Raw genomic sequence first — 57,671 nt, forward strand, 5'->3', positions numbered from 1 at the left:
AATATATTCGCTGTATGCTGGACAGTAAGCCATTGCGTAAATGTGCCGAAGAATGTGGTCTCCACCTTGAAACATCGTTCAGGTGGCGGCATCGATTCCTAGCGCTACCATCAGCACTGAAAGCGAGCAAACTAGAAGGTATTATCGAGGCTGACGAAACACTTTTTCCCTACTCAGAGAAAGGCTCAAAACGTATGACTCGTCAGCCCCGCAAAAGAGGGATGAAAGCGAAAAAACGAGGGCGTTCAAAAGATGACTGGGTGCCCGTTTTAACGGTCAGAGACAGAGCCAAGAATACGTATGAGGCCGTTGTGCCAAGTGTTACATCGGCAACTCTGCATCAGGAGCTAGCAGGAAAATTAGAGAAAGACAGTGTGTTATGTAGTGATGGATATAAGCCCTACATAGCTCTTTCTGAGAAAAATGATTTAATACACAAGCGCTTAGACGTGGCGGGAGGTGTTAAGGTGATAGATAAAGTCTTTCATATTCAGAATGTTAACGCCTATCACAGCCGTCTGAAAGCGTGGATGAAACGGTTTCACGGAGTAGCCACAAAATACTTGGAACACTACCTGGGTTGGTTCAGGTTTATGGATAATCCAGAAAACCTTAACGAAAACAGGCTCTTTTCGATTCAACAACAGTTAATCCGAACATAGCCAAACGTATAGTAAATCAGCGATTTTTCAAATTAACAGACAGAGAGGCTGAACGGCTATGGAGTAACACAGCATTGTTGGTTTGCAGTTGGCACCCCCTGCGCAAATTTACAGGAGGTGCAATCTTTAGCTATCCAGTATTACCGGATCTTCAGGGATTATTTTTGGGTAATTGAATATACCGCCACCGTACCGCTCACTTCGTTGCCCACAATCAGAGCGGGGGCACCGGTTGGGCTTTCATCTGCAGCAACAAACAGTAAGCTTTCGGGTGCCAAATCACCAATCGCATCACCTACAACCAATCCTTCGGTCACATCACGGTTATTGATGTATTCAACGAAGGACGCGTCGTAAGGGTTGGTGATGTCATAAACAAAAATGCCGCCCATTCTCTCCAGACCGATAAATGCGTAGGTACGCTCACCTACCTGACCGACGGTCAGTGCTTCAGGCTCAGGCCCCTTGTTTTCAGAACGTGAATCACCTTCGTTTTCATCGTCACCATTGTTAAAGGCACTTCCGTATAATGATGCCGTGATGCGTTCAAAGTCATCACCGGAATCAAATACGACTAAACCATTTTGGTCCCAGATAGTGAATGACCGGGCGCCATAACTATAAGCGGCATCGTACAGTCCATTGCCATCAGCATCGCCTAAGGCGTTGGTCACCCGCAGATCGTCGGCTTCACCATTCATCTGCAGCATTTCAAGCGCCGAGCCGGGCTCAGCATCAAGAGCCTTAATTTTCACTTCTTCGGTATACGCCAGACATTCTCTGTCGTCCCAATCCTGGCCGCCAGCAGCAGTACAATCCGTCTCACTCATGTCTTCAGAAATAAAGTATTCCCGCGCATCACCCTCGTTGGCAGTTAACAGAAAATCCGCGCCTTTCCAGCTAAACATAGCAATCGTGTCGGGCATATACACACCGTACAATCCTTCGTACTGACCGAAACTTACTTCACCGTCTTCCTGCACGTCGATATTCAGCCCGGCCCAGTTTTTGAACCCCAGACCCACTATGTCCATTGTCATCGTGTTCAGGTCAATTACCGCCACACCATTGTTTTCCTGCAATGTCACGTATGCCATCTCATTGCTGGCCGTGATGTATTCAGGCTCTAAATCCTGGGCAACCGAAGTTGTGATGGTCACACCATTGATTGTACGTCCGGCCGGGTTAGGGAAATGCATCCCCATAGCCATTAACTCAGCCTTTTGTCCGTTGAAGTCTGTAAAATCGAGCAGTGTAGCCTCATCAGCAGGAACGCCGTCGGTGACGTCGATAACGGCTACAGAACCTTCCGGGTCAACAGTATAATCGCCACCTGGTTCACCTTCATTGGCCACCAGCACTTTGCTACCATCCGGCGTAAACGTCACCATATCGGGTAGATTACCTACTTCTACCGCCTTTAATAGCGTTGGCGCAGACGCGGATACGCCGGTGTAGAACAGCACAAAACCGTTATCAGCCTTGGCGTCAGCAGGTACGGCTACAGCCAGTAAATCACCGGATAACGCAATACTGGTTAATCCGTCCAGAGCAACCCCGTCTACCTCGGTGGGCAAGGTAACTTCTGAACCTACGGTCAGATTTAAATCGGTAATCGGACTGTCCAGCGGCGCGTCAGACAAGTCACTGATATCTACCAGCGCAACCGTATTAGAATCACTGTTAGTGACGTAAACCATGCCACTTGCCACATCGTACTGAACAATTTCAGCAGCGCCTTCGGCTTCCAGTGATGCGCGGCCAATAACGGCCAGCTCAATGCCACGGGTTGCATCCTGACCATCTGCACCCACCGGACCGGCTTCCCCCTGAGGACCTTGCGAACCATCAGCACCGTCGTCGCCATCCAGGCTACAGCCGGTTAACAGACCCACTACAGCTAGCGCAAGTAAACTCGTTTTGAACATTGACGCTTTCATTGCATTTCCTTTTTTATAGTTAATTGAAGTATGCTTAGCAAAGACACTCACTGATCGAAACTTAACTATTTCAGCGTGTTAATCCTGCTTAAACGTCCAAGCGTAGAAAAGCCGAGTGACAGTTTCATGTCCCTTGAGTGACAGAAATGTGAAATCCCGAGTCGTAGCACGGCTGGCAGATTGAAAAAGGAATCAAATTGATGAAGTTATCCGCTTATGTACTGGCAATGGCAATGACTGCCAGCACCCTTGTTGGGTGTGCAACCTCACCTACCGGTCGCAATCAGATACTGTTGTTTGGCAGCGATCAGCTTAATGCCATTGGCGTTCAGGCCTTTGATGGCATGAAAAGCGAAATCCCGGTGTCCAAACAGCCTGCACAGAATCAGTACGTTCAGTGTGTGGCCGACACCTTATTACCCTACGTACCCTCGGGCGTGTATTCAGGCGACTGGGAAGTCGTGGTGTTCAATGACGATCAGGTTAACGCCTTCGCACTGCCCGGCGGTAAAATTGGCGTTTACACCGGCTTGCTAAAAGTGGCCACTAATCAGCATCAGTTGGCTGCTGTCATCGGTCATGAAATCGGCCACGTTATTGCGCAGCATGGTAACGAGCGGATGTCGCAGACGACCCTAATTCAAACCGGTTCGCAGGTTGCCAATCAGGTACTGGCAGCAAATCAGGTGCCTTATAACGCCGAAATTATGGGCGCACTGGGGCTCGGTTTGCAGTTGGGTGTACAGCTGCCGTTTAGCCGTACTCACGAATCAGAAGCCGATCTGATTGGTTTGCAGCTCATGGCTAAGGCCGGGTTTGATCCCCGTCAGTCCGTTGACTTGTGGCGTAATATGGAAGCGGCCAGCGGTGGGGAACGGCCAATGGAGTTGCTGTCAACTCACCCGGCCCCCGATAGCCGGATTAAAAACCTGCAGGCGAATATGGATGCGGCAATGGCCGACTATCAGGCCAGCCCCACCAAAGCCAGCTGCAGCCAGTAAGTTGCGGGCGAAAAAAAACGGCTCTGAGAGCCGTTTTTTGCCTTTAAATGATTTATTCAGCGCTTTCTTTCTTCTCGGTGTTATCCGCTTCTTTGAAGAAATGCACATCCATTTGAGGGAATGGTATTGAAATACCTTCCTCGTCGAATCGTAATTTTACATTTTCAGTAAACGCCCACAATACTGCAAAATAATCTTCCTTTTTGACCCATGGGCGAACGGTAAAGTTTACACTGGAATCGCCTAGTGAAGACACGGCTACTACTGGCGCAGGCTCTTCTAAAATCCGCTCATCTTCCTTAACCATCTGCTCCAGAACATTTTTTGCCTTTAACAGATCATCGCCATACCCAATACCAAAAGTCATATCAACGCGGCGGTTTGTCATGGCTGAATAATTAATGATGTTGTCACCATAAATTTTACCATTTGGTACGATGATCTCTTTGTTGTCAGGGGTGTTCATAGAGCTGGTAAAAATGCCTATTTTCTTTACCGTACCTGCTACACCTGCAGCTTCAACATAATCACCGGCACGAAACGGTTTGAAAACAAGCAACATTACACCCGCAGCAAAGTTCTTCAGCGAGTCCTGTAACGATAAGCCAATTGCCAGACCAGCGGCACCTAGAATGGCAACTAACGACGTGGTATCGACACCTAATTCATCTAACGACGCTACAATCACAAACAGCATGAGAACTGCGTTAAGAATCGACTTCAAAAAATCGACCAGCATATCGTCGTACTTCGATTTCGACATCAACTTGCCGAACATTGAAATAATAATTCCAACAACCATCCTACCGATGACGAAAATAATAAGCGCCATCGCAATATTAATACCCCACGGAATCGCATAGGTATTAACGTACATTTCAATGTCTTCTTGAGTGAACATACTAAAATTCCTTTATTGTTTAGCTAACAGTAAGTTACCAGTGTTCGTGTGAACTGCGCAACAGAATTGGTTTTTTTGGGCTATAATTTCATTAAGCTGTCACACCCGCGACGTACTATTTTTTACAGATTTTACTGCTTAATTTGCTAATCAGTTGATTGCATTTGAGTTTTTAAAAAAGGCCGTCTGAGCCCTTTTTTTTACTGGATCTGAGGACCATAAACGACTATATTTTTTAGCGCAATTTTTCCAAAAGTTGGGAAATCGAATGCGCCTGAAAAGGTATTTAGGGTCATTCAGAAGTATTTGTAAGCATGCTTATGCATCATGTCTGGTCTGGCATAGTGTTGCAACTGCTTATAATCAGTAGAAATTTTTTAAGGAATAGAAAATGTTACTACTTAGTTGTCTATTTTTGGTTGTGTTATTTATTCTTGGTTATGCGCTCAAAGGCGACAAGGGAAAACACACCGTTCATGCCCGTCGCAATAAATCCATGGCGGTCAATCAGGCACAATCCATAAATACTTTTGCCTCGAAATAACAGTCAGCATCGCTGCAATAGCCTGGACTGTTGCAGCGATGTTTTGTTGTATTCCTCTCGCAATGAAAGCTAAACTGTCCGCCGTTTCACTTTGGTAAGATAGTCTTTATGCGTATCCCTCGTTTATTTCATCCCGACACCATCACTGTAGACAGTGAGCTAACGTTAACTGCCGACGCAGCGCATCATGTAGCAAACGTTCTGCGACTGAAGAGTGGTCATCCGGTAGTGTTATTTAACGGTGACGGTAATGAATATCCGGCAACCATTATTCTCGCTCAGCGACGCCAGGTTGTCATCGAGGTAGATTCCCGGCTGGCCATTGACACGCAGTCGCCTTTACCCCTGCACTTAGGCCAGGGAATATCAAAGGGTGACCGGATGGACTTAGTTCTGCAAAAGGCCACGGAGCTGGGTGCAACAACCATTACACCGTTAATTACAGAGCGCTGCCCGGTGAAACTGGACGAATCGCGCTGGCAGAAAAAAATACTGCAGTGGCAAAAAATCATTCAGGGCGCGTGTGAGCAATGTGGCCGCAATACCCTGCCGGAATTAAAACCGGTCACCCTGCTTAAAGACTGGTTGGCCGATTCCACCTCTCAAACCCGCCTGGTGTTATCGCCCGGCAGTCAACAGCGTCTGACTCAGCTAACTACAAACCATGCAGGTTTCCGTTTATTGATTGGGCCTGAAGGCGGACTATCCGATACCGAAGTACATCAATCGCAGGAAGCCGGTTTTACTGCCTGCTCACTTGGTCCCAGAATCTTACGCACAGAAACTGCTGCAATCACCGGTCTGTCTGTATTGCAGGCCACCTTTGGCGATTTGTAATCGTTAGTCCTGCGCCTGTAAGCTGCTAAATAATACGACCAGTAACCGCATAATGACTTGAATTAAGCGGTGATAACCTCCACTTTTGTCTTATATGACTAGAGAGAGTGCGCTATGACCTATACCGTTGGCGTGGTAATGGACCCCATTGCCAAAATAAAACCAGAAAAAGACACCAGTTTCGCGATGATGTTAGAGGCCCAGCATCGCGGTGCAACATTAATCTACCTCGAACTCAAAGATTTATATATCGACAATGGCGTGCCTAAAGCCATTGGTTACCCCGTGACTGTGAGAGATCAGGCGCAGGATTTCTATACCCTTGGCGAAGAGCAACAGTATCTGCTGGGTGACCTCGACGTTATTCTGATGCGCAAGGATCCGCCCTTCGACAGTGAGTTTTTGTATGCTACGCACATTCTCGACCTGGCCGAGCGTGCTGGTGCTCTGGTAGTTAATAAACCACAGAGCCTGCGGGATTTTAACGAGAAGCTGTTTACCGCCTATTTTCCCGAGCTTATTCCGGATACGCTGGTTACCCGCAACGCTGCTCTGGTACGCCAGTTCCATGCCAAACATAAGGATGTTATTTGCAAACCGCTTGATGGCATGGGCGGCGCTTCTATTTTCCGTATTAAGGAAGATGGCACTAACCTTGGTGTGATTATTGAAACCCTGACCAATAACGGCCAGAGCCAAATGATGGTGCAGGCCTACCTGCCGGCCATTAAAGAGGGTGATAAGCGGGTACTGATAGTCAATGGTAAGGTGATGCCTTATTGTCTGGCCCGTTTACCATCAGCAGGAGAAACCCGTGGTAACCTGGCAGCCGGCGGCACAGGACGACCGCAACCCATCAGTGACAGCGACCGGGCACTGGCAGAAACCATCGCACCGGTGTTAGTTGAGCGCGGGTTAATGTTTGTCGGGCTCGATGTGATTGGCGATCGCATTACTGAAATCAACGTTACCAGCCCTACCTGCGTTAGAGAAATCGAGCGCGCGTACGATATAAATATAACGGGCGAGTTATTTGACGCCATTGAAGCTAAACTTAACTAAGCCGTCGCCATTTTTGTATGTCGGCCTAACGAGGTACTGAACATGACTGAACTGAAAAATCTGGCAAATCATTTTCTGATTGCCATGCCGTCAATGGAAGACCCGTTTTTTTCCCGCAGCCTGACCTATATTTGTGAACACAACGAAGAAGGCGCTATGGGCCTGGTGGTGAATCAACCTACCAATATGACCCTTAAAGAGCTATTGGAACAGGCCGACAAAGACGCAGAAGTGGACGATGAGAAGGGTCAACAAATCGTGCTGGCCGGCGGACCGGTGAGCCAGGAGCGCGGTTTTATTTTGCACAGCCCTCAGCCTGGCTGGAGCTCAAGCCTCAACCTGACCTCAGAAATTATGGTGACCACCTCCAAGGACATATTAGGCGCACTGGGCAATCACCGCGGTCCCGATCAGGCTATCATTACTTTGGGTTATGCAGGCTGGAGTGCGGGTCAGCTGGAGCGGGAAATTCAGGAAAACTCATGGCTGACTATCGAAGCCGATCCGAAAATTTTGTTTGATACGCCTATCCACCAGCGCTGGCAACTGGCGGTTAGCAGCCTTGGTATTGATGTCTGGCAGATCGCGCCTGAGGTGGGTCATGCCTGAGGCCGGGCAACGCACTGTTCTGGCGTTTGATTTTGGCACCAAGAGCATTGGTGTGGCCATCGGTCAGGAAGTCACCGGCACCGCCGCGCCCCTAGAAGCGCTTAAAGCCCGGGATGGTATACCTGACTGGGATAAGATTCAAAAGATCTATGATGAATGGCAGCCGCATATCGTAGTAGTGGGTTTACCACTGAATATGGACGGTACTTCTCAGACCATGACCGAGCGGGCACAGAAGTTTGCTAATCGCTTACATGGCCGCTTTAAGACACCGGTTACCACCTATGATGAGCGTTTAAGCACTGCCGATGCCAGAGCAACGCTTTTTGAATTAGGCGGTTATAAAAAACTAACCAAAGGTAAAGTCGACAGTGTGTCGGCCTGTTTGATTTTTACCAGTTGGTTTGAAAGCCTCTGGGATTAAATTATCCGCTGCAAAAAACAATTCACGTGATCAATTAGCACTATAAAAATCATACTAAATAGTTATAGCCTTCCCCCGGCACTTCCCTCACACTGATGAAAATTCCAACGGTAAGGGAATGGTTATGTCGATGTCTAAATTTATTGAGCAAATCGAGAAGCTGCTACTGATCCTCATCATGCTGGCAACACTGGTGGCGGTAGGAGCAGAGATTATGCACATGGTTGAATATCGAACCGTGGAGCTGTCAGACCTGCTGCTGCTATTTATTTACGCCGAAGTAATGGGCATGCTGGCGGCTTACTACAACAGCAACCGTATTCCGGTAACCCTGCCGCTGATTATAGCCATGACTGCTCTCAGTCGAATGATAATCCTGCAAAGTAAAGAGCTGGATAAAATTGTACTGATTTACGAATCGGGTAGTATTTTGCTGCTGAGCATCGCTGCCCTGATCATGAGTATAAAAGACAAGTACAGTCTGGATAAACTGAAAAACCGGGTTATCCGCCAACCCGACTAGTGTTCATCAAACAAGCTTTTATTGCGGATATACTTGCGCATGTAATGGTAAGTAATCGGCCGTAACAGCCAGCTATGCAACGACTTTAAAAAGCGTTCGTGGGTAGGAGTATTCTCGTAAATCTGATCATCGTGAAGCCAGAGCATCTTGCCCACATGCCAGAAGTAATAGGGAAACGGCGGCATAAAGGTCACCATATCCAGATCGCAACAGATACGATAGGTTTTATGGTGCAACAAATAGTGTTTATTCCAGGCCCGGGTGGCTACAGCCGGCTGCCCAAAGGTGACTACCCGTTTCACTGCTTTCTTATTCTGCCGCTCAAAGTAATCGGCCATCAACACCGCTACCGCGCCGCCGGAAGAATGCCCGGTGAACGTAAAGCGTTTGCCCTGCAGACGTAATGGTTCCAGTACCTTTACCAGCAACTCGCGCAAGGGTAACGCTTCGTTAATGGTTTTAGTGCTGGAAAACATGGGCTGATTGAGCAGCCGCTTGAATCCCCAGTGCACATAAAAATGACGATCGACCTGCTTAATCTTGGCGGGTACAAATACCATGTTAGCCAGCCAGTCTCTGAGTCCCAGCGACCCTCTGAATACTACGATGACTTCTTTTTTATTGTCCGTCCACAGAATGCGAACACTCATGCGACCATATTTATCCACCAGTTGGCGTTCATGAAAGGGCTCTAACACCTTCTGGTAATTCTCTTCGGCATCAGGATAAGCAAGCTGACAAAGAATGGCGTATCGCTCGTATTGATAACGCTTGAGTTTTTTCATGGATTAGTCGACAGACGGCAATCGTTGCTTTGATGGCACTAATATACGGGAAAGCGCCGCAATAAGTACACTCTGTTTGTGTTTAAGCTAACACTTGGGGGACTGGCAATTCCAGCACAGATTAAATTCGGCGTCCTGAGGCTCGTGGCAGGTATTGCATACCCAGGCGTCGGCGCTGTTATCCTCCTTTAGAGAGGTTAATACCCGTTCAGCAAACACCAGGTCGTCGGCGTTAATTAACCACAGTTCCGGTTCCAGATCCTGTGCAGGCAGTTCACCCATGGCGCCACTGATAAACTGATTGCGCACCACACAAGGGATCCCTTGTGTGGTTAGTGCATCGTAGTATTGCTGAATGACAAACGGCGTCACTCCTGATTTAAATCGGATCAAGGCTTAATCCATATCAATAGACACGCCGGATAACGAACCCAGACCGTCACTCTGCGGATTATTCGAGTCCAGCTTAACCATCAGGCGCAAGTCATTCGGAGAGTCAGCATGATGTAAGGCCTGCTCAAGATTGATTCGGCCCGTTTTATACAAGTCAAACAGGGCCATATCGAAGGTTTGCATGCCCTGTTCCTTGCCTTTTTCCATGGCCTCTTTAATGCTGCCAATTTCATTGCGCTGAATAAGATCCCGAATCAGAGGCGAATTAAGCAGGATTTCAATAGCGGCTACGCGCCCCTTGCCATCCACAGTGGGCACCAGTTGCTGGGCCACAATAGCGCGGATATTCAGGCTCAGATCAAAGCGCAGTTTGTCGTGCTGATCCTTGGGTGCTAAGTGCATGATCCGTTCAATGGCCTGGTTAGCGTTATTGGCGTGCAGTGTGGCCACACACAAGTGACCGGTGTCAGCAAACGACATGGCATATTCCATGGTTTCCATGGACCGGATCTCACCAATCAGGATGACATCCGGCGCCTGACGCAGTGAGCTTTTCAGAGCATCATCGAAAGATTGTGTATCTATGCCTACTTCACGCTGGGTGACCACGCAATTTTTGTGTTCATGCACAAACTCAATAGGATCCTCAATGGTCAGAATATGGCCATGGGAATTAGTATTACGATGGCCTATTAACGCCGCCAGTGAGGTAGATTTACCGGTACCGGTGCCCCCCACAAACAGCACCAGCCCCCGTTTAGACATAATAATGTCTTTCAGGACCGGCGGCAGTCCGAGATCCTCAGCATTGGGAATTTGTGTCACAATCCGCCGAATAACCATACCCGCCTGATCACGTTGCCAGAACGCGCTGCAACGAAAACGACCAATGCCCTCCCGCGCAATAGCGAAGTTACATTCCTTGGTGGTATGAAACTCATCGCGCTGTTTATCACTCATGGCCTCATGGACTAAATCCAGCGCGGCCTGATCGGTCAGCGATGTTTCCATCAACGGCGTTAGCTTGCCGTTAATCTTGGCACTTACCGCAAAACCGGATGTCACGAATAAATCGGAGGCATCGCGGTCAACCATACTCTGCAATAGTTGATCAAGCATAGCCTAACTCCTTAAAAGCCCGGACGTTGTTTATCTACCATCTTGGCCATGGCATCCTGCTGGGTAATCACGCCGGTAGCCACCAGACGTTGTAAGCACTGATCCATGGTCTGCATGCCATGCGACTGGCCGGTTTGGATTACCGAGTACATTTGCGGCACTTTATCTTCACGGATCAGGTTTCGAATAGCCGGTATGCCTACCATGATTTCATGGGCTGCAACCCGGCCACCGCCAATTTTTTTGAGCAGGGTTTGCGAGATAACCGCTCGCAGTGATTCCGATAGCATGGAACGCACCATGGCCTTTTCTTCAGCCGGGAATACATCGATGATACGGTCGATGGTTTTGGGGGCCGAGTTGGTGTGCAGGGTACCAAACACCAGGTGGCCTGTTTCCGCCGCCGAAATGGCCAGACGAATGGTTTCCAAATCCCGTAATTCACCCACCAGAATCACGTCAGGATCTTCACGCAGGGCAGAACGCAGGGCGTTTGAGAAGCTATGCGTATCGCGGTGCACTTCCCGCTGGTTAAGTACACTTAATTTGTTTTCATGCACAAATTCGATAGGGTCTTCAATGGTCAGGATGTGCTCGCGCTTATGCGAGTTAATGTGATCAATCATGGCAGCCAGGGTGGTACTCTTACCTGAGCCGGTGGCGCCGGTCACCAGTACAATTCCAGTGGGCTGGTTGATAATTTCCTTAAAGATGGCGGGCGCGCCTAAATCGTCCAGTGTCAGTACCTTACTTGGGATAGTACGTAAAACGGCGGCTGCACCGCGGTTTTGTACAAAAGCATTAACCCGGAAGCGAGAGAGATCTTTTACCTCAAAAGAAAAATCGGTTTCGAGATTTTCTTCGTATTCCTTACGTTGTTTGTCGTTCATTATTTCATAAACCAGCGCATGTACCTGTTTATGATCGAGCGGGTCAACGTTTAACCGACGCATTTCGCCATCCACCCGGATAATCGGAGGAAGGCCTGCGGACAAGTGAAGGTCTGATGCGTTATTCTTAACACTAAATGCTAAAAGTTCGGTAATATCCACAGCCTGACTTCTCCATAACCTGTAGGTGAGATGTATTAATGCAAACAATAGCAGATCGACTGATAAACGCACGTCAAGAAATCGATAACGCCATAGCGTCTGCTAACCGTAAACCTCATTCTGTCCGATTACTGGCGGTTAGCAAGACCAAACCCGTATCAGATATCGAGCTAGCGTATGAAGCGGGACAACGATTGTTTGGTGAGAACTACATTCAGGAAGGGGTCGATAAAATTCAGACCCTTAAGCACCTGACAGACATTGAATGGCACATGATTGGCCCCATACAATCAAATAAGACTAAAATTGTAGCTGAACATTTTGACTGGGTGCAGAGTATCGATCGTCTGAAAATTGCCAGACGTCTTAACGACCAACGCCCCGAGGATATGCCACCATTAAACGTGTGTATTCAGCTCAATATAGAGCAGGAAACCACCAAGTCCGGCATTATTCCGGATGAGTTACCGGCACTGGTGCAGGAAATACTTAACCTGCCTCGCTTATCTTTACGGGGATTAATGGCAATTCCGGCAGCCGATGTAACACCACAAGCGCAGCATCAGACGCTCGCGGCCTTACAATCGTTGTATAATGATTTGGCAGCGCAGATCGACGCCGTGGACACCCTTTCAGTAGGGATGAGCGGTGATATGTGCGAAGCTATCGCCCATGGTTCAACCATGGTACGAATTGGCACCGCTATATTTGGTGCCCGACAACAGCAAAATTAAAGGAGACTCATGCAACATCGTAAACTTGCATTTATTGGCGCGGGCAACATGACCCGCAGTATCGTTGCCGGACTGGTCGCGTCTGGTTATCCCAAAGAGGCTATAATTGCCAGTAACCGCTCGCGGCCAAAGCTTGATGCCCTGGAGGAAGAACTGGGCATTAAAGTTACCCAGTCCAACGACGAAGCCTGCCAGTTTGCTGATGCCATTGTGTTATCCGTAAAACCGCAAATGATGGCGGATGTGTGCGCAGCGATGCAGCAAAATACCGACTTTGCCGGCAAGCTCTTTGTTTCCATCGCGGCGGGTCTGCCGGTCGCCCGGTTACAGGAAATGCTCGGTGGTGATTATCCGGTAGTACGGGTTATGCCCAACACGCCAAGCTTACTGGGCAAAGGGATGTCGGGCCTGTATGCCGACGAAACAGTAGAACAATCAGACCGCGATTATGTTGCCGATGTCATGGGCGCGGTAGGCAAAACCCTGTGGGTAGAAAAAGAAGACGATATTAATGGCGTTATTGCGGCTGCCGGCAGCAGCCCGGCCTATTTCTTCCTATTTTTACAGGCTATGCAGGAAGAGTGTATGGCGCAGGGATTTTCTCAGGCCGACGCTCGCGTATTAGTGCAACAGGCAATGCTGGGCGCAGCCGAAATGGTCTGCGAAAACCCACAACTGGAGCTCAGCGAGCTGCGTGCCCAGGTTACATCGAAAGGAGGCACTACTGCTGCTGCATGTAATTCGTTAATCGACAGCGATTTGCAGGGCATTGTTGCCAAGGCAATGCAGGCCGCCGTAGCGCGAGCTGAAGAAATGGCTACTTTATTTTAGATAGGAACAGGCAATGAGCGCTTCGGTTTTTCTAATTACCACTATATTCAACCTTTATTTAATGGTGGTGTTATTGCGGCTTTGGTTACAGATGGCCAGGGCTGATTTTTACAATCCGTTTAGTCAGTTTGTGGTAAAAGCTACTCACCCCATCGTCGGGCCGATGCGACGGATTATTCCGTCTATCGGCACCTTTGATGTCGCCACCCTGGTACTGGCGATTCTGGTCGCGATGGCGAAGTACCTGGTGCTCAACCTGCTGTTTGGTGGCAATATTAATCCCGTGGGTCTGGTGATCATTTCATTACTGGATGTGGTCAAAGAGTTTCTTACCCTGGTGTTCTGGGTGCTTATCTTACGTGCCATACTGAGCTGGGTTTCTCAGGGACGTAATCCCATCGAATACGTCATGCAACAACTCACCGAGCCATTTCTGGCCCCTATCCGGCGCATTATTCCGCCGATTGGCGGGCTCGACTTATCGGTACTGATTGCCATTATTGCCCTGCAGGCGTTACAGCTGGTACTGCGCGATTACTTACCTTATTACTAAGCAGAGGTGAACTATGGGTCGACTCCGCGTTTTTTATAAACTGTTACTTGCGCTCCTGTTACTGCCGTTGGCATTTACCGCCAGCGCCGAACAAAAAGAGCAGCTGGGTGACTGGGATGTGCATTACATTGTAGTCAACTCGACGTTTTTTAGTCCTGAAATCGCCCGTCAGTACGGCGTAGTCCGCAGTAAGTACAACGCGCTGGTAAATATATCTGTGCTTAACAGCGACACTCAGCAAGCACAAACAGTGAGTATGCAGGGCACGGCAACCAACCTGCTTGGCACCGAAAAAAAACTTAACTTTAAAAAAGTTCAGGAAGGTGAAGCGATTTACTACCTGGCCGTGTTTAGTTTTCGCCATGAAGAAACGTACCGCTTTAATATCGAGATCCGCCGGGGTAACACGGTAGAAAAACTTAAATTTCAGCAGAAGATGTACGTGGACTAATCCTTAGCATGTACCCCGGCGCGGTAATTCCGTTGCCGGGGTAGCGAAATGCAGACTCAATGTCATCAACCCGTAACGGAGAAACGAGGGTGACACGCCCAATACGGCATAAACTATCAGCCACAGCAAAACAGGCACAAAGCGGTTTCTTATATAGCCTGAAATCACTTTTTACCATTAATCCCATTCCCCGCCCGTTATCGCTAATCGCCCTCTGCTCTTTTTGCATAGCCTTGCCACTGTTACTTGGCGTGCTCAGTGGCAACCTGGAAGCCGGCCTTACAGCTTGTATTGGTGCGCTACTGGGATTGTACAGTCCTTCTTTTACCCCCGGCTATCGGGCCCGTGCGCTACTGAAAATGATAATCCCATTTAGCGCTTCGTTTACCCTCGGGCTTATAACTGCTCGCTATCTACCCGCCTCCGCTTTTTTCCTTGGGCTGGTTGCGCTGATAGCGATCTACTTTGCCTTGTATAAAAAGATGCGCCCGCCGGCCGGGTTCTTTTTTATTATGGTGTGCTGTCTGAGCAAAACCCATCATGTACCAACAGACCATATTCCTGCCATTGCCAGCGCTTTTTTTGCCGGTAGCCTGATGGTAACGATTGCCGTTTGGCTTCACGACCGCATAATGGTGAAAGACAAACCGAAACAAGTCACCGGCCCGGCACAACCACTCTGGCAACCTGCCGCCTTCGTAAAAGCGCTGGTCGCCGGAATAACCGTCGGCGGCAGTTATTATCTGGCCAGCCTGGGTGGTATTGATAATCCGTACTGGGTGCCCATTACAGTGGCAGCAATCTTGCAGGGCCAGCGCATGACCGAGTTCTGGCAACGCTCTTTGCACCGGGCCACGGGCACGGCGCTGGGCATGTTAATTGCTGCTGGTATTTTTGCCCTGTCTCCTTCGCCACTGGTACTGATCCTGCTGTTGTTTGTGCTGGCGTTTACTATCGAAATGCTGATCACCAAAAATTATGCACTGGCGTGTATTTTCATTACGCCGTTAACCGTTATCCTTGCCCACACCGCGCCGATTGGTTACAGCGCTCAAACGCTTATCATTGCCCGTATGATGGATGTATTAATTGGCGTTTCTTTTGCCCTGCTGGCCGGGGTAATACTCAAACTTCTGCCGGTAGAAAACCGTTGAGCGGTAGCTTTCAGACTACCAAACTGCTTGTTTTAAGTACCCTATCCATTACACTTTTGCTGGAAGAATAATCCTCTACATCAATAATAATGACGGAACTCACATTGAAAAAGTTAACGCAATCCCTGATCACAGGCGTTGGTTTGCTTGCTCTGTTTGGCTGTGCCCCGAGTGGGCAACAAAGCGCTGAGCCGGCTCCGACCTTATCTCTCGAACGCATTTATACTGATAAAGAATTTAACAGTGAACGTGCGCCCTATTTTCGCTGGCTGGATGATGGCAGCGGCTATACAGTGCTCGAAGCGCGCAGTAAAGATACTCAGCAAACTGATGATGACAGCCACGGCGTAACCGGCAATGACATCGTTTTTTATCAGCCTGATGGCAGCGGCCGCAAGGTGCTGATAACAGTAGAACAGCTCACGCCTGAAGGCGCAGATGACGCCCTGAGTATTGAAAACTACCAATGGTCCGAAGACGGCAAATGGGCTCTGATTTTTACTAACGGGCAAAAGGTCTGGCGGCACCGCACACGAGGTGACTACTGGGTGTTGAACCTGGAATCTGACTCACTCTACCAACTCGGTGGCGAGACACCCAAAGAAACGAGCCTGATGTTCGCCAAGTTCAGCCCTGACAGCCAGAAAGTGGCCTATGTACAGGACAACAATATCTATGTGGAAACCCTGGGTAGCAAAAACGTCACCGCGCTTACTACCGATGGCAGCGATACCATTATCAATGGTAATTTCGACTGGGTATATGAAGAAGAGTTTTCGATTACCGATGGTTTTCGCTGGAGTCCGAACAGTAAAGCAATCGCTTACTGGCAGCTCGATCAATCCGGTGTTGAATACTTCACCATGATCAACAATACCGACTCGCTTTACCCCGCCCTCACGCGTTTTCCTTACCCCAAGGCTGGAGAGCAAAATTCTGCAGTGAAGGTTGGTGTGGTATCACTTGCCGACCAACAAACTCACTGGGCACCGCTCACCGGCGATAATCGCGACCGCTATGTGCCGCGCATTAGTTGGGCAGGCACCAGCGAGGAAGTGCTTATTCAAGATGTCAACCGACCGCAAAATACCAATGTGCTGCGGTTATTTAACTGGCAGGATAATACCCTGGAAACCATTTATACCGATAAGGACGATGCGTTTCTGGAATGGTATTACGCGGCCGAGTGGCAGGAAGATGGCAGCCATTTCGTCTTTCACAGTGAGCGCGACGGCTGGCGCCACCTGTACCGAATTTCCCGGGATGGTAAATCAATAATCGATTTAACGCCGGGTGAGTACGATATTGTGGACTTAATTACCATTAACGAAGCCACTAACAGTATTTACTTTACCGCTTCGCCGGATGCGCCTGAACAGCGCTTCCTGTTTAAGGGCTCACTGGACGGAAGCACCCCGGTACAGCAGGTTACCCCCATGACATTTACCGGAAATAACCGTTACTACATGTCGAAGGATGCCAGCTATGCCATGCACACGCATAGCCGGTTTAATCAACCGGCCAGTAGCCAGATCATCAAAACAACAGGCCATGAACCTGTTACCCAGCTTACCACCAACGATGAGTTGAAAGCTCAGCTGGCCAAAGAGTCGCTGCCGCAACACGAGTTTTTCCGGGTTGAAGCCAGAGACGGTGTTGTGCTTGATGGCTGGATCATGTTCCCGCCTAATATGGACCCAACTAAACAATACCCCATCATATTTTATGTTTACGGTGAACCCTGGGGCTCTACCGTTCAGGACAGCTGGGGTGGCAGCAGCTATCTGTGGAACAGCATGATGACACAGAAAGGCTTTATTATGGTGTCGGTGGATAACCGCGGTACCCGCGCACCAAAGGGCCGGGACTGGCGTAAATCGATTTACAAGAAGATTGGCAGTCTTACCGTACGCGATCAGGCCGATGCCCTTGATGCCATGGCAGAGCGCTGGCCGCAAATTGATACCAGCCGGGTGGGTGTATGGGGTCACTCGGGTGGCGGCAGTTCAACACTTAACCTGCTGTTCAGACACGGCGATAAATTTCACGTAGGGGTAGCTCAGGCACCGGTGGCTGATATTCGTTATTACGATACCATCTATCAGGAACGCTACGCCGGCAACCCTAACACCGATCCGGACAGCTACACGCAGACATCGCCCATCACCTTTGCCAAAGACTTACAGGGCGAACTGTTACTGGTGCATGGTACCGGCGATGATAACGTTCATTATCAGGGCACAGAGGCATTAATAAATGAGCTGGTGAAACACAATAAGCAGTTTGAGTTTATGTCCTACCCTAATCGCAGTCATCGCATCAGTGAGGGTGAAGGCACAACACTGCACCTGCAGACCATGAAAACCAATTTCTTCCTTGAGCACCTTAAGCCTTAAGCGGTGCCCATGAAGTAAATATAAAAAAACGCAGCAAGGCATCACGCCTGCTGCGTTTTTTAGTTTAGCAATTGGACTATTGCTCTTCGCGTAAAAATACCAGTTCTGACGCTGAGCTTTGCTCTTCACTGAAATAATACCCGGCCGTGTCAAAGGCTTTCAGTCCGTCCACGTCCTTAACCTGATTTTGAATAATGTAGCGGGCCATCAGTCCACGGGCCTTTTTGGCGAAGAAACTGATAATCTTGTACTGACCATTTTTCTTGTCTTTAAACACGGGCGTGATGATCATGCCATCAAGCGCTGCTTTCTTAACTGACTTGAAGTATTCGTTCGACGCCAGGTTAATCAGCACATTATCACCCTGAGCTTCGAGCGCCTCATTAAGCACTTTGGTAATTCTGTTGTCCCAGTATTCATACAGGTTTTTACCGCGGGAGTTCTCCAGCTTAGTGCCCATTTCCAACCGATAGGCCTGCATCAGGTCCAACGGTCGCAGAACACCATAGAGGCCCGAGAGGATCCGCAAATGCTGCTGGGCGTAAGCGATATCTTCATCACCTAAACTCTGGGCATCAAGGCCAGTGTACACATCACCGTTAAATGCAAACAGTGCCTGACGCGCGTTGTCGTCGGTAAACGGCACGCTGAACTCAGCAAAACGGTTAGCATTCAGGGTCGCCAGTTTGTCACTGATCTTCATCAGTGAACCAAGTTGAGCAGGGCTTAATTCCTTACACTCTTCGGCGAGCGTCGAGGCATCATCCAACAGCTCAGGCTGGGTATAATCGCTAACCGGAACAGAGGACTCGTAATCTAAATTTTTGGCTGGGGATACAACAACTAACATGCTTTCTCCTATTTCTTTACCGGAGAGTATACCACTGTTAATTACGTCAATCAGGCACTAAAAATCGATTAGCAGGTTCAATAAAATGGGTCAGAACAAACCGCAAAACGGGTTTTACCCACACCGGTGCTTATGAAAACTGTACAGCGCTTTATTTTAAAGCGATAGCGCACCGTCAGCGGTTAACCTCAACCGAAGATTGTTATACACTGAGTAAAACACGTCATAAAAATTCAAGACGGCACCCTACAGCAAATTTAACCGGCCCGTACCATCTGTACTGATGGCACGGCCACCACTTATTCAGGATATAACAGACTATGAGTAACCAGCTTGAATCGCTCCGTAAATTAACCACTGTAGTTGCCGATACCGGCGACATTGATGCCATTAAAAAGTATCAGCCAGTGGATGCGACCACCAACCCGTCACTACTGCTTAAAGCCGCCAGCCTGCCACAATATGCTGCGCTTATTGATGACGCAGTCAGCTGGGCCGCCAGTCAGTCTGATGATGCCGGGCAACAACTTACCGACGCATCAGACAAGCTTGCGGTAGCTATTGGTAAAGAAATTTCTGGCAGCATTCCTGGCCGTATTTCTACCGAAGTGGATGCCCGTTTATCGTTTGATACCGAAGCCACCATCGCCAAGGCGAAGCGCCTGGTCCAGCTGTATGCGGATGCCGGTATCGACAAGTCGAAAATCCTTATTAAGATTGCCTCTACCTGGGAAGGTATCAAAGCAGCAGAAGTACTGGAAAAAGAAGGCATCAACTGTAACCTGACACTGCTATTCAGCTTTGCCCAGGCTCGTGCGTGCGCAGAAGCCGGTGCGTTCCTGATCTCCCCGTTTGTTGGGCGTATCCTGGACTGGTACAAAAAAGCAACCGGTAAAGACAGCTACGCAGCTAACGAAGACCCGGGTGTAGTTTCTGTTACCAGCATCTACAACTACTACAAAGCCAATGGCTATAAAACTATCGTGATGGGCGCCAGCTTCCGTAACATCGGCGAAATCCTAGAGCTGGCCGGTTGTGACCGTCTGACCATCAGCCCGCAGTTACTTGAAGAACTGGCCAATGCGCCGGGCGAAGTGGCCGCTAAATTAACTGATAACGGCGCCACTGAGCAGCCGGGCGCAGCGCTTACCGAAGCTGAGTTCCGTTGGGATATGAATGAAGATGCCATGGCTACAGAGAAACTGGCAGAAGGTATTCGCAACTTCGCAGCCGACCAGGAAAAACTGGAAACAATGTTAAAAGACAAGCTCGATAATTTGTAATACAATATTAACATTAAATTGAAATTATCAACCATCTTTACTGATTAGTTTTTGTAGGAAATAAGTATGACAACGCTCACGGAATCAGCCCAGTGGCAAACGCTTGAATCACTGGCCCAACTGGTTAAAAAAGAACATATGCGTAACTGGTTTGCCAGTGACGAAAACCGCGCTGCCGAAATGAATGCAGAGGCCTGCGGTATTTATATCGACTTTTCCAAAAACCGGGTGACCAAAGATGTTTTAAAAGCCCTGTTTGACCTGGCTGATGAGCGTGGTGTCGCCCAACATCGCGACGCGATGTTCAACGGCGATATCATTAACAATACCGAAGGCCGTGCAGTATTACATACCGCGTTACGTAACTTTTCAGGCCGGCCAGTCATGGTCGACGGCGAAGATGTGATGCCGGAAGTGCTCGCCACGCTGGAGAAAATTGAGGCATTCACGCACAGTATTCACAGCGGTGAGCACAGAGGTTATACCGGCAAAGCGATTAAACACATTGTGGCGATTGGTATCGGCGGCTCCTTCTTAGGGCCGAAGATCATGACCGAAGCCCTCAAACCTTATCAGCAGGATGCAGTAAAAGTGCATTTTGTGGCCAACGTTGATGGCTGCCACATTACTGACGTTCTCGCCGGGATGGACCATGAAGATACACTTATCGTGATGTCTTCCAAGTCTTTCTCAACGCAGGAAACTCTGCAAAATACGCTAACCGCCAAAGACTGGTTCCTTAAACAGGGCGGTAAACAGGAAGATATCGCCAAGCACTTTGTTGCCGTATCTTCCAATGTTAAAGCCGCTACCGAGTTCGGAATAGCTGAAGAAAACATCTTCCCTATGTGGGACTGGGTAGGCGGTCGTTATTCGTTGTGGTCTGCCATCGGTCTGCCAATTTCCTTATGCCTCGGCTTTGCCAATTTTAAAGGCCTGCTGGAAGGTGCTTTTGCTATGGATGAGCACTTTAAATCGGCTCCTAATGAGCAGAACCTGCCGGTTATCCTGGCAGTGCTGGGCATTTGGTATCGCAACTTCTTTGGGGCGCAGTCTCACGTTATGTTGCCTTACTACCATTATCTGCGTGGTTTACCTGCGTATGTACAGCAGCTCGACATGGAAAGTAACGGCAAGATGGTGACACAGGATGGCGATGCTATCGGTTACGAAACCGGGCCGATCATCTGGGGTAGCGAGGGAACTAACGGTCAGCACAGTTTCCACCAGCTCATTCACCAGGGGCACGGCGTTATTCCGGCGGACTTTCTGCTGCCATTAAACGTACCTAATCAGGACGACACCCATCACGCGATGCTGGCCTCTAACTGCTTTGGTCAGGCACAGGCTCTGATGCAGGGTAAATCCTTTGATGACTGCTATGCTGATTTAGCCGACAAAGGGCTGGACGAAGCAGAGCGTAAACGTCTGGCTCAGCATAAAACCATGCCGGGCAACAAACCCAGCAACACCATTTTATTTGAAAAGCTGGATCCGTTTACACTTGGCGCGCTGGTTGCAATGTATGAACATAAGGTGTTCGTACAAGGTGTTATCTGGCAGCTTAATTCCTTTGACCAATGGGGCGTAGAATTAGGTAAAGTCCTTGGAAATCAAGTGTTAGCGGGGATTCAGGGGAATACAAAAGCAGAGACTTTTGACAGCTCAACCCAGGATCTGATTAACCGCTTTAAGCAAGCCAATGCACCAAAATAAACATTACTGGTTATAATCTGAGCCAATAATGTGCAAAACAGAGGGAACCGCTCACGGGGTCCCTCTGTACATAAGAACACCACGGATTGTCATCACAGCGTCATAATTTGTTAATTAAAAGTAAACAAAACTATTTTAATCTAACGATAGCTGTGGTACAAAAATTGTCAGGGGTCAATAAAGACACACTGACAGTGTAGTTAGCGGTAATAACAAGGAGATCTCCGTGGATACTTCAGATCTATTTGCAATGCTTAACCTAGACGAAACTTCAACCAAAACTAAAAGTAAAAAACGAAAGTGGAGAGAAATCGAAGCAATTAAAGACCGGTATCAACTTGAAAAGGAACTCGCTGATATCGACATGAGTTTTGACCTGGCTTTAGAAGAAAGCGCACGCTAAGAATACACAACGACCACATCATTGATGTGGTCGTTTGCGTTTAGGGTGTCTGGTTTTTAAAACGGGCTACAAAGTGGCTTATTAACTGGCGGTTTATACCTGCCAGTTAATAGGTGACTTGTTCTGGCTACTCAGAAGCTGGTTAGTCTGGCTGAAGTGTTTACAGCCCAAAAATCCCCGGTGTGCAGACAACGGTGAAGGGTGAGGTGCACTCAGTACATGATGTTTGCTGGTATCGATATGCATGCCTTTCTTCTGCGCGTGGCTGCCCCACAGTAAAAAGACCACACCTTGTTGATGGCGGTTAACGGCATCAATCACAGCGTCGGTAAAGGTTTCCCAGCCCCATTTCGCATGGCTGTGGGCTTTACCCTGCTCTACCGTTAATACGGTATTTAACAGCAAGACTCCCTGCTCCGCCCAACTGGTGAGTGTGCCATGTTTTGGTATCACAAACCCATCGATGTCGGCGGCCAGTTCTTTGTAGATATTAACCAGCGACGGCGGCGTTTTAACTCCCGGTAATACCGAAAAACACAAGCCGTGGGCCTGATCCGGGCCATGATAGGGATCCTGACCAAGGATCACCACTTTCACGCTCTCCAGCGGTGTGTACTTAAGCGCGTTAAATACGTCTTGTTGAGGCGGATAAATCACTTTACCCGCCTCGCGCTCAGACTCAACACGCGCCATCAGCCGGGTAAAGTACTCAGCCTCTTTTTGTGGCCCCAGGGCATCCTGCCAAGTGGTCATTACTCGCCTTTGAGTAGCGCAATCATATGCGCTTTTAAAGCTTCGTAATCAGCCGGCAGCTCGGCTTCCAGGCTATCCTGATTAGCACAATCGGCCAGCGGCTTGGGCAGACTCAGCGGCGTACCTAATACGTTTTCAACGGTTTCACGGAATTTGGCCGGATGTGCAGTACCTAAAAATACGCCAACTTCGTCGTCGTTCAGGTCGTGGCTCACCGCACGGTAAGCAATGGCGGCATGCGGCTCAGAGGTATAGCCTTCTTTCAGCAACTGACGCATAGCAAGCTGCGTATACTCTTCGTCTACAGACTCACCGCGCAGGATGGCTTTGTCTATGTAACCGCGCTCTACCAGCGCTTCAATGCGTGGCCAGTTGTTAGGCTGGCTGACATCCATGGCATTAGACATGGTAGCCACCGTAGCATTAGGCGCCCATTCACCGGTTTTCAGGTAACGTGGTACGGTGTCATTCAGGTTAGTTGCCGCAATAAAGCGTTTAATGGGTAAACCCATTACCTTGGCAATCATGCCAGCGGTCAGGTTACCAAAGTTACCACTGGGTACCGAAAAGACCGCTTTGCTGCGCTTGTCTTCAGGCAGTTGTGCTACCGCTTCAAAGTAATAACAGACCTGAGCTAACAGGCGGCTGATATTGATAGAGTTGGCAGAGTTAAGGTGCAGGCCTTCGCGTACGTCAACGTCATCAAAGGCGTGTTTAACCATCGCCTGACAGGCATCAAAGTCACTCTCAATGGCAACGGTATGAATATTATCGCCCAGGGTGGTAAACAGCTTTTGCTGCAGTGGGCTGATCTTGCCTTTGGGAAACAGGATAACCACATTGATGTTATCCAGCCCGTGGAAGGCATGGGCAACCGCAGCACCGGTATCACCGGAGGTTGCAGTCAGAATTGTAATAGGTGCGCCGTCACTGATGCGAGCGAGGCACTGGGCCATAAACCGACCGCCAAAGTCTTTAAAGGCCAGTGTTGGGCCGTGGAACAACTCCAGGCAGTAGGTTTTATCATTCACCTGCTCCACTTTGGCCGGAAAAGTAAACGCGTCTTTTACGATATCGGCAACAGTGTCTTCACCTAACTCATCGCCAATAAAGGCCGACAGGATTTTAGTGGAACGCTCAACAAAAGGCATTGCCAGCAATTCATCAATGTTGTCAAAGCTGGGAATTTCAGTAGGGAAAAATAACCCCTGATTACGTCCCAGGCCCTGCTTTACTGCCTGCGCAAATGACACCTGTTCACTTGCGTCTTTTAAATTTACCAATTGCACTTCGTTATACCTTACTCTTGTTCCTGCTGTGATCCGGCGCCTTTCGCGGGGATACGGCATACATGGCTAAAGCCATCTTCATTTTGAATGTAGTTCTCGGTTAACCAGTTGGCTATATCGTTGGCCTGGCGATAATCATCACACACGGCAAACACGGTTGGACCAGAACCTGAAATTCCAAACGCCAGCGCGCCGTTAGCCATGCTGTAATCCCGTGCTTCATCAAACACCGGCAGCAGTGACTTACGGTAGGGCTCAGCAATTACATCCTGCATCACGCTGGCAGCCATGGCATAGTCGTCGTTGTACAGCGCGTGTACAAAGATACCGAGCTGACGGCCAAAGGTGAGTGTATCTTTAAGCGGCACCGCATTGGGCAGGATATTACGCGCTGCGGAAGTGGATACGCTGATACCCGAGTAGCACACAACCCAGTACCAGCTTTTGACTACCGGCAGCGATACGGTGACGTTATCTTCCTGCCCGGTCATCAACGTCATACCACCCAGATAGCAAGGTGCAACATTATCGTAGTGGATACTGCCACTGATTTGCCCTTCCAGCTCACCCATCATCTTTAACAGGGTATTCTGGTCGAAAGGACGCTCAAAGTGTTCATTCAGACCATGAAACGCTGCCACAATCGAGCTGGCACTGGAGCCCAGTCCGCTGCCGATAGGCAGCGATTTAAGCAAAGTAATGTGTACCGGTGTCGTGGCCAGGTTTCTGGCCTGCATGGCTTTCACAAAAAAGTGATAGCAGTCGGTAACGATATTCTCATCGGCATTGGCCGGCAGTTTATGCGCAAAGACACCGGCAACGGTGAGTCCGTACTCGTCTGCATCACTGATAATGACTTCGTCACCCAGTAAGCTACCATCCAATGGTTGTAAGGCTGCGCCCAGTACATCAAAGCCAAGGCTGATATTGCCTATTGATGCGGGTGCGTAAGCTCTGGTTGTTTTCATTTTTACTAATCTCTAAAACCGGTTAATACGCGTTTTGTTTCCATGGCATGGTACGAAGAATATCAGCAAACACGCCAGCAGCAGTTACCGTAGCACCTGCGCCGTAGCCGCGGATAACATAAGGAATAGGCGTGTAATAATCACTGTGGATTGCCAACGCGTTTTCACCATCTTTCACTGCCGCCAGTGGGTGTGAGCCTGGTACCGCCTGAATGGTGACTTTACATTTATCACCTTCAATTGAGCCAATGTAACGTAATACTTTACCTTCCGCCGCAGCACTTTCAACCCGCTTGGCAAAGTCGGCATCAAGCCCGGGCAACTGTTCCATAAAGCTCGGCACGTCGCAGTCTTCGGCAAACCCTTCGGGTAGCACTGATTCTATCTCAATGTCGCTGAGTTCAAGTTCCAAATCGGCTTCACGGGCCATGATTAACAGCTTACGGGCCACGTCCATACCGCTTAAGTCGTCGCGTGGATCGGGCTCAGTAAAGCCGTTTTCCTTAGCAATAGCGGTTGCCTGAGATAAGGTTAAGCCTTCTTCCAGCTTACCAAAGACGTAGGACAAACTGCCCGACAGAATACCTTCAAAGCGGTGCAGTACGTCACCGGCAATAAACAGCTTCTGCAGGTTATCAATTACCGGCAAACCAGCACCAACCGTGGTTTCATACAGATACTGGCGGTTGGTGTTTAAAGCGGTTTTGCGCAGCTTTTTGTAATAGGCAAGGCTGTCGGTATTGGCCTTTTTATTTGGCGTAACCACGTGGAAGCCATTTTCCATCATGTCGACATACTGACTGGCAATGGCTGCATTACTGGTACAGTCCACAATCACCGGATTCACCAGCGCATTGCTGTTTACAAAGTCATGTAAACGCTCAACCGAGAACGCATCAGTAGCTTCATTTAACTGAGCTTTCCAGTCACCGTTAACATCCACACCCTGACTGCTCAGCAGCAGTTTACGGCTGTTGGCGATGCCATATACACGAAGCTGAATGTTACGTGCCAGTAAGGTGGGTTGCTGTTTGGCAATCTGACCCAGCAACTCTGCGCCTACTACACCACAGCCCACCAGGAAGACATCAATAGTATGCAGGTCTGAGAAGAAGTTCTGGTGAATTACCTTAACCGCTTTCTTGGCTCGTTTGGCTTCGATAACCGTTGAAATAGAACGTTCAGAAGAGCCCTGGGCAATGGCAATGTTGTTTACCCGCGCCTGGGATAGTGCATTAAAGAAGCGTGCTGCCAGACCTTTGGTGTGACGCATGCCATCACCGACCAGGGTCACGATGGCTAATTCATGACGCACCTCAATGGGGTCAAGTAACTGGTTTTGCAGTTCCAGGGCAAAGGCATCTTCAAGCAGATTCTGCGCACGCAGTGCATCTTTACTGGAAATACAGAAGCTGATGGAATACTCAGAGCTGGACTGGGTGATAAGGCTGATAGAGATATGCGCGTTAGACATTACCTCAAACACCCGGCTTGCCATGCCAACCATGCCTTTCATACCCGGGCCGGCCACATTAAACATAGAAATGTTATCAAGCTGAGAAATCCCTTTTACGCTGGTCCAGGTAGTGCTCGCTTCATTGCTGATAAGCGTACCCGGCGCGCTGGGGTTTAAGGTATTTTTGATTAAGCAGGGAATGTGATGCTGGGCAATTGGGCCGATAGTTTTAGGATGCAGCACCTTGGCACCGAAGTAAGACAGCTCCATGGCTTCCTGATAAGTCAGCTTATCAAGTAATACCGCGCCCTCAACCTGATTCGGATCGGCATTGTAAACCCCGTCCACATCAGTCCAGATTTCACAACATTCAGCGTCAATACAAGCGGCCAGCACGGCGGCAGAATAGTCAGAACCATTACGACCCAGAGTGACTTTCTCGCCTTCTTCATTGGCGGCCACAAAACCTGGCATGATGATCAGTTGGCTACCATCGGTAACCACTTCACTGAAATTGGCTTTACTCAGCGACACATCCGCAATGCTATCGAGGTAATCGCCCTCGGCTAATACGTATTCCACCGGATCGAGGACCTGGTTGCTGATCCCTTTGGCCGTTAAAATGCCACTGAACAAATTAACGCTGATGTATTCGCCCAGACTCATGATGCTGGCGGTTACGGCATCCGGAGAACGCCCTAACAGCGCGATACCTTGTAGCTGCTTTTTCAGACCGGCCAGGTGAGTAGTGATAAAATCGTTGATGGTGGCAACATCGAAGCCGGCAACCTGTTCGCTGAGTTCTGCGGCGATGCCCAGCACTTTGTCACTTAATTCGCCAAACAGAACCTCGTAGTCTTCGCCCGCCGCAGCTTGCTCGCAAAGCGCACCAAGAGCGTTAGTGACGCCTTTCGGGGCCGACAATACTACCGCAGCTCCATTGGCCTGGTGGATCGTCATGCTAATCTCGGTCACTCGCAAATAACGCTGCGCATCGGCCAGAGATGAACCACCAAACTTTAAGACTTTCATTGAATGCTCCTTGACTGCATCGTGTTTTGGGCCTTGCCCATTTTTATTACCGCAAAAAAAAACCCGCTCTTGTGAGGGCGGGCTTTCGTTGTCTGTTTGCTTACGCGCACTAGCCAGCGACCGCCCTCGTTGAGGTGGTAATAATCATGCCGGTGGTGCTCATAATCGTCTTCATGTGGTCAATTTGCCGTATAGACGTCTATATGTCAACAGCCATTTGCACAATTTTAGACCGTTCCCTGACCTTTTTGCGGCGGGAATCTTTATTTTGGGCGCGCATAATATCACGAGAGTATGCCTCACTTCTACACCCACAACCCGCCTTTATGTTACTGGTTTGCCGTGCTGTCCTGCATCATCTGCCGGGCACTGGATAAAGGGAGCGGTTTATTCGGAGTTGCCGTCACGCGCTCATCACCGGCGCGCCATTCGAAATCGGCGTAATACTGCTTGCGATACTCTGTGGGTGTAACGCCACAGTATTTTTTAAATGCCGCCAGCATTGCTCTGTGTTCGGCGAAACCAGCCCGTTCGGCAATATCGGTAATCGGCACCTGCATGCTTTTGAGCCGAGGCTTGGCATGATTCACCCGCACCATAGCCAGATAATCCGAGGGGCTGTAGCCGCTGACTTTTTTAAATAAACGGGAAAAGTGGGAATAGCTCAGATAAGCCCGAGCGGCCAGGTCCGCTACAGTAAGCGGTTCGGCAAAGGCCTCGTTAATATAAGCAATACTCTGGCGGATCACCATTTCCTCCCGGGAGTCAGGCACCGCACCTGCCGATATTTGCGGTTGCTGCCTGAGTCGCTCTTCTAACAGGGCCAGCAACCAGTAGGTACTTGCCTGCAATGCAAAGAAAGAGGCATCCGGCTGTAATACCAGCTCCAGCAGCGTAAAACACTGCGCGGCTAACTGCCTGGCCGCAGACTCGCCCGCACTAAAATGACCAAACCCCGCCGGCAAAGTATGGGTTTCGTGACCTAATTGTGGCGAAAACTGCAAGGTAAGTAATGCACATTGGTGTTGGTTTTCAAGGGCATGGATTAGATCGGGTCCGATATAGGCCAGATCACCGGTATTGAGTTGCACTTCCTGCTGATGCACCGTGAGACTGAGTGCGCCTTTCAGCACATAAACCAGCTCTGGTGCTTCATGCCAGTGGGGCTGGCAGTGGCTCAGCTCTGCAGCAAAGACATTTAATTGCGCCGAGTCATAGGTGATCACCTCGCAGGTGCCGGCAAAGGCAACAGCTTGCTTATCTGACTGGGTATTAACTAAGCGAAAAGGCTGCACCGGCGAGTTGGCTCCTTACCAATAGCATCATCAATACGGTTCTTAAGCATAGCTTATCAGGTTGCGCAGTGGATAGCCTAGCGCCACCAATTATTAGCTTTGCAGGGCTTCGAGCAGTTCTGTACGGCTAACCGGCACATTTAAGAATTCAGTAAGGGCGATAAACAGCCCACAAAATAGCTCTGGGGCAATGGCCTGCAGGCGCTCTGTAATGACTGCCTCATCCAATCCGCTTTTATCAGCCACCAGTGTGACTACCCGTTGAAATGCCTGCTCGTCTTTTATCACCTGCACCAGCGAGCTGTCTTCTCTGAGCGGCAACCGGTAGTCGCTACCTGCTACCTGTACAGCTGCCGACAACGGCAACTCCCGGGATGAAGGCCCCACTTTTACCTGATAACACCCCCCTTCGACTATCCAGTCATGCAGCGCCGGATGCCAGGCACGAAAATCATCGGCCTCCACCGTCAGGCGCACGGTTTTACTCTCACCCGGTTTAAGGGCAACTTTGGCATAGGCTTTTAACGCCAGTGGCGGCTGCGCCAGCTCAATACCGGGGAAACTCAGGTAGAGCTGAATAATTTCTTTTCCAAAGCGGGCCCCGGTGTTGGCAACCGTGACATCTACCTGAAGCGACTCGCCGGTACCCAGCTTCTCGTTTACTACCTCAATACTGCGGTACTCGAAAGTGGTATAACTCAGGCCATAGCCAAATGGAAAGCAAGGTGTCATTTTACGCTTATCGTAGTAACGGTACCCTACGTAGATACCTTCACTGTAATGGTGTTTTAACGCCTCTCCGGGGTAATGCAGATAAGCCGGGGTTTCTTCCAGTGAATTCGGCACGGTAACTGTCAGCTTACCGCTGGGATTTTTCAGGCCGAAAATCAGGTTAGCGATAGCCCGGCCAACACCCTGCCCGGCGAAAAAGGTTTCCAGCACGGCTTTACACTGCCCAAGCCATGGCATAACCACCGCATCGGAATTCATCAGCACGACCACTACATTAGACTGCACAGCGGCCACTGCGTTTAGCAATTCAGCATGACTTGCCACCACATCCAGATGTTGACGGTCGCCATTTTCACCGTCTTCACCCACAGCAGTGTTGATAAATACAATCGCAACATCAGCAGCCTCGGCCTGAGCAGAAGCAAGCAGCAGAGCCTGTTCACTGCTGGTTTCGCCTTCAGCAACCCCGGCACTGTAGGTCACCTCAGCCGCCTCACCAGCGACATCGATAATTTCATCCAGCGGCCGGTCAAGTATACTGGGTACCGTAGTGGCGCAGCCTGAGCCTTGTATCACCGGCGTATGGGCAGCAGGCCCGAGGACAGCAATTTTATGCGTGTCAGTGGTATCCAGTGGCAGCAGATCATCAGTATTTTTCAGTAACACGATAGACTCTTCAGCAATACGCTGGGCCAACCGATGGTGAGCTGGCATGTCTACCGGGCGCGATTGCTTGCGCGCACCACCAATGCGTTCAATCAGCTCAAGCATGCGCATACAGGCAGTATCCACTGCATCGAGGTTAACCTCGCCACACTCAATCGCGCTTAGCAATTCGCTTTTATCTCTGGCTACCTCAGGCATGGCCAGGTCGTTACCTGCTGTTAGCGACGCCGGACGGTCTTTCACGCCATACCAGTCAGACATTACCAGCCCTTTATAACCCCACTGCTCGCGCAGGATGTCATGCAATAGGCCCCGGTGCTGCGAGGTTTGCTGGCCATTTAATCGGTTGTAGGACGACATTAACGTCCAGGGATCGGCCTTATCAATAGCCCGCTTAAAACCGGACAGATATATTTCATGTAACGCGCGCTCATCAACAATAGAGTCCATTTCGGTGCGGCGATATTCGGAGTTATTACAGGCAAAGTGTTTGAGGCTGGCGCCTACTCCCTCGCCCTGCAACCCATTGATCAGCGCAGCTGCCAGTTCTCCGGAAAGTAACGGATCTTCCGAGTAATACTCATAGCCACGGCCAGATAATGGCGTACGCCGGATATTGATGCCGGGGCCAAGTAAAATATCCACGCCCAGCGCCTGACATTCCCGGGCCAGAGCCTGGCCCATTTGTTCTACCAGTTCATTGTCCCAACTGCACGCCAGTGCCGAACCATTGGGAAAGCAGGTTGCCGGCAGTGTGTGGCCAAACAAGGCTTCACTGCCTTTCTTATCGGTCTGCTCATCAGCTTGCTGATTAACAACGCCGAGGAAATCGGTAATCGACCAGTTGCCTTCATTATCAATTTGCTCCGGACTGTAACGTACCCCGTAAGTGCCATCGGTCATGGTCAGCGGCTCGATACCGTGTGCCGGTAAATGGGCGGTTTTCCAGAGTCCGTTACCGGTCAGCAACGCCACTTTGTCTTCCGTCGACATGGCATTCAGGCACTGCATTATCGATTTATTCATGATGCTCTCCTGCGTTTTCCTGCCTGGCCAGTTTTCGCTGGGTTATGTTTTCAATAAGGTCACGATAGGTGGTTTCATTAAGCTGGTAAAAGGCCACTACCAGCATACTCAGTAAAAACATCAGCGCCGGAAACAGAGTCATGGCAAAGTTAATGCCTGCCACCGCGGCAGCATCAGGCGTTGCACTGGTGTAATCGAAAACATCCAGTAGCAGGCCAGCACAACCGCCGCCCAGCGCCATAGCCAGCTTGGTAACAAAGTTATAAAAGCCATAAATCGTGCCTTCCGCCCGGGTATTATAATGCCATTCAGCGTATTCCACGGTATCAGGCACCATAGACCACATTGTCACAAAGCCCATTCCCAGCGTCACACTGAACATACACACGCCGGTCATCACTGCTGTGATGTTGTCACCGGCCAGAAAGTACTGATAAAGCAATCCACTGATACCAAACAACAATGCTGCCTGGGTAATCGTTTTTTTGCCCCAATGCGCAATCAGCTTTTCTGAAGCTATAATCCCGCCGGTATAAGCCAGCGTCTGAATCAGAAAAAAGGTGGTCAGGAAAGCTTCATCACCAATCACATACTTTACAAAATACACCGCAATGGCCAGCCAGACCGTATAAGCAATGTAGAAAAACAGGGTATAAAAAGACACGTTAATTAACGGCTTGTTTTGCAAAATAACCTGCAGGGCATTTCTAGCATTGTCTTCTACCGGATGGCTTTCGGCCTGCACGCGCTCTTTGGTCATGGCAAAACAGGCCCAGAATGTCACCGTTGCCAGCGACGCGTAAAGCGTTACGGCAACGATATAGCCGGTTTGCGGCGAATCAAAAAGGGCCACCAAAGGCCCTGCAGTGGTCGACACCACCAGGTAACCAATGCTGGCCAGGGCAAACCGGTAAACAGACAACGAGGCCCGCGACTGTTCATGCTGAGTCAGCATGTTGGTCAGGGCGGAATAAGGGGTATTCACCGTAGTATAGGCCAGGCAATAAAGGGTGTAGGAAAACAGCGCGAAGATAAACTTGTAGTCGTCGCCAACAATCACAAAACACAGCACGGTTAGCAAACCCAGCGGCAACGCACCAAACAGTAAATAAGGCCTTAACTTACCGTGGCGAGTGTTGGTGCGGTCTACCGCTACTCCAATCAGCAAATTGAACACGGCATCGATAACCCGGGCCACTACAAAAATAAAACTCGCCTGAGCGGCGCTTATGCCATACACATCGGTGTAATAAAAAAGCAGAAACAGCGACACAAATCCAAACGACAGGTTGGAGGCAAAATCGCCCAGGCCGTAGCCCACCTTTTCACGTGGTGTCACAACAACATAACTTTGACTGGCGGGATGCCCCATATTTACTACTCCGCATTTTACGACCCGCTCACAGTAACAAAGTGTTAACAACGTCACCGCCAGAATTTTGCTGCACTTTATGCAGATATTTGCTCAATTTCGACAAGTGGCTATGCATCTGCGTTTCGAGCCAGCCACCGGGCGAAAAAACATGATAGTTTAGCGCTTAATTTAGTAATTGTAGTAAGGAAAGCCCCTGTGCGCGTTTACCTGATCGTGTTTTATCTGACGTTAATTATCTGGCCAGCGTTGACCGCCGCCTCTTCACTGCCGTCGTTTGTTGACCACCCCTGCGCAGATGATTACAGCGAGTTACCTCAAAACATCACCTGCGGCACACTGGTTGTGGCAGAAAACCCCAACGATAAGGCTTCTTCCCCGGTAGGCCTGCCCGTTGTTGTGGTAAAGGCATTACAGCCGGTTGAAGATGCGGCGCCGGTCATTTTCCTGCACGGAGGCCCGGGTTCCCATGCGGTAACAAATGTTCGGACAATGCTCACTAATGCCCGCAACAAACCGCTCATAGCCCGCGACCAGGACTGGATCTTCTTTGATCAGCGCGGAGGACGGCGAGCTACGCCTAACCTGAATTGCCCGGATGTTGAAATGACTGACGCCGGCCCGGTGGCAGAACAGGATGTGCAGGCACTCATTGCCTGTGGACATCGTTTTAAAGCCGCCGGCATCGACTTGAATCACTACAATGCCTTGCAATCTGCCGCTGATATTCAGTCGCTTCGCAAAGCGCTGGGCATAGGCGAATACCACCTGTTTGGTTATTCCAACGGCACTCGTGTAGCGCTGACTACCATGGACCACTACCCGGATGAGCTGGTGTCTGTGGTGGTCGATTCGGTGTGGCCTCGCGAGGCAACCTGGACAGAAGGCACACCGACCACACTGGCTAATGCAGTACGAGGCATCATTAAACACTGTCAGCTCAATCAGGATTGCCAACAACGCTACCCTGAACTTGAAGCGCACGTTGAAGCCCTGGCAAAACGCTTTCTCGCCGCACCACAAGCCGGCTCTGATGGTCGGCTATATCCTGCCACCGCCCTGGGTGCTTTTCTGATGGACTCAGGCTATGCCAAACAGGCCATTTCGTTTTTGCCGCAGCAACTCGAACAAATGTACCAGGGAAACTATCAGGTGCTGGAGTCGTTTGAACTGGCAGATTATCGCTCTACCGGCGCCCACATTGCCTACTTGTGCCACGATGAAATAGGCTTTGAAAGTCAGGCCCAGGTAGCCCGAAATGCCGGCGACGACCCCATTGCGCAACTGGCCGTAAAAAGCCTCGAAAACTACTTTGATGTCTGCGCTGCCTATGGCATTAAATCCGGCCCGGCCCGGGAAGCGCTGGAGGTTAAAAGCCGCATTCCTACCCTGTTTGTCTCAGCCGAAATCGACCCGGGCTGTCCGCCAGAGTTTGCAGAAGCCACTGCCAGCCATTTTGAGAACGGCCAGTTTGTTATGGTACCCAACACAACCCACGGTGTGTTTCTCGAGAGCCCCTGCGCGCGCAGCATGGTTCGCCAGTTCCTGCTCAACCCCAAGCAGCCTGTAGACCGAGCCTGCCTTGCCAACTAAGCTCGCAGACCAACATCTACCATTATGTTCTATGGTAAAACGCGAAAAGCCGCTGTATTCAGCGGCTTTTGTAATTGTGATGGCCTGACAGAGTTAGCTGCTGAACAACACCATCAGCACAGCAAAAACAAAACCTACACCGGCGATTTTAAGCCCGTTCTTAAACGGTAAGGCCCGCGGGATAAACATCAGGAAAGCCGACACCACGAAAAACAGCAGTGCAATACCAAAGGCAATGTTCATAAAAAATAACGGGCTGTTAGTCGTTGCCTTGTGCAGCTTAACCATTTTATTCAGCGGGAAGGGGTAATCCTTGTTTGTAACGCGGGCCTCACCGGTTTGTTTGTTGTATTCGCCCTGCGGAAAGACAATTTTACCGTCTGTTTCCTGTTCTACCTTAAACCCGCGCATACGCAGTTGCTCGCCAAGCCCTTTACCGTTTAAGCCTGCCTCTAACTGACGATGGGAGGTTTGTTCAAACTTCAGAAAGTCGGTGGTGCGAAAAATCAGTAACACGCCGCTAAGCGCGTAAACGGCCATGATGCCGGCAAGAAAAAAACCAATCCAACGGTGATACTGTCTGAAAGTATTATGAAATTTGGGCGACGCCATGGGGTCCTCTTTAAAACTCGTAATGCGGCAGAAGTCTTGCCTGGGATTATTAAACAGGCGCTATTCTGCCGAAAATTTTCTGTGGAATACAGCGAATTAACCTTTCTTAACGCTGAACCCCAAAACCGCTGCCCACCGATTATTCGCACAACCAGTTAATGGCTTCACGACTTTCGTTAAAATAATTAATCTCGCCGCTGATAAACCAACTACCGATACTGGCCATCAGTGCCTGCCACTCAGCATTGCCAACAATGGCGATTTTGCTGAATTCACTGCCATGGCGCAGGCCTATTTTAAAGTCATCCCAGGCGGCGCGTAGTTCCCAGCCCTTAAATTCGGTAGCATCAAAGAGCATTCGAACCTGCGGTGATTCAATTGTCTCAAGCGCCCCTTCCAACAAGGGAGTGAACGCCTTGTAATCCTCGTGAGTTAATTTACCCACTGCCTTCATCGACACATACAAAGTGTTGTCAAACCGTTCTATACCAATAGCGATACCATGAGTAACCTGAGCAGCCATAACGCCTCCTTATACTTTAGTTTCAGACTCAGTTTACTGCAGCGCACTACTATTCATGCTGATTTATATCAACATAACGCAGCAGGGCGTACCGAACGAGGGCCTGCTTGTGCTATGTTCTGATCATCAAGTTCAGCCGGATAACGACAGTGGCAGATAAAGCGCAAGCCAAGAAAATGGCCTATCAGATAATGACCAGCTTCGACAAAAACTATCGCTGGTTCAGCCGTGTAACCCGGGGCGCCCAGGAGCGTTTCGAAAAAGGCCAGTGGCAGCAGGCGCTGGCAGCTTCCAAAGAGCGCATCTCACTGTATGAACAAAGTCTGGCTACAGCTGTCGCTGAGTTGTACGATTTTATTATGGATCACCGCCAGGACCGTGAGTTCTGGGAACAGCTTAAAAAGGCCTTTGCAGAGCTTATCGAAAGCCATCCGCAGTATGAACTGGCAGAAACTTTTTACAACTCGGTCATTGGTAAAGTATTCCGGCATAAATCCATCGACAACACCATTATGTTTGTCAGCTCCAGCCGCTGTTTTCTGGCTGGCCAGGACAAACATAAAGTGATCCATAGTTTTGATACCACCACCACGGTAATGGAAATGTACGAGTCCATTTTTGCCTGTTACCGCTTTAACATTGGTTTTGAGGATCGTCCCCGGGATATGCAACAGCTGGATGATGCCCTGCGCGAGCGTCTCAGCAAAGAAGAGCTGGCCAGCGTTACCGCGGTAGAAATGCTCAAACCGGTGTTTTACCGGGGTAAAGCCGCTTACCTGGTAGGCCGGATTTGCATGCCTGAACGTACCGTTCCCTTCGTCATTGCCCTGCATACCAATGAAAATCGCCAGATCTATGTGGATGCCCTGCTCACCGAACGCCAGGATCTCAGCGTGATCTTCGGCTTCGCCCGCAGTTACTTTATGGCTGACACCCAGTTTCCCGGCGAGTTGGTGGCGTTTCTGCACGAGCTGCTGCCAAATAAAAAACAGTTTGAGCTGTTTATCGCACTGGGTCATTACAAGCACGGTAAAACGGCGTTTTATCGTAACTTCCTCGAGCATATGGATAACTCTGACGATCAGTTTGAAATTGCGCCGGGGATCCGGGGCCTGGTTATGATGGTGTTTCACCTGCCTTCTTATGGCGTGGTGTTTAAGATTATTAAGGATGAGTTTGCTGAAAGTAAGAAAATTACCCGCGAACACGTTATCGACCGTTACAAGCTGGTGAAGATGTCAGATAGGGTGGGCCGTATGGCCGATACTCACGAGTATGTAAACTTTCGCTTTCCGCTCAGCCGGATATGCCCTGCTCTGCTTGAGGAACTTCAGGATACTTGTGCATCCAGCGTGGAGCTGACCAACGATGAGCTGATCATTAAACACCTGTATATCGAGAAAAAACTTACGCCGTTAAACCTGTACCTTCAGCAGGAAACCGACCCGGACAAACTGCACAACGCCATTGACGAACTGGGTACCTGTATAAAACAAATTGCCATGGCCAATATTTTTCCCGGCGATATGTTGCATAAGAACTTTGGTATCACCAAACATGGCCGGGTGATCTTTTATGACTATGATGAAATCTGCTGGATGGATGAACGCAACTTCCGCTCAATACCGAAATCAGACGATCCCTATGCCTTAGACACCCTGTCGGTAGCACCTAGCGATGTATTTCCTGAACAGTTTGAACACTTTATTGTGGGTAAGCGGCCGTTTAAAGAGATGCTGAAATCCCTGCACGGCGACCTGATGACACCAGAATACTGGCGCGATGCGCAAAAGGAAGTCTCCCAGGGTACTATTCATAATTTCACGCCCTATCCAGGCTCGCGCCGCTTCAAGCGACCAGAGCATAGCGGGCAATAGTCAGATCCCCTGCCTCGATAGGATAGCGCCATCTGCAAAAATGGCGCTGGTCATTGGTAGTTATAACAGCGTTGCGAACAAGGCAACGCTAATCCCGAGCCCTGCCACAAACATGATGCTGCGCAGTTTGTCGATGTCGTACCAATAGCAAAAAAGATACACAATACGACAAACAACAAAGGCCGCAGCGAGGTATACGTGGGTTGCCCCAACCGTGGTTAATGCCAGTACCGCTAGCGCCGCGGGGGCAAAATAGGTAATCGCCTCAAAACAATTATAATGCGCAGCATTAGCCCGCGCACCAAAGCCTTCAAGGGATTGCTGCTGAGCACGTGGGTGGCGATTGTCGTAGCCACCGGAGCGCTGCATGGCCACCGCCAGTGGCACCTTGGCTAAAAATGGCATGACGCAAACCAGCATCAGGCAAAGTAAAAAGATTGTCACCGGTGTTCCTCCTTTTCTGGTGTCAAACTAACGTTATTGTTGCTGCATAAAAATGGTTACTTCGGCCATCACCAAACCAAATTTTTTCACGTAGGAACGGTTCATAAGCGTGCCATCACCCATTGCCCAGAACCAATCGTCGAAGGCGACTTCATAGGTCGTATCGTCTACCGGTAAGTCCATTTTGTATTGAAAGTTGAATGCATTACCGTACGACGTGCCCTTTGCCACACCCAAAATATCTCCGGCCCGGCCTTCATAAACACCGTTTCCGGTTGGCGTTATCCGCCAGGTGCGTTGCATTGGCCCCTCACCCACCTCATAGTTGAACGACTCGTCAAGCACCAGGGTGTCGCCATCCATACTGCCTTTAATGTCTACCGTAAAGCGTTGCACCACATCGCCGGAGCGGTTCTGAACAATGCCCCAGGCCTTCACATCACCCACAAAAAACGCTTCCAGCGACAGCGGCGGCGTGGTTTGCTGATACTTGCTGCCATCAATGGAGGCACTGCACCCGACTAATGTAAAAACTAACAGCCCTAAAACCCAAATACGAAACATGTTCATTCCTCCAACTCCAGTAATTTTGCTCTGAATTCAGGCTCGGTGGTTTGTGGTCCAAGCCAGATATTAAAAAACCATTCGCCAAAAGCCGGGTCCTCTACTTCGCCCACCAGCTCATCATTGTGATAAAAACGCGTTCCTCCGGCACTGGTTTTGATGCCGGTGATAGTGTCCTGCTCTTTTACATCCGGGAAAATCTGCCGCATCGTACTCTGCCAGCGTTCAATGCGGGATTTGTCCGACAGCCCTTGTTCGCGCATTTCTTTAATCGAACGCTCGGTGATATCTTCACCGTCAAAATCGCGAAGGTAGGTAAGCGCCAAAGCAAAAGACCCCTGTGGCTGCCATTTTCCCTGGGGAGCAAACAAGCGTGCGTCATAAACGTCCCAGAACAAATACGAGTAGCGGGCCTCACCCACTTTGGCTGCGCCGGGTATCGCTGAGCTAACCAATTCCGGCACGCTGCTGGCCTGTGCGGTATAACTCAAAATGAAAAATATCAGGGCGACTAGCCGCTGCAGATAACTTTTCATAAATTCTCCGAAAAATCTGATACTGCTTATACCGCAGCAACCACATTCGTGATCACATTGGCAACGTACCGGCGATTGATCTTTGTAATGGCTGGGATTACCCTGCCCTTTTCGTTACTGATAGCAATAGCCACCATGACTACCGAGCATCTGCAAAAGCAGTTAGGACTCAGTCTGCCTTCTCCTTTAGAGCGTTTTACCCCAAACTGGCCGGGTGCAGAACGAGTAACGCTCTGGGTGAAACGAGATGACCTTATCCACCCGATTATTTCGGGTAATAAATGGCGCAAGCTGAGTCAGCTGTTGGCAGACAACGCTGCTACAACGCAACATATTGTGAGTTTTGGTGGGGGTTTCTCTAATCACCTGCACGCCCTTGGCTGGTGCTGCCATCAACTGGGTATTGAGTTCACGGCACTGATCAGAGGTAACTATGGAGCATCGCCTACGCCGATGCTAGCCGATCTGAGTCGCTGGCATGCCAATATCCGCTACCTGACTAAACTGGAATACAAGCAACGTGATGAGCCTGACTTCATAGCCGGTCTGCGCAAACAATATCCCGGCGCTCTGATCGTTCCCGAGGGCGGCAGCCAGCAGGATGCGCTGGCGGGAGTTCAATCCATGCTTACGGAATGTCAGATTCCCTTTGATAAGATTATTACTCCTGTAGCAAGTGGCGCGACTCTAGCCGGGTTGATAAATGGGGCGGGAATAATTGATGGGGCCGGAATGCATAGCAGCGTCAGCGCCAGGCAGCAGGTATTGGGTATTGCAGTTCTTAATGGGGTTGGGTATCTTGAAAATCTGGTAGCACGATTTTTACCCGCTAAATCAAGCTGCGACTGGCAGATTCTGCATCAGTACCATCACGGTGGTTATGCCCGTACCTCGCCGGCGTTACTGACTTTGTGTGATGAAATGCAGCAGGAATATGAGATCCCGCTAGAACCAGTCTATTCAGGCAAGGTATTTTATGCGGTAAAAGCCTTGCTCGCCCAAGGCGCTTTCGCGGCCGGCGAGCAAATTATCATTGTGCACACCGGCGGACTACAAGGCGCCCGAACTGATCCTGACAGCCGTTCGTAACGTTACCAATTATGAGCATTAAACACTAACAGGGAGACTACATGAGTGACAATCACACCGTTTTTTCACGTCCCAGCCAGTTGTTAATCGACCGCTCGTTAACCCTGTGTAAATCACTGCTGCGAATGGAAAACTCCTTTTATCCTTTCGCAGCGATTTATGAAAACGGTCGCATAGGCTGTTTGTTCAGTGAAGACTTTGGCGTAGAAAATCCCGGTGAGATGCAAATTCTTGAGCATCTGCAATGGCGCATCATCGATAACATTACCGACAACGATGCCTACGCAACGTTAGTCTATGCAGCGCAAATTGAAATTAATGAACAGGAAGCCCAGGACGCCATTGTGATCACATTGTGCGAACCTAATCGTCCGGAACGTTCAGTGGTCTATCCTTATTATCGTCAAAACCAGCGTGTCATCCTTGCACCACCGCTGGTTGAAAAGTAATCATCATCTATAATTCTACAGCACGGCAGACGGTCAACTTTGCTTGCCTATTTTGTGCCGTCTGATAGCATTCAACGCAAATTTTAAATCCATTACAAAAGGGATGAAGACTATGTCTCGTGTTCTGATCATCGGCGCTGGTGGCGTAGCGGCAGTTACCGTAAAAAAATGTGCTCGCCTGCCTGAGTACTTCGACGAAATTTACCTGGCCAGCCGCACTGTTTCCAAGTGTGAAGCTCTTCAGCAAGAAGTAGGTATCGACCATGTGAAAGGCGTTTTCGCCGTTGATGCTGATGATGCAAAAGCCGTTGAAGCGTTAATTAACGATGTTAACCCGGATCTGGTGGTTAACCTGGCGCTGCCGTATCAGGATCTGCCCATCATGGATGCCTGTCTGGCCACCAAAACTGATTACCTCGATACCGCCAACTATGAGCCTAAAGATGTTGCCAAGTTTGAATACAGCTGGCAGTGGGCCTATCAGGATAAATTTAAAGATGCCGGTATCATGGCGCTGCTCGGCAGTGGTTTCGATCCGGGCGTAACCAACGTTTACACCGCCTACGCCGCGAAGCACTATTTCGACGAAATCCACTATCTGGACATTGTCGACTGTAACGGCGGCGATCACGGCCAGGCATTTGCCACTAACTTTAACCCTGAAATCAACATCCGCGAAATCACGCAGCGCGGCCGGTTCTGGGAAGACGGCGAGTGGAAAGAAACCGATCCGCTGAGCGTACGTGAAGATCTGGATTATCAGAACATTGGTGTTCGTGCGTCTTACCTGATGTTCCATGAAGAGCTGGAGTCTATTGTTAAGCACTTCCCGTCTCTGAAACGCGCGCGTTTCTGGATGACCTTCGGCGATGCTTATCTTAACCACCTACGGGTACTGGAAGGCATCGGTATGACCAGCATCGAGCCGGTGGAATTCCAGGGTCAGCAAATTGTTCCGCTGGAATTTTTGAAAGCGGTATTGCCTAACCCGGGCTCACTGGCCGAAGGCTACACCGGCATGACCTGTATCGGTACTTATATTACGGGTATCAAAGACGGCAAAGAAAAAACCATCTTCATCTATAACAATTGCGACCACGCGGTATGTAACGAAGAAGTGGGCGCTCAGGCAGTGTCTTACACTACCGGCGTACCGGCTATGATTGGCGCGATGATGATGCTACAGGGTAAATGGCATAAGCCAGGTGTTTGGAATATGGAGCAGTTCGATCCGGATCCGTTTATGGAAGAGCTCAACAAACACGGCTTGCCGTGGCATGTGCTTGAATGCGATAGCAGCCCATTCAGCAAATAACGGTATTAACGGAGACGACGGCGTGACCGATTTAACCCAACGCACTGATATTCCCTCCCCGTGCTATGTGCTGGAGGAAGCGAAGCTGGTTAACAACCTGGAACTGATGAAACGCGTACAGGATGAATCCGGCGCCAGAATTATTCTGGCCCTTAAAGGATTTTCCATGTGGTCTGTGTTTGACATTGTAAAACAGTACCTCCATGGCGCTACCGCCAGTTCGGTGTGGGAAGCCAGACTTGCCAGTGAAATGGGCAAAGAGGTGCATGCCTACGCACCGGCTTACAAAGCCAGAGACATTGCTGAACTGGCAGGCCTGGTCAATCATCTGTCGTTTAACAGTCTTACTCAATGGCAGGCGTACAAGGATGCTTTGCCTGGTGTTTCGCTGGGCTTGCGCATTAACCCTGAACATCAGGAAGCAGACACGCCGTTATACGATCCGGCCGCACCGGGTTCGCGCCTTGGGATCCGCGCCAGCGAACTGGAAGGTATCGATTTAAGCGGTATCGAAGGGTTTCATTGCCACAACCTCTGTGAGTGCGACTCTTACGCAACGGCTCGCACCCTCGAAGCCATCGAGCAGCGCTTTGGTAAATGGCTGGGTCAGCTAAAATGGTTAAATTTAGGCGGCGGGCATCTCATGACCCGTGCTGGCTATGACGTTGACCACCTGATTCGCACCCTGAAAACGTTTAAAGCCAAATACCCGCATCTGGATGTGATCCTCGAACCGGGTTCTGCAGTGGCCTGGCAAACCGGGCCTCTGATTGCCGAAGTAGTGGATATCGTCAATAACGAGGGGCCCATTGCGCTGTTGGATATATCGGCCACCGCGCATATGCCGGACGTCCTGGAAATGCCCTATCGCCCGACGATATTGCACGGCGGACAACCCGGAGAACTGGGTCATGATATCAAGCTTGGCGGCAACTCCTGCCTGGCAGGTGATGTTATAGACACCTACAGTTTTGCCGAGCCACTGGCTGTCGGTACGCGACTGCAGTTTGAAGACATGATGCATTACACCATGGTAAAAACCACGTTTTTTAACGGTGTGGAGCACCCGGCTATAGGAATTTTACGCTCCAACGGAGATTTTGAATTAGTCCGTCAATTCCATTACGACGATTTTAAAGCGCGCTTATCCTAAGCGCCTTTCCATCACTCCGATTTTAACGCCTTGGCCTTGTTAGCTTTCATCAATCTAACGCCCTAATTTGGCGCCACAAACGCGTGGGCTATATTGCGAAGCGCCCCGCGTGATTGTGTCCCAGAGAGCAAGGCGAGTGCCTTAATTTGATTGTTAGCTGCCACCTATTAGTAATGGTAACGACACGAGATAACCGTAATTGCTGTATCGTCTACCGCATATACTAAACGGTTAGTGTCATCTATTCTGCGGAACCAGAAACCTGAAAGATTTTCTTTAAGAGGTTCCGGCTTTCCAATTCCATCAAATGGAGCGCGCTTAACATCAGAAATTAATTTATTGATACGTTTCAAGGTTTTCTTATCTTGAGTCTGCCAATATACGTAACTATTCCAAGCTTCATCAGTCCATGATAAAAGCCTGTTACTCATCAAGAAGTTCTCGCTGGGTCGTTTTTGCCGATCTAAACTGTTCTATTGAACGATTTAAGTGTTCAGAGTTGGCTGGAGAACGAAGTAGATGAACGGTTTCCATAAGGCTGTTGTAGTAATCTAATGACATTACAACAGCATCTTCAGAGTCACGACGAGTGATTATTGTTGTATCTGCATCGTTAATTACATTGTCCAACACGGCTTTTAGACCATTTCGTGCTTCGGTAAAAGAGACAATTCTCATTTTGCACCCCACTTGTACATTATATTGGACAAGTCTAGATCGAAAATAAGCACATGTACAGGATATTGTGCATTACTGCGCTGTGGCAGCTAACATCCTCATAACGGGCAAAAATACCTAGGCTAAAATACCGAGCGAAGCGAGGGGAGCCTACGTGTTTTTGTCCCTAGCGAGCACAGCGAGTGGTTAATGCCTTTGTTAAATGCCAATCACCAACTTCATCGATTCTGCCGCAGATATAAAACCCAGTATAAAGAATAACATACGTATTAAAATATTAACTGCAAAACGCAATGTATCAGGTTCATACCATGGTTTTTTATCAAAATCATATTCTGTACGAAGTTGTCGCTGATACTCTCCAATAATTTGCTTACCAATAACCAGCAAAAAAATTAAGGAGAAAAAGGTAAAAGCGAAAACTCCACCTGGAAGAGAATAAAACTCAATAACAGCTTCGCTGAGTACTAATAAAACTCCAGCTATAAATGATGTTGTTTTTGTGGCTTCCATTGGCATTAACGCTTTAAACAGCGGAAAACGTGAGCAAAGCGAGTAGTTTTCCGCTGCTTTAAATTGTTATATTTCACTAAGCTCACCGGACCCATTTAAGATGGGTTGTGCCCATCGATAAAACTCGGATCTATCGTTGAACCATGGCCAAAAACCATCTGTCGTTGGCCATATCATTTGCAACATATCGAAGTCATCTCCGTCGTGAAGCCATAAACCCCAGCCTAAATATTCTTCGTAATGTGACTTATCCATTTTTATAAAGCAGACATCAAAGCCTTCAAGAAAATCGGAATAGTAATTACCAGGTTCAAATACTTCACCATCAAGCAAACGGTTCTTGTAATTGTTGATAATCGAGTGAGCCAAATCTAGCTTCAGTCCCACAATGATAAGGTCAGGCTTACTTTGGTTCTTATTGATGCCAATTGAATAACTGAAGCAAGGTTCTCCGTCACCTTCCATAACCTTCAATACGTGACACCCGAACTTCTCGATATCACTTAGTGCTTTTTCATCCTTTTCGTCCACTAAAGTCTCCGTGAAATATAACGCTCACATAAACGGCGCGAGGTACGAGCGTCCGGCGACCGATAGGGAGCGAATTTCATGTGCTTGTTAGCTACTTGGCCCATTATACTTTTGAAGAGCCTTTTCAACTTTTTTATCAATGTTGCGAAGTACAAGCGGAGTTGAATAGCCCAACACTAACGACAAAAACCAAAGCCGACCCGCAGCACTAGCAGTTGGCTGAATAGCTCCAAGAAAAAGGAACGCAATACCAAAGCCAATTCCTGTTCCTGCGAGCCACATACCCATAACCCAATAACCTCTTTGCCTTCGACTCTCTTTTGTTTGCTTCCTTTTTTCCTCGATAGTCGAGTTCGAGACCGACTCATATACTGGCGGCTTGAGCAAATCTATTTCAGAAGTCCAGCCTCGGATTAAGCTTGCGACTCCGGCTATAAAAGGGCAGGTCCAAAGTAGAGCTTCATCTTGCATACTCATGTTAAATATTTCGTTTAATTCAAACACATTTCAGTCCGTTGTGTGAGTAGCTAACTGTAAAATAGACACCAAAACAGTCCGAATAAAACTGCCATTTTGGTGCTTATCAATTTCCTAATAACTTCAGATTATCTTAAAGGTCCAACAGATAAAAGAATGCGGATGTGGTGGTGTTTTTTATCCAACATTAAATACGCCACTCCCTACTAAAATTGTAGTTTGGCGTAAAACGCGCACCAGAGAATAAATTACGCTCTCTCGGCAGCTACCATCGCTTTAATTTTTGGCTGATAACTGAGCGCTTAAGATTAAGCTTATATAATACCGTGCCCACGGCTTATACCGCTGGCAGCAATTTTGCCTTCTGCCAGTACCGTATCGTCGAGTTTAATTTTGAACGGGCTGTCAGCTTTGCCAACAATACTGTATTCAAACCCGTAAATATGGTTGTCATGAATATGCACCGTTGCTGAGCGGGCCGGTGAGACTAATTCGTAAACCCCGTTGTCGGCATGCTCATTGATGATATTCACCATCCAGTTACCGCGGTCCATATCGATATTGAGCGTTTTCTCAAGCATTCGTCATTCTCCGAAAAACGTTGTGTGTCACCTGAAATAACTAAAGAAGCACACTGCAACTGCCAGTGTGTTGATATTTGAATTATTGAAATAACGGCCTTAGAACTAACAGCCGGATGTAGGGCAAAATGTTAGATTTATTCTAGGGCCAAACCAGCCTGATACAAAGCGTTTTTCTTTAGCTGATAATGATCTGCGACAATGGCAGCTGCTTTTTTCAGTGGTAAGTCCTGCTTCAGGCGTTTAAGCAGAGCGATGGCTTCGCTGGGCAGTTCGTCACTGGCAGGCGGCGCGCCGGCCACCATCAGCACAAATTCACCTTTTTGATGCACAGCATCTGCTTCCAGCCAGGCGATGACACCGTCCGGCGTATCACTGACGTAGGTCTCAAACGTTTTGGTCAGCTCTTTGGCCAGTACCAGATGCCGATCTGGCCCCAGAGCGGTTTTGATATCGTTAACGGTATCCAGGATACGCCTCGGCGCCTCGTAAAATACACTGGTACAGGTGCGGTCCAGGAGCGTTGCCAGTACGTTCATACGGGCCTGATTTTTAACCGGTAAAAACCCTTCAAATATAAACCGATCGGTAGCCAGTCCGGAGGCGCTCAACGCCGTTATCGCCGCACAAGGGCCAGGCAGGGCGACCACATTAATGCCGGCTGCCCGGCATGCACGCACCAGTACAAAACCCGGATCGCTGATCAATGGTGTTCCGGCATCACTAATTAACGCAACGGCTTCACCGCCGAGCAATTTATTGCACAGCATCTGAGTTCGCTTTTCTTCGTTATGATCATGCAGCGACAGGGTTTTCGCCTGGATAGAAAAATGTTGTAAAAGCTTCTGGCTATGGCGGGTGTCCTCCGCGGCAATCCAGTCTACCGCACCTAACACGTCGATAGCCCGCTGGGTGATATCCTGCAGGTTGCCAATGGGCGTAGGCACAATATAAAGGGTAGCGGCGGTCATAGGGTAAAATCCGGCAAAGCTGAAAGGCTGCCAATATACCTGTTTGTCACAATGGCGGAAACCTTTGTGTGGTATTCACTGGCCATTAAGCCAGAATTTAGATTAATCCGTAGATTTTAGTTATCAGTCAGTTAAACTGGCGGTTCAGGAATAATTGTATGGAATCGCGGAACGTTTATGCGTCGATGTTACCCATGGTTACTGTTTGGTTTAAGTGTGACTTTGCTATTGAGTGGTTGTGGCTCAACTGCCCCCACCACCCGCGCCCCGGTGAAAACCTCAGTGCCCCAGGTGCAAACCGAAGATAACACCGAGACTACGCTGACGCCGGCGATGATGGTCGCCCGGGCGCAGGATGTCTGGCAGACAACCGGCGATATAAATTTACGTAATGGCTACCTGCTGGATGCGGCACAAGCCTTTCTGGCTGACGGTGCGCCGGCTAAAGCCAGTCAGATTGGTTACTTGCTGCGCGATCAAATCCGCTTACCGGAACAACAAAACCGCTATCAGTTACTGCTGGTTGAACTGTACGGCAACGATCCCAGGGTAGGCAGTGCACAACGGCTCGAACTGCTGCAATCCATAACCGCTTCGGACCCTGCTACCAAGGCACAAAAGTTTGCTTTGATGGCAACCGATTATGCCCGCCTTGGTGAATGGTTGGCGGCTGCTAACGCGCTACTCAATAGTGATGATGCCAATCCTGAACATGTAGCGCAGGCCTGGCAATGGGTTAATCAGGCCTCGGCGCAGCAATTACAGGACAGTGCCCGCTTTAACAAACTTCCCGCCTACGTTTCTCTGCGTCAGCTTATTCTTGAGCATGGTTTTGAGCCTGACGTACTCAGGCAGCAACTGGCTCAGTATCAACGCGTATTTCGTAATCACCCGCTGGTAACTCATTGGCCGGACAACCTGAGCAACCTCGACCAGCTAGCCCAGACTAATCGCGAAAATATCGCCGTGATGTTACCACTCAGTGGTCGTTTACAGGTCACCGGTATGGCGATTAAAGAAGGGATCCTCGCCGCTTACTTTAACGATGCCAGTGCCATGAATGCGACCCGGATCCCCCAGTTGCAATTTATCGACACCAATGGCGCAACCGCCGATGAGTTAATTGCAGCCGCTGCCGACGCAGACTGGATCATCGGCCCCCTGCTGAAAGAAAATGTCGATGCGCTGTTGCCGAAACTCAGCCCGCAACACCGTATTTTGACCCTGAACCGCCCTGAAGCTTCACTTCCGGCGCTGGGCGATGGCGAACAACAAGAGCTGCTGCCAGCCAGCTTCAGCTCACAGGTTTACTACGCACTAGCCCCAGAAGATGAAGCCAGTCAGCTGGCCGAGCGGGTATTTACCCAGGGCCGACGTTCACCGGTGCTGGTCGCCTCAGAGAATACGCTTCATCAGCGTATGCAGGACGCCTTTTTAACCCGCTGGCAACAACTCACCAGTGGCCTGGCAGCCAGTCAACACAGCGCCCCGACACTGGTAACTTATTCCGACAACAATACGTTGCGCGAAGGCATTCTGGATGCTCTGGATGTTGCTCAGAGTAAAGAGCGCATTAAAGAAATACAGAGCTTCGCCGACGGTGAGCTGTATAACATGGCGCGTAACCGACGGGATATTGATGCGGTAGTGGTTTTCACCTCACCGGAACAAACCGAACTGGTTAACCCGGTGATTGAAGCGAGCATCAGCCCCTTTGATGGCGTTACCGTGCCGGTGTTTGCAACCTCCCGCTCCATCGATTATGCCCAGTCGCGCAACCAGTGGCGAGATTTGGAGAACCTGCATTTCCTCGACATGCCGTGGGTACTGCCCGACAATCCGGCGCCCGAACTGGCCGCCCAAACCGATGCGCTATGGCCGCAGCGCCCTACTCCACTGCAACGCCTGTTTGCTTTTGGCGTGGATGCCTACAACCTGCTACCGCGGATTAACAGTATGGCGTGGTTACCACAGTTACAGTACGAGGGCCTGACTGGCGCGCTAAGTGTTAATCAGAACAATGAGATAGTACGCAGTTTACCGGAAGCAGTGGTAACCCAGGAGCGCGTACAGGTATTGGCAGAATAATGGTATGGCACGTTGGATTGGTCACAACCAGGAAAAACGTGCCCAACAATACCTGCAACGGGCCGGCCTCACTCTGGTGGCCAAAAATGTGACCTATCGGGGCAGCGAAATCGACCTGATAATGAAAGAACAGCAAACCTGGGTATGCGTGGAAGTAAAATATCGCCAGCAAGATAGCCATGGTCATGCTGCCGAAACGATCAGCCCGGCAAAAATTCACCGAATGGGTACTGCGTTTCAACGTTATTTAAGTGATAATGGTATTAATTCCAATATGGTTCCCATGCGGCTTGACGCAGTAGTCATTGACGGTGACACCATCAACTGGCTGAAGAACATCGCTCAGTAGGGTCATGGGGCCTGTGCAGTTAAGAGAAACGATATATCTACATGATCGAAAATATCAAAGCGAATTTTACCGAAAGTATCCAAACTAAAATTGCAGCGTCTGAAATGCTGCCGCCAGCCATCGATAAAGCCGCCATGATGATGGTTGAAGCGCTTATCCGTGGTAACAAAATACTGAGCTGTGGTAACGGTGGTTCAGCCGGCGACGCCCAGCACTTTTCATCAGAAATGTTAAACCGTTTCGAACGCGACCGCCCCAGCCTGCCGGCGATAGCCATTACCACCGATACGTCAACGCTGACCTCTATCACCAACGACTACAGCTATGATGAAGTATTCTCCAAGCAGGTCCGTGCGCTGGGCCAGCCGGGCGATGTATTACTGGCTATTTCTACCAGCGGTAACTCCCGAAATGTGATTAACGCCATGGAAGCCGCGTTGTCACGAGACATGACCATCGTTGCTCTGACCGGTAAAGACGGCGGTGAGATGGCAGGGTTTCTGGGTGAACATGATGTGGAAATCCGTGTTCCCTCCAACCGCACAGCGCGGATCCAGGAAGTACACCTGCTGGTCATTCATTGTTTATGCGAGTGTATTGATGACAGTCTGTTCCCGGCCCATGACCCCGATGGCTATTAAAGCTTTGTTACGCAACATACTAGCCGTTGGCGCTGTACTAATTTTATCAGGCAGCCTCAACGGCTGTGCCGTTGTAGCAGTAGGCGCGGTAAGCGCTACCGCGGTATCGGTGTCCAACGACCGCCGCACGGCTGGCACCCAGTTGGACGATTTTAATGCACAAAATACCGCTTCCCGGCTGCTAGGAAAGCAGGAAAACCTTAGCGAAACGGCCAATATTGAAGTGACCGTTTACAACAAGGTGGCATTACTCACCGGGCAGGCGCCGAGTCAGGCCGACATTAAGCAGGCCGAAGAGCAGGTCCGCAGCATTAATTATATCAACAAGATCCACAACCAGATCCGGATTGGCCAACCCATTGCCACCTCCAGTGAACTTTACGATCGCTGGCTGGCGACTAAGATCCGCACTAAAATTCTGGCCTCAGATAACGTGCCGACCTCACAAATCAGTATTATTGTTGAAGACTCCGAAGTGTTTTTAATGGGTCTGGTCACCAATCAGGAAGCCACCGCAGCGGTCGATATCGCCCGCCATGTAGACGGTGTCGCACGAGTCATTCGTGCTTTTGAAATTTACTAGCAGGGCGAAGACTTTCAGCAGCAAGTAACGCAGGCTTTTCCCTGATAGACAAAAATGCATAGTGCAATTATGCTAAAGGGAATTACTCTGAGAATGTTGATTGGAAAATCGTGGATGTCCAGGTACGTCAGTCTTCAGACTGTTAAGCAACTCGCCTTTCGTATAGTCCTTTGCACCCTGACTGTTTTTTTCAGTTCCACAGGCTATGCCGCGCCATCACAACTCAGCGATTACTTTAAAGAAGTCTGGACCACCCGCAACGGACTCCCGCACAACACCATCAATGCCATTTCACAAAGTGAAGACGGCTACCTGTGGGTGGGCACCTGGGAAGGTGCAGCCCGATTCAACGGCCGTTCGTTTACCGTGTTTGGCCGCGGCGAACCCAGCGGTATGCCGGATGTCGGTATCCGCACCATCTATAAGAATCGTCAGCAAAATTTGATCTTTGCCGGCGCCCGCGGCGGATTAAGTGAGCGTCGCCCTGATGACTGGCAAAGCTGGCAGCCTTACCGGGTATTAATTAACGGTGTGGCCGACGATAAACAGGGCAATCTGTGGCTGGCAACTGAAGGACAAGGGGTCTACCGTCAGGCAGCCCGTGGCGAACGAACCCAACTAACTATTCAACAAGGCTTACCGAGTAACGTAATCTCCAGCGTACTGAGCACAGATGATGGCAGTATCTGGCTGGGAACCGGGCGCGGACTGGTGCGCCTTAACAGCGAAGATGAAAGTTTTGCGCTGGAACAGATCGCCGGGCTGCCTGAAGTCCCGGTGCTGGCATTAACTGCCTATAACGATGGCTTGTTAATTGGCACCGAGCGAGGTCTTTATCAGTATCAGTCCGGTGAGGTCAGCATTTTCTCTCCGCAATTAATGGATCTGCCAGTATCAGTGTTATTGGCTTTCGATAACCAAATCTGGGTAGGCACCACCGACCGCGGTCTTCTGCGCTATAGTGACGCAGGCCTGGAGAGTCTCAATATGGCTGCCGGGTTGCCAAACAATCGGATCCTTTCATTGTTCCGCGACCGGGAAAACAGCATCTGGGTAGGCACCAATGGCGGCTTATTCAGGCTCCGTGACGCGCCATTTGTCACGCTAACCACCGAGCAGGGGTTAGCCGGTGATTATATTCGCTCAGTATTGTCACACAGTGACGGCAGTATATGGGTAGGTAGCAGCCAGGGCGTTAGCCGCATCACTAAGCAAGGTATAGAAGCTGTAGACTTTTCTAGTTACAGCGACGGCCAGTCGGTGCTGAGTATGGTTGAAGGGCCTGATGGCTCAGTCTGGATAGGCACCTATTCTGATGGTGTCCTGCAGTGGCAGGACGATGCCATTGTACAGCAGTACAACCGGCGCACGGGTTTACTGGCTAACGAAGTCCGCGCCATCGCCGTTACCCCACAGGGCGGTTTATGGGTAGGCACAGGTCACGGCCTGAACTATGTCGACGACAACGGCGTGCGCAGTTTTACTACAGAAGATGGCCTGCCCACACCATTTGTAATGGGGCTGTATTTACACGATGACGGTCGCCTGTTTATTGGCACCGGTGGCGGTGTAGTTATCCGTAGTCCGAACGGCGACATTACCCCGGTAGATATCAGTAACCTCGATGATGCAGAATATGCTTTTGGGTTTGCGCCGGATCCGGCTGCAGACCTGCTATGGATGAGTACCGATCGCGGCCTGGTTGCCTATGATCTGACCACAGGCCGTTTAACCATGCTTGGTCGCGACGCGGGATTACCTTTCGATAAGGTCTTTCAGGCGGTCATCGACAAGAACAGGCATCTGTGGTTAAGCAGTAACCGCGGTATATTGCGCTTCAGACGCGAACAAATTGAGGAGTACCTTGCCGGAAAGCGCGAGCAGGTTGATTACGAACTCTTTGGCGAGAGTGACGGGATGCAAAGTGCACAGGCCAACGGCGGCTCCATGCAGGCTGCTACTCTGGCTCAGGACGGCACGGTATGGTTTGCAACATCCAAAGGCGCCAGCCGGGTGAACCCGGCCGAACTGAAGCGCTTTTCGGCCAATACCCCGCCGGTGGTAATCGAAGGCTTTAAGGTCAATGGTTCAGCACTGCCTTTACATACTGAAAAAGACATAGCTCCCGGCGCAGACCGAATTGAGATCCAGTTTGCCGGACTGGGCTTTGTGATGCCCGAGCGAATTCAATACCGCACCCGCTTACAGGGATTCGATAACAGCTGGGTCGACCGGGGCTCCAATACTATTGCGGAATACACTAACCTGCCACCGGGCGATTATCAGTTTATGGTAAGCGCTTCCTATCCGGGAGGCGCCTGGGGCGAACAAAATGCCAGCTTCCGCTTTACCATTGCTCCTTATTTCTGGCAACAAACCGGCTTCTGGATAGTGGTATTACTAACGGTTATCGCCATGGTCATTGTGGCTCACCGCTGGCGTATGAAAAGTCTGCGTCAACGCGCCGAGGAACTTAGCACCCAGGTGGCAGAGCAAACATATACGCTTAAACAACAGGCCAACAACCTGCGTAAAGTCGATGAAGAGCGCTCGGCATTATTACTGGAAATCAAACGCCAGGCTGCTGAGTTTGAGCAGCAAGCCCGCTCAGATAAACTAACCGGACTTGCCAACCGCCGGGCATTCGATGAGTCACTGCACCGCGAATGTGCCCGTTCTAAAAGACGCAACCTACCGCTTTGCCTGGCGCTGTTGGATATTGATCACTTCAAGCAAATTAACGATACATTTAACCACAGCATAGGCGACAAAGTGCTTAAGCTGGTGGCCGATGCTATTAGTCAGCATTGCAGGGAAGAAGACCTGGTCGCACGCTGGGGCGGTGAAGAGTTTGCCATACTGTTGCCCAACTGCGATAACCAGGCGGCACAGGATATTTGCGAGCGCATTCGCCAGGCGGTTAGCGAGACCGACTGTTCTGCCATCGCGCCGGACATTTCCCTGACTATCAGTATTGGGGTCACGGCTTATCATAGCGACGATACTTTTGATAAGTTGATTTCGCGGGCGGACAAAGCGTTATATGCCGCTAAAGAAGCAGGCCGCAATCGTCTCACCCAGATTTAAACGGCCCGGCTTTACTCTTTTGCCGGGTAACACCGACTGTTAAACGAGGGAAGACAGACCTGCTTCGCCACTTTATCGTCGACATAATACTTTGGTGGTACGGTACCGCTGCTCAAATAATCATCAGCTATACTACCCCTGCTACAGAGCGCAGAACTGGCAGGGGCTGGCGACTGGTCAGCCGTATTTAGTACCATTTTATTCCCTATCCGCTGACCAGCTTTGTCGACAATAAACCCTATTCCATATTGACTGACTCGGTCAAAACGCCTATATTGTCGACATCATTTCCAACAGTGAGTCGTGAATTGTGAGTATCGCAGCCTTTGCTGAACAAGCGGTTACCAGTGCTGATAAAACCTTTTTACAGCTTCGGGTAGATATTGTTGAAGGAGCCATTCCGGCAGGCAGTAAACTCAGTGAAACCGAACTGTCGACAAAGTATCAGGTCAGCCGCGCCGTTATCCGTGAAGCGATTAATCGCCTTGAATCCTGTCATCTGGTTGAGCGTAAAGCCAACGTCGGCGCGCGGATTGTATCGCTAACGCCTGAAGGTTTAATTCAGCTGTACCAGGTTCGCGAAGCGCTAGAAGGCATGGCCGCTCGTTTGGCAGCAAAAAATATGTCGGACGAAGAAATTGCCGATCTCACTGCCCTACTCGACAACCACTTTCAAACTGTCAAAGGCGGCGAGTCCTACTATCAGGAAGCCGGCGATCTGGATTTTCATTATCGGATTATTCTGGGCAGTAAAAATCAACACCTTATCGAAGTGCTGGTTAACGGCATCTACCATTTGATTCGCATGTACCGCGTGCAGCTCGGCATGGCCGGGCCGCGGGTAACTACCGCATTTGATGAACACAAACACGTGGTACAGGCGATTGCAAACCGTGACGAAGAGCTGGCCGAAATGCTCATGCGTCGTCACATTTTGTATTCAAAAAACAACATTGAACGCAAGTTGCTTCAATCCTAATCAACCTAAACCAAGAGAATGATTATGAGCGCAGGTAAAAAATTTCGTCAGGCACTGGCCGACAATAAACCTCTTCAAATCGTAGGCACCATTAACGCCTACAGTGCCATGATGGCAAAAGCCATTGGCCACAAGGCCATCTACCTCTCTGGTGGTGGTGTTGCTAATGCTTCTTACGGTCTGCCGGATCTGGGCATGACCTCATTAAATGACGTTATTGTTGACGTTCAGCGCATCACCTCTGCCTGCGACCTGCCATTGCTGGTAGATATCGATACCGGTTGGGGCGGCGCATTTAACATTGCCAAAACCATTAAAGACATGGAAAAAGCCGGCGCCGCAGCAGTGCACATGGAAGACCAGGTAGCGCAAAAACGTTGTGGTCATCGCCCTAATAAGGAAATTGTATCAACCGCCGAGATGGTTGACCGTATCAAAGCAGCCGTGGACGCCCGTACCGATCCGGACTTTTTCATCATGGCCCGCACCGATGCCTTTGCTCAGGAAGGCCTGGAAAAAGCCATTGAACGTGCCAAAGCCTACGTTGCAGCAGGTGCTGATGGTATCTTCGCAGAAGCGGTGAAAACCGAAGAACACTACCGCGCCTTCTCTGAAGCGCTGGATGTGCCAATTCTGGCCAATATCACAGAGTTCGGTCAAACCGAACTGTGGAACAAAGAAGAGTTGGGTGAATGGGGTGCCGCCATGGTGTTGTACCCGTTAAGTGCTTTCCGTGCCATGAATAAAGCCGCCGAAACCGTTTATACCGCCATCCTAAAAGACGGCGATCAAAAAGCCGTCACAGACATGATGCAAACTCGTATGGAACTCTATGATTATCTGGGTTACCACGAGTACGAGCAGAAGCTCGACGCGCTGTTCGCGGAAGGTAAAAACAAGTAAACCATTAACCGGCCGACGCCGCCCAATCGGGTTTTGCCACCCGCACAGCGTCGGTCCGAATAAATAAATGTACTCTACAAAAATTACATTAGGAGAAAAACGATGGCTAAAGTACTCAGTGGTGCAGGCTTACGTGGTCAGGTAGCCGGTAAAACCGCATTATCAACCGTAGGCGTTTCAGGTTCCGGCCTGACCTATCGTGGTTACGATGTAAAGGACCTGGCCAATAACTGTCAGTTTGAAGAAGTTGCCTATCTTATCCTCAAGGGCAAGCTACCAAACCAGACCGAGCTGGATGAATACAAAGCAAAACTGAAAGGCATGCGCAGTCTGCCACAGGCCCTGCTGGATGTTCTGGAGCGTATTCCTGCTGATGCTCATCCAATGGATGTTATGCGAACCGGTTGTTCGATGCTGGGTAACCTGGAAATGGAAAAAGACTTCAGCGAACAGGGTGAAATCACTGACCGCATGCTGGCCTGCTTCCCAAGCATTATCTGTTACTGGTATCGTTTCTCTCATGATGGTGTGCGCATCGACGTTAATACCGACGACGACTCTATTGGCGCACATTTCCTGCATATGCTGCATGGCAAAAAGCCTAACGATCTGCACGAGCAGGTCATGCACGTATCACTTATCCTGTACGCAGAGCACGAATTTAATGCTTCCACCTTTACCGCTCGCGTGTGTGCCTCAACTCTGTCTGACATGCACTCTTGTATTACCGGTGCGATTGGTTCACTGCGTGGCCCATTGCACGGCGGTGCCAACGAAGCAGCCATGGAACTGATTGAAAACTTTACCTCACCTGAACATGCCGAAGCCGAAATGATGGGTAAACTGGAGCGTAAAGAGAAGATCATGGGCTTCGGTCATGCGATTTACTCTGAGTCTGACCCTCGTAACGAAATCATCAAAGGCTGGTCTGAAAAACTGGCTGCCGATGTGGGCGATACCGTACTTTACCCGGTTTCTGTACGTTGTGAAGAAGTCATGTGGCGCGAGAAGAAACTGTTCTGTAACGCTGATTTTTTCCATGCCTCGGCTTATCACTTTATGGGCATCCCCACTAAGCTGTTTACGCCTATCTTCGTGATGTCACGCTTAACAGGCTGGGCTGCTCACGTTATGGAGCAACGTGCTGATAACCGCATTATCCGCCCATCTGCAGACTACACCGGCGAAGATCTGCGTCCGGTGCCTGCTATCGCAGATCGCGCTTAAATCCTTATTGCCGCTTCGTGACCGTCGAAGCGGCAGTTTTGCTACGCTTTAGGATACGTCATGAATACCGAATACCGTAAAAGCCTGACAGGCACTAATCTGGACTACTTCGACGCGCGTGAAGCCGTTGACGCCATTAAACCCGGCGCGTTTGATACCCTGCCCTACACTTCCCGCGTGCATGCAGAGAACCTGGTTCGTCGTTGTCCGCCAGACCAACTTAAAGACTCGCTTATCCAGTTAATCGAGCGCAAACGCGACCTCGATTTTCCCTGGTTCCCGGCCCGCGTGGTGTGTCACGACATTCTCGGCCAGACCGCACTGGTTGACTTAGCCGGCTTACGCGATGCCATCGCCGAGAAAGGCGGTGATCCGTCCAAGGTAAACCCGGTGGTACCTACTCAGCTTATCGTGGATCACTCACTGGCGGTTGAACACGCAGGCTTTGAAGAAGACGCGTTCGAAAAGAACCGCGCCATTGAAGACCGTCGTAATGACGACCGCTTCCACTTTATCAACTGGACCAAAACCGCGTTTAAAAATGTGGATGTAATCCCACCCGGCAACGGCATTATGCACCAGATTAACCTGGAGAAAATGTCGCCGGTGGTGCACGCCAAAGATGGTGTTGCCTTCCCGGACACCCTGGTTGGCACCGACAGTCACACACCACACGTTGATGCCCTGGGCGTTATCGCTGTAGGTGTAGGTGGTCTGGAAGCTGAAAGCGTTATGCTGGGCCGTGCTTCTTACATGCGCTTACCTAACATTGTGGGTGTAGAGTTAACCGGTAAACCACAGCCTGGCATTACTGCTACCGATATCGTACTGGCGTTAACTGAGTTCCTGCGTAAAGAGCGTGTCGTCTCAGCTTACCTTGAGTTCTATGGCGAAGGTGCAGCCCACTTAACCTTAGGCGACCGCGCCACTATCTCTAACATGACGCCGGAATACGGTGCCACGGCAGCGATGTTCTATATTGACGACCAGACTCTGGATTACCTGCGTCTCACCGGTCGTACCGCTGAGCAGGTCGAGCTGGTAGAAACCTATGCAAAACAGGCTGGTCTGTGGGCCGACACGCTTACCGAAGCCG

Annotated in this window: 58 protein-coding genes (1 of these 58 running past the window's edge); 32 read left to right on the plus strand and 26 right to left on the minus strand. The window is 49.7% G+C overall.

Annotated elements, in window-relative coordinates:
• Positions 1-662: IS1595-like element ISAma5 family transposase (locus D9T21_RS10795; RefSeq protein WP_123324960.1), on the plus strand; the 662-nt coding region annotated here is incomplete at its 5' end.
• A 158-nt stretch (positions 663-820) separates the two neighbouring features.
• Here D9T21_RS10795 and D9T21_RS10800 read toward each other — a convergent pair.
• Positions 821-2,602, minus strand: a complete 1,782-nt coding sequence (locus D9T21_RS10800) for a choice-of-anchor I family protein (protein ID WP_123324961.1) — start codon at positions 2,600-2,602, stop codon at positions 821-823.
• A gap of 200 nt (positions 2,603-2,802) precedes the next feature.
• Between D9T21_RS10800 and D9T21_RS10805 the strand changes: the two genes are divergently transcribed.
• Entirely contained in the window at positions 2,803-3,603 is an 801-nt protein-coding gene (locus tag D9T21_RS10805; protein WP_123324962.1) for a M48 family metallopeptidase, read from the plus strand.
• Between the two features lie 52 nt (positions 3,604-3,655).
• Here D9T21_RS10805 and D9T21_RS10810 read toward each other — a convergent pair whose 3' ends face one another.
• Positions 3,656-4,504 carry a mechanosensitive ion channel family protein gene (locus D9T21_RS10810; RefSeq protein WP_105936393.1) on the minus strand — a complete coding sequence of 283 codons (849 nt, stop codon included), beginning with the start codon at positions 4,502-4,504 and terminating at the stop codon, positions 3,656-3,658.
• 391 nt (positions 4,505-4,895) lie between these two features.
• On the opposite strand from D9T21_RS10810, the gene D9T21_RS22720 reads away from it, so the two are divergent.
• The 6 genes from D9T21_RS22720 (at position 4,896) to D9T21_RS10835 (ending at position 8,503) form a co-directional block, all read left to right on the plus strand.
• Complete coding sequence (locus tag D9T21_RS22720; RefSeq protein ID WP_164464649.1) at positions 4,896-5,048, plus strand: hypothetical protein; 153 nt, start codon at positions 4,896-4,898, stop codon at positions 5,046-5,048.
• Between the two features lie 108 nt (positions 5,049-5,156).
• Positions 5,157-5,885, plus strand: coding sequence for a 16S rRNA (uracil(1498)-N(3))-methyltransferase (locus D9T21_RS10815; protein ID WP_123324963.1), 729 nt, complete (start codon positions 5,157-5,159; stop codon positions 5,883-5,885).
• Between the two features lie 114 nt (positions 5,886-5,999).
• Complete coding sequence (gene gshB, locus D9T21_RS10820) at positions 6,000-6,947, plus strand: glutathione synthase (protein WP_123324964.1); 948 nt, start codon at positions 6,000-6,002, stop codon at positions 6,945-6,947.
• A gap of 42 nt (positions 6,948-6,989) precedes the next feature.
• Positions 6,990-7,556 (plus strand): YqgE/AlgH family protein, encoded by a 567-nt coding sequence (locus D9T21_RS10825; RefSeq protein ID WP_170308554.1) that lies wholly within the window; start codon positions 6,990-6,992, stop codon positions 7,554-7,556.
• A complete protein-coding gene (ruvX, locus tag D9T21_RS10830; protein WP_123324965.1) occupies positions 7,549-7,980 on the plus strand; it encodes a Holliday junction resolvase RuvX in 432 nt (143 codons plus the stop codon). The genes D9T21_RS10825 and ruvX overlap by 8 nt, the downstream gene beginning before the upstream one ends.
• Positions 7,981-8,104: 124 nt before the next feature.
• On the plus strand, positions 8,105-8,503 hold the full coding sequence (locus D9T21_RS10835) for a phosphate-starvation-inducible PsiE family protein (RefSeq protein WP_123324966.1): 399 nt from the start codon (positions 8,105-8,107) through the stop codon (positions 8,501-8,503).
• On the opposite strand, the gene D9T21_RS10840 is transcribed toward D9T21_RS10835, so the two are convergent.
• From D9T21_RS10840 to D9T21_RS10855, 4 genes are all read right to left on the minus strand, one after another.
• On the minus strand, positions 8,500-9,288 hold the full coding sequence (locus D9T21_RS10840) for a lipase family protein (protein ID WP_123324967.1): 789 nt from the start codon (positions 9,286-9,288) through the stop codon (positions 8,500-8,502). The genes D9T21_RS10835 and D9T21_RS10840 overlap by 4 nt on opposite strands.
• 87 nt (positions 9,289-9,375) lie before the next feature.
• A complete protein-coding gene (locus tag D9T21_RS10845) occupies positions 9,376-9,681 on the minus strand; it encodes a putative signal transducing protein (protein WP_123324968.1) in 306 nt (101 codons plus the stop codon).
• 3 nt (positions 9,682-9,684) lie between these two features.
• Positions 9,685-10,800: a PilT/PilU family type 4a pilus ATPase gene (locus D9T21_RS10850; RefSeq protein WP_123324969.1), complete on the minus strand. Its 1,116-nt coding sequence runs from the start codon at positions 10,798-10,800 to the stop codon at positions 9,685-9,687.
• Between the two features lie 11 nt (positions 10,801-10,811).
• Positions 10,812-11,852, minus strand: coding sequence for a type IV pilus twitching motility protein PilT (locus D9T21_RS10855; RefSeq protein ID WP_123324970.1), 1,041 nt, complete (start codon positions 11,850-11,852; stop codon positions 10,812-10,814).
• Positions 11,853-11,890: 38 nt separating this feature from the next.
• On the opposite strand from D9T21_RS10855, the gene D9T21_RS10860 reads away from it, so the two are divergent.
• From D9T21_RS10860 to D9T21_RS10885, 6 genes are all read left to right on the plus strand, one after another.
• Positions 11,891-12,586, plus strand: coding sequence for a YggS family pyridoxal phosphate-dependent enzyme (locus tag D9T21_RS10860; protein WP_123324971.1), 696 nt, complete (start codon positions 11,891-11,893; stop codon positions 12,584-12,586).
• A 9-nt stretch (positions 12,587-12,595) separates the two neighbouring features.
• On the plus strand, positions 12,596-13,417 hold the full coding sequence (proC, locus tag D9T21_RS10865; RefSeq protein WP_123324972.1) for a pyrroline-5-carboxylate reductase: 822 nt from the start codon (positions 12,596-12,598) through the stop codon (positions 13,415-13,417).
• 13 nt (positions 13,418-13,430) lie between these two features.
• Entirely contained in the window at positions 13,431-13,970 is a 540-nt protein-coding gene (locus tag D9T21_RS10870) for a YggT family protein (protein ID WP_123324973.1), read from the plus strand.
• A 13-nt stretch (positions 13,971-13,983) separates the two neighbouring features.
• Positions 13,984-14,421 carry a DUF4426 domain-containing protein gene (locus tag D9T21_RS10875; RefSeq protein WP_123324974.1) on the plus strand — a complete coding sequence of 146 codons (438 nt, stop codon included), beginning with the start codon at positions 13,984-13,986 and terminating at the stop codon, positions 14,419-14,421.
• Positions 14,422-14,510: 89 nt separating this feature from the next.
• The gene (locus D9T21_RS10880) at positions 14,511-15,575 is read left to right on the plus strand and encodes an FUSC family protein (RefSeq protein WP_164464650.1); all 1,065 of its coding nucleotides are present in this window, start codon (positions 14,511-14,513) and stop codon (positions 15,573-15,575) included.
• An 89-nt stretch (positions 15,576-15,664) separates the two neighbouring features.
• A complete protein-coding gene (locus tag D9T21_RS10885) occupies positions 15,665-17,971 on the plus strand; it encodes a S9 family peptidase (protein ID WP_123324976.1) in 2,307 nt (768 codons plus the stop codon).
• Between the two features lie 76 nt (positions 17,972-18,047).
• Here D9T21_RS10885 and yaaA read toward each other — a convergent pair whose 3' ends face one another.
• Positions 18,048-18,821, minus strand: coding sequence for a peroxide stress protein YaaA (gene yaaA, locus D9T21_RS10890; protein ID WP_123324977.1), 774 nt, complete (start codon positions 18,819-18,821; stop codon positions 18,048-18,050).
• Positions 18,822-19,141: 320 nt separating this feature from the next.
• Here yaaA and tal point away from each other — a divergent pair, with 320 nt between their 5' ends.
• The 3 genes from tal to D9T21_RS10905 all read left to right on the plus strand — a co-directional run bounded on the left by tal (position 19,142) and on the right by D9T21_RS10905 (position 22,223).
• The gene (gene tal, locus D9T21_RS10895; RefSeq protein WP_105936409.1) at positions 19,142-20,104 is read left to right on the plus strand and encodes a transaldolase; all 963 of its coding nucleotides are present in this window, start codon (positions 19,142-19,144) and stop codon (positions 20,102-20,104) included.
• Between the two features lie 66 nt (positions 20,105-20,170).
• On the plus strand, positions 20,171-21,820 hold the full coding sequence (gene pgi / locus D9T21_RS10900; RefSeq protein WP_123324978.1) for a glucose-6-phosphate isomerase: 1,650 nt from the start codon (positions 20,171-20,173) through the stop codon (positions 21,818-21,820).
• Between the two features lie 226 nt (positions 21,821-22,046).
• Positions 22,047-22,223 (plus strand): DUF3545 family protein, encoded by a 177-nt coding sequence (locus D9T21_RS10905; RefSeq protein ID WP_083271860.1) that lies wholly within the window; start codon positions 22,047-22,049, stop codon positions 22,221-22,223.
• 93 nt (positions 22,224-22,316) lie between these two features.
• Here D9T21_RS10905 and ung read toward each other — a convergent pair whose 3' ends face one another.
• The 7 genes from ung to D9T21_RS10940 form a co-directional block, all read right to left on the minus strand.
• Complete coding sequence (gene ung / locus D9T21_RS10910) at positions 22,317-22,976, minus strand: uracil-DNA glycosylase (RefSeq protein WP_123324979.1); 660 nt, start codon at positions 22,974-22,976, stop codon at positions 22,317-22,319.
• Positions 22,976-24,265, minus strand: a complete 1,290-nt coding sequence (thrC, locus tag D9T21_RS10915) for a threonine synthase (RefSeq protein WP_123324980.1) — start codon at positions 24,263-24,265, stop codon at positions 22,976-22,978. Before thrC ends, ung begins: the two co-directional genes overlap by 1 nt.
• 11 nt (positions 24,266-24,276) lie before the next feature.
• Entirely contained in the window at positions 24,277-25,233 is a 957-nt protein-coding gene (gene thrB / locus D9T21_RS10920) for a homoserine kinase (protein WP_123324981.1), read from the minus strand.
• 22 nt (positions 25,234-25,255) lie between these two features.
• A complete protein-coding gene (gene thrA / locus D9T21_RS10925; RefSeq protein WP_123324982.1) occupies positions 25,256-27,721 on the minus strand; it encodes a bifunctional aspartate kinase/homoserine dehydrogenase I in 2,466 nt (821 codons plus the stop codon).
• A gap of 329 nt (positions 27,722-28,050) precedes the next feature.
• A complete protein-coding gene (locus tag D9T21_RS10930; RefSeq protein ID WP_123324983.1) occupies positions 28,051-29,016 on the minus strand; it encodes an AraC family transcriptional regulator in 966 nt (321 codons plus the stop codon).
• A 93-nt stretch (positions 29,017-29,109) separates the two neighbouring features.
• On the minus strand, positions 29,110-31,440 hold the full coding sequence (locus tag D9T21_RS10935; RefSeq protein ID WP_123324984.1) for a beta-glucosidase: 2,331 nt from the start codon (positions 31,438-31,440) through the stop codon (positions 29,110-29,112).
• Entirely contained in the window at positions 31,433-32,779 is a 1,347-nt protein-coding gene (locus D9T21_RS10940) for an MFS transporter (protein ID WP_206427262.1), read from the minus strand. Before D9T21_RS10940 ends, D9T21_RS10935 begins: the two co-directional genes overlap by 8 nt.
• A gap of 231 nt (positions 32,780-33,010) precedes the next feature.
• Here D9T21_RS10940 and D9T21_RS10945 point away from each other — a divergent pair, with 231 nt between their 5' ends.
• Positions 33,011-34,405, plus strand: a complete 1,395-nt coding sequence (locus D9T21_RS10945; RefSeq protein WP_164464651.1) for an alpha/beta hydrolase — start codon at positions 33,011-33,013, stop codon at positions 34,403-34,405.
• 93 nt (positions 34,406-34,498) lie between these two features.
• On the opposite strand, the gene D9T21_RS10950 is transcribed toward D9T21_RS10945, so the two are convergent.
• Positions 34,499-35,017 (minus strand): PepSY domain-containing protein, encoded by a 519-nt coding sequence (locus tag D9T21_RS10950; RefSeq protein WP_123324987.1) that lies wholly within the window; start codon positions 35,015-35,017, stop codon positions 34,499-34,501.
• A 139-nt stretch (positions 35,018-35,156) separates the two neighbouring features.
• On the minus strand, positions 35,157-35,540 hold the full coding sequence (locus D9T21_RS10955; protein ID WP_123324988.1) for a SpoIIAA family protein: 384 nt from the start codon (positions 35,538-35,540) through the stop codon (positions 35,157-35,159).
• A gap of 149 nt (positions 35,541-35,689) precedes the next feature.
• Here D9T21_RS10955 and aceK point away from each other — a divergent pair, with 149 nt between their 5' ends.
• Positions 35,690-37,417, plus strand: coding sequence for a bifunctional isocitrate dehydrogenase kinase/phosphatase (gene aceK, locus D9T21_RS10960; protein ID WP_377908312.1), 1,728 nt, complete (start codon positions 35,690-35,692; stop codon positions 37,415-37,417).
• Positions 37,418-37,477: 60 nt separating this feature from the next.
• Here aceK and D9T21_RS10965 read toward each other — a convergent pair whose 3' ends face one another.
• Genes D9T21_RS10965 through D9T21_RS10975 form a run of 3 tightly spaced genes read right to left on the minus strand, consistent with a single transcriptional unit; the run spans position 37,478 to position 38,961 of the window.
• The gene (locus tag D9T21_RS10965; RefSeq protein ID WP_123324989.1) at positions 37,478-37,861 is read right to left on the minus strand and encodes an MAPEG family protein; all 384 of its coding nucleotides are present in this window, start codon (positions 37,859-37,861) and stop codon (positions 37,478-37,480) included.
• Positions 37,862-37,894: 33 nt separating this feature from the next.
• Complete coding sequence (locus D9T21_RS10970; RefSeq protein ID WP_164464652.1) at positions 37,895-38,425, minus strand: DUF3833 domain-containing protein; 531 nt, start codon at positions 38,423-38,425, stop codon at positions 37,895-37,897.
• Between the two features lie 2 nt (positions 38,426-38,427).
• Positions 38,428-38,961: a chalcone isomerase family protein gene (locus D9T21_RS10975; protein ID WP_241155690.1), complete on the minus strand. Its 534-nt coding sequence runs from the start codon at positions 38,959-38,961 to the stop codon at positions 38,428-38,430.
• An 87-nt stretch (positions 38,962-39,048) separates the two neighbouring features.
• Here D9T21_RS10975 and D9T21_RS10980 point away from each other — a divergent pair, with 87 nt between their 5' ends.
• The 4 genes from D9T21_RS10980 (at position 39,049) to nspC (ending at position 42,967) form a co-directional block, all read left to right on the plus strand.
• Positions 39,049-40,050 (plus strand): 1-aminocyclopropane-1-carboxylate deaminase/D-cysteine desulfhydrase, encoded by a 1,002-nt coding sequence (locus D9T21_RS10980; RefSeq protein WP_338134016.1) that lies wholly within the window; start codon positions 39,049-39,051, stop codon positions 40,048-40,050.
• Positions 40,051-40,091: 41 nt separating this feature from the next.
• A complete protein-coding gene (locus D9T21_RS10985) occupies positions 40,092-40,499 on the plus strand; it encodes a hypothetical protein (RefSeq protein ID WP_105936425.1) in 408 nt (135 codons plus the stop codon).
• A gap of 112 nt (positions 40,500-40,611) precedes the next feature.
• Positions 40,612-41,814 (plus strand): saccharopine dehydrogenase family protein, encoded by a 1,203-nt coding sequence (locus tag D9T21_RS10990; protein WP_123324991.1) that lies wholly within the window; start codon positions 40,612-40,614, stop codon positions 41,812-41,814.
• A gap of 22 nt (positions 41,815-41,836) precedes the next feature.
• Positions 41,837-42,967 (plus strand): carboxynorspermidine decarboxylase, encoded by a 1,131-nt coding sequence (gene nspC / locus D9T21_RS10995; protein ID WP_123324992.1) that lies wholly within the window; start codon positions 41,837-41,839, stop codon positions 42,965-42,967.
• Between the two features lie 167 nt (positions 42,968-43,134).
• Here the strand turns inward: nspC and D9T21_RS11000 are convergent, their stop codons facing one another.
• From D9T21_RS11000 to rsmI, 7 genes are all read right to left on the minus strand, one after another.
• Entirely contained in the window at positions 43,135-43,398 is a 264-nt protein-coding gene (locus D9T21_RS11000) for a Txe/YoeB family addiction module toxin (RefSeq protein ID WP_164464654.1), read from the minus strand.
• Entirely contained in the window at positions 43,391-43,645 is a 255-nt protein-coding gene (locus D9T21_RS11005; protein WP_123324994.1) for a type II toxin-antitoxin system Phd/YefM family antitoxin, read from the minus strand. The genes D9T21_RS11000 and D9T21_RS11005 overlap by 8 nt, the downstream gene beginning before the upstream one ends.
• 198 nt (positions 43,646-43,843) lie before the next feature.
• Positions 43,844-44,158, minus strand: a complete 315-nt coding sequence (locus D9T21_RS11010) for a hypothetical protein (protein WP_123324995.1) — start codon at positions 44,156-44,158, stop codon at positions 43,844-43,846.
• A 66-nt stretch (positions 44,159-44,224) separates the two neighbouring features.
• Positions 44,225-44,689: a DUF4262 domain-containing protein gene (locus tag D9T21_RS11015; protein ID WP_123324996.1), complete on the minus strand. Its 465-nt coding sequence runs from the start codon at positions 44,687-44,689 to the stop codon at positions 44,225-44,227.
• Positions 44,690-44,776: 87 nt separating this feature from the next.
• Positions 44,777-45,193: a hypothetical protein gene (locus D9T21_RS11020; protein WP_123324997.1), complete on the minus strand. Its 417-nt coding sequence runs from the start codon at positions 45,191-45,193 to the stop codon at positions 44,777-44,779.
• Between the two features lie 287 nt (positions 45,194-45,480).
• Entirely contained in the window at positions 45,481-45,747 is a 267-nt protein-coding gene (locus tag D9T21_RS11025) for a hypothetical protein (RefSeq protein ID WP_105936433.1), read from the minus strand.
• 137 nt (positions 45,748-45,884) lie between these two features.
• A complete protein-coding gene (rsmI, locus tag D9T21_RS11030; protein ID WP_123324998.1) occupies positions 45,885-46,718 on the minus strand; it encodes a 16S rRNA (cytidine(1402)-2'-O)-methyltransferase in 834 nt (277 codons plus the stop codon).
• 177 nt (positions 46,719-46,895) lie between these two features.
• On the opposite strand from rsmI, the gene D9T21_RS11035 reads away from it, so the two are divergent.
• The 9 genes from D9T21_RS11035 to acnD form a co-directional block, all read left to right on the plus strand.
• Complete coding sequence (locus D9T21_RS11035; RefSeq protein WP_123324999.1) at positions 46,896-48,806, plus strand: penicillin-binding protein activator; 1,911 nt, start codon at positions 46,896-46,898, stop codon at positions 48,804-48,806.
• Between the two features lie 4 nt (positions 48,807-48,810).
• Positions 48,811-49,155: a YraN family protein gene (locus D9T21_RS11040; RefSeq protein WP_105936436.1), complete on the plus strand. Its 345-nt coding sequence runs from the start codon at positions 48,811-48,813 to the stop codon at positions 49,153-49,155.
• Between the two features lie 41 nt (positions 49,156-49,196).
• Complete coding sequence (locus D9T21_RS11045; protein ID WP_105936437.1) at positions 49,197-49,796, plus strand: phosphoheptose isomerase; 600 nt, start codon at positions 49,197-49,199, stop codon at positions 49,794-49,796.
• Positions 49,786-50,379: a BON domain-containing protein gene (locus D9T21_RS11050; RefSeq protein ID WP_123325000.1), complete on the plus strand. Its 594-nt coding sequence runs from the start codon at positions 49,786-49,788 to the stop codon at positions 50,377-50,379. Before D9T21_RS11045 ends, D9T21_RS11050 begins: the two co-directional genes overlap by 11 nt.
• Before the next feature lie 93 nt (positions 50,380-50,472).
• Positions 50,473-53,466, plus strand: coding sequence for a ligand-binding sensor domain-containing diguanylate cyclase (locus D9T21_RS11055; protein ID WP_206427263.1), 2,994 nt, complete (start codon positions 50,473-50,475; stop codon positions 53,464-53,466).
• A gap of 316 nt (positions 53,467-53,782) precedes the next feature.
• Positions 53,783-54,445 (plus strand): GntR family transcriptional regulator, encoded by a 663-nt coding sequence (locus tag D9T21_RS11060; RefSeq protein WP_105936501.1) that lies wholly within the window; start codon positions 53,783-53,785, stop codon positions 54,443-54,445.
• 24 nt (positions 54,446-54,469) lie between these two features.
• A complete protein-coding gene (gene prpB / locus D9T21_RS11065) occupies positions 54,470-55,348 on the plus strand; it encodes a methylisocitrate lyase (RefSeq protein ID WP_105936440.1) in 879 nt (292 codons plus the stop codon).
• Between the two features lie 102 nt (positions 55,349-55,450).
• A complete protein-coding gene (gene prpC / locus D9T21_RS11070; protein ID WP_123325002.1) occupies positions 55,451-56,575 on the plus strand; it encodes a bifunctional 2-methylcitrate synthase/citrate synthase in 1,125 nt (374 codons plus the stop codon).
• A gap of 60 nt (positions 56,576-56,635) precedes the next feature.
• On the plus strand, positions 56,636-57,671 hold the 5' end (the start) of the coding sequence (acnD, locus tag D9T21_RS11075; protein ID WP_123325003.1) for a Fe/S-dependent 2-methylisocitrate dehydratase AcnD. It continues 1,556 nt past the right edge of the window; only the first 1,036 of its 2,592 coding nucleotides appear in the window; the start codon lies at positions 56,636-56,638; its stop codon lies beyond the right edge, outside the window.

The organism is Marisediminitalea oceani (assembly GCF_003731635.1).
Classification (GTDB): Bacteria; Pseudomonadota; Gammaproteobacteria; order Enterobacterales; family Alteromonadaceae; genus Alteromonas; species Alteromonas oceani.

Coding starts and splice junctions, on each gene's coding strand:
- D9T21_RS10800 (WP_123324961.1), bottom strand. CDS start 2,602: ATGAAAGCGTCAATGTTCAAAACGAGTTTACTTGCGCTAGCTGTAGTG.
- D9T21_RS10805 (WP_123324962.1), top strand. CDS start 2,803: ATGAAGTTATCCGCTTATGTACTGGCAATGGCAATGACTGCCAGCACC.
- D9T21_RS10810 (WP_105936393.1), bottom strand. CDS start 4,504: ATGTTCACTCAAGAAGACATTGAAATGTACGTTAATACCTATGCGATT.
- D9T21_RS22720 (WP_164464649.1), top strand. CDS start 4,896: ATGTTACTACTTAGTTGTCTATTTTTGGTTGTGTTATTTATTCTTGGT.
- D9T21_RS10815 (WP_123324963.1), top strand. CDS start 5,157: ATGCGTATCCCTCGTTTATTTCATCCCGACACCATCACTGTAGACAGT.
- gshB (WP_123324964.1), top strand. CDS start 6,000: ATGACCTATACCGTTGGCGTGGTAATGGACCCCATTGCCAAAATAAAA.
- D9T21_RS10825 (WP_170308554.1), top strand. CDS start 6,990: ATGACTGAACTGAAAAATCTGGCAAATCATTTTCTGATTGCCATGCCG.
- ruvX (WP_123324965.1), top strand. CDS start 7,549: ATGCCTGAGGCCGGGCAACGCACTGTTCTGGCGTTTGATTTTGGCACC.
- D9T21_RS10835 (WP_123324966.1), top strand. CDS start 8,105: ATGTCGATGTCTAAATTTATTGAGCAAATCGAGAAGCTGCTACTGATC.
- D9T21_RS10840 (WP_123324967.1), bottom strand. CDS start 9,288: ATGAAAAAACTCAAGCGTTATCAATACGAGCGATACGCCATTCTTTGT.
- D9T21_RS10850 (WP_123324969.1), bottom strand. CDS start 10,800: ATGCTTGATCAACTATTGCAGAGTATGGTTGACCGCGATGCCTCCGAT.
- D9T21_RS10860 (WP_123324971.1), top strand. CDS start 11,891: ATGCAAACAATAGCAGATCGACTGATAAACGCACGTCAAGAAATCGAT.
- proC (WP_123324972.1), top strand. CDS start 12,596: ATGCAACATCGTAAACTTGCATTTATTGGCGCGGGCAACATGACCCGC.
- D9T21_RS10870 (WP_123324973.1), top strand. CDS start 13,431: ATGAGCGCTTCGGTTTTTCTAATTACCACTATATTCAACCTTTATTTA.
- D9T21_RS10875 (WP_123324974.1), top strand. CDS start 13,984: ATGGGTCGACTCCGCGTTTTTTATAAACTGTTACTTGCGCTCCTGTTA.
- D9T21_RS10885 (WP_123324976.1), top strand. CDS start 15,665: ATGACGGAACTCACATTGAAAAAGTTAACGCAATCCCTGATCACAGGC.
- yaaA (WP_123324977.1), bottom strand. CDS start 18,821: ATGTTAGTTGTTGTATCCCCAGCCAAAAATTTAGATTACGAGTCCTCT.
- tal (WP_105936409.1), top strand. CDS start 19,142: ATGAGTAACCAGCTTGAATCGCTCCGTAAATTAACCACTGTAGTTGCC.
- pgi (WP_123324978.1), top strand. CDS start 20,171: ATGACAACGCTCACGGAATCAGCCCAGTGGCAAACGCTTGAATCACTG.
- ung (WP_123324979.1), bottom strand. CDS start 22,976: ATGACCACTTGGCAGGATGCCCTGGGGCCACAAAAAGAGGCTGAGTAC.
- thrB (WP_123324981.1), bottom strand. CDS start 25,233: ATGAAAACAACCAGAGCTTACGCACCCGCATCAATAGGCAATATCAGC.
- thrA (WP_123324982.1), bottom strand. CDS start 27,721: ATGAAAGTCTTAAAGTTTGGTGGTTCATCTCTGGCCGATGCGCAGCGT.
- D9T21_RS10935 (WP_123324984.1), bottom strand. CDS start 31,440: ATGAATAAATCGATAATGCAGTGCCTGAATGCCATGTCGACGGAAGAC.
- D9T21_RS10950 (WP_123324987.1), bottom strand. CDS start 35,017: ATGGCGTCGCCCAAATTTCATAATACTTTCAGACAGTATCACCGTTGG.
- D9T21_RS10955 (WP_123324988.1), bottom strand. CDS start 35,540: ATGGCTGCTCAGGTTACTCATGGTATCGCTATTGGTATAGAACGGTTT.
- D9T21_RS10970 (WP_164464652.1), bottom strand. CDS start 38,425: ATGTTTCGTATTTGGGTTTTAGGGCTGTTAGTTTTTACATTAGTCGGG.
- D9T21_RS10975 (WP_241155690.1), bottom strand. CDS start 38,961: ATGAAAAGTTATCTGCAGCGGCTAGTCGCCCTGATATTTTTCATTTTG.
- D9T21_RS10980 (WP_338134016.1), top strand. CDS start 39,049: ATGGCTGGGATTACCCTGCCCTTTTCGTTACTGATAGCAATAGCCACC.
- D9T21_RS10985 (WP_105936425.1), top strand. CDS start 40,092: ATGAGTGACAATCACACCGTTTTTTCACGTCCCAGCCAGTTGTTAATC.
- D9T21_RS10990 (WP_123324991.1), top strand. CDS start 40,612: ATGTCTCGTGTTCTGATCATCGGCGCTGGTGGCGTAGCGGCAGTTACC.
- D9T21_RS11000 (WP_164464654.1), bottom strand. CDS start 43,398: ATGAGTAACAGGCTTTTATCATGGACTGATGAAGCTTGGAATAGTTAC.
- D9T21_RS11005 (WP_123324994.1), bottom strand. CDS start 43,645: ATGAGAATTGTCTCTTTTACCGAAGCACGAAATGGTCTAAAAGCCGTG.
- D9T21_RS11010 (WP_123324995.1), bottom strand. CDS start 44,158: ATGGAAGCCACAAAAACAACATCATTTATAGCTGGAGTTTTATTAGTA.
- D9T21_RS11025 (WP_105936433.1), bottom strand. CDS start 45,747: ATGCTTGAGAAAACGCTCAATATCGATATGGACCGCGGTAACTGGATG.
- rsmI (WP_123324998.1), bottom strand. CDS start 46,718: ATGACCGCCGCTACCCTTTATATTGTGCCTACGCCCATTGGCAACCTG.
- D9T21_RS11035 (WP_123324999.1), top strand. CDS start 46,896: ATGCGTCGATGTTACCCATGGTTACTGTTTGGTTTAAGTGTGACTTTG.
- D9T21_RS11040 (WP_105936436.1), top strand. CDS start 48,811: ATGGCACGTTGGATTGGTCACAACCAGGAAAAACGTGCCCAACAATAC.
- D9T21_RS11045 (WP_105936437.1), top strand. CDS start 49,197: ATGATCGAAAATATCAAAGCGAATTTTACCGAAAGTATCCAAACTAAA.
- D9T21_RS11050 (WP_123325000.1), top strand. CDS start 49,786: ATGGCTATTAAAGCTTTGTTACGCAACATACTAGCCGTTGGCGCTGTA.
- D9T21_RS11055 (WP_206427263.1), top strand. CDS start 50,473: ATGTTGATTGGAAAATCGTGGATGTCCAGGTACGTCAGTCTTCAGACT.
- prpB (WP_105936440.1), top strand. CDS start 54,470: ATGAGCGCAGGTAAAAAATTTCGTCAGGCACTGGCCGACAATAAACCT.
- prpC (WP_123325002.1), top strand. CDS start 55,451: ATGGCTAAAGTACTCAGTGGTGCAGGCTTACGTGGTCAGGTAGCCGGT.